Source organism: Comamonas brasiliensis, assembly GCF_018292285.1.
Lineage (GTDB): Bacteria > Pseudomonadota > Gammaproteobacteria > Burkholderiales > Burkholderiaceae_C > Comamonas > Comamonas brasiliensis.
On sequence record NZ_JAANES010000003.1, the window covers coordinates 120,540 to 176,862 of the forward strand.

The 56,323-nt window shown below is 60.2% G+C and carries 54 protein-coding genes and 1 tRNA gene (2 of these 55 only partly in view); 25 read left to right on the top strand and 30 right to left on the bottom strand.

Features of this window, described 5'->3' with window-relative positions:
- The 4 genes from DJFAAGMI_RS13195 to DJFAAGMI_RS13210 all read left to right on the top strand — a co-directional run.
- Positions 1-686 carry the 3' portion of a Bug family tripartite tricarboxylate transporter substrate binding protein gene (locus tag DJFAAGMI_RS13195; protein WP_249334297.1) on the top strand. Its footprint begins 307 nt before the window's first position, so the window shows 686 of its 993 coding nt (coding positions 308-993); the start codon falls outside the window, past its left edge; the stop codon is at positions 684-686.
- Positions 687-864: 178 nt separating this feature from the next.
- A complete protein-coding gene (locus DJFAAGMI_RS13200) occupies positions 865-1,317 on the top strand; it encodes a cupin domain-containing protein (RefSeq protein WP_211457501.1) in 453 nt (150 codons plus the stop codon).
- Positions 1,318-1,754: 437 nt separating this feature from the next.
- Entirely contained in the window at positions 1,755-2,918 is a 1,164-nt protein-coding gene (locus tag DJFAAGMI_RS13205; RefSeq protein ID WP_211457502.1) for a GGDEF domain-containing protein, read from the top strand.
- A 128-nt stretch (positions 2,919-3,046) separates the two neighbouring features.
- Positions 3,047-3,412, top strand: a complete 366-nt coding sequence (locus DJFAAGMI_RS13210) for a YfeK family protein (RefSeq protein ID WP_211457503.1) — start codon at positions 3,047-3,049, stop codon at positions 3,410-3,412.
- Positions 3,413-3,428: 16 nt separating this feature from the next.
- Here the strand turns inward: DJFAAGMI_RS13210 and DJFAAGMI_RS13215 are convergent, their stop codons facing one another.
- Positions 3,429-4,304, bottom strand: a complete 876-nt coding sequence (locus DJFAAGMI_RS13215; RefSeq protein WP_019043766.1) for a methylglyoxal synthase — start codon at positions 4,302-4,304, stop codon at positions 3,429-3,431.
- A gap of 183 nt (positions 4,305-4,487) precedes the next feature.
- Between DJFAAGMI_RS13215 and DJFAAGMI_RS13220 the strand changes: the two genes are divergently transcribed.
- The 9 genes from DJFAAGMI_RS13220 to DJFAAGMI_RS13260 all read left to right on the top strand — a co-directional run bounded on the left by DJFAAGMI_RS13220 (position 4,488) and on the right by DJFAAGMI_RS13260 (position 15,452).
- Positions 4,488-5,351, top strand: a complete 864-nt coding sequence (locus tag DJFAAGMI_RS13220) for an alpha/beta hydrolase (RefSeq protein WP_211457504.1) — start codon at positions 4,488-4,490, stop codon at positions 5,349-5,351.
- A gap of 158 nt (positions 5,352-5,509) precedes the next feature.
- Entirely contained in the window at positions 5,510-6,694 is a 1,185-nt protein-coding gene (locus DJFAAGMI_RS13225; protein WP_211457505.1) for a multidrug effflux MFS transporter, read from the top strand.
- A 116-nt stretch (positions 6,695-6,810) separates the two neighbouring features.
- On the top strand, positions 6,811-7,809 hold the full coding sequence (locus tag DJFAAGMI_RS13230; RefSeq protein WP_211457506.1) for a tripartite tricarboxylate transporter substrate-binding protein: 999 nt from the start codon (positions 6,811-6,813) through the stop codon (positions 7,807-7,809).
- A 16-nt stretch (positions 7,810-7,825) separates the two neighbouring features.
- On the top strand, positions 7,826-9,148 hold the full coding sequence (locus DJFAAGMI_RS13235; RefSeq protein ID WP_211457507.1) for a sulfatase family protein: 1,323 nt from the start codon (positions 7,826-7,828) through the stop codon (positions 9,146-9,148).
- 126 nt (positions 9,149-9,274) lie between these two features.
- On the top strand, positions 9,275-10,282 hold the full coding sequence (gene miaA / locus DJFAAGMI_RS13240) for a tRNA (adenosine(37)-N6)-dimethylallyltransferase MiaA (RefSeq protein WP_211457508.1): 1,008 nt from the start codon (positions 9,275-9,277) through the stop codon (positions 10,280-10,282).
- A gap of 38 nt (positions 10,283-10,320) precedes the next feature.
- Positions 10,321-11,055 carry an ABC transporter ATP-binding protein gene (locus DJFAAGMI_RS13245; RefSeq protein WP_211457509.1) on the top strand — a complete coding sequence of 245 codons (735 nt, stop codon included), beginning with the start codon at positions 10,321-10,323 and terminating at the stop codon, positions 11,053-11,055.
- Positions 11,052-13,688 (top strand): FtsX-like permease family protein, encoded by a 2,637-nt coding sequence (locus DJFAAGMI_RS13250; protein ID WP_211457510.1) that lies wholly within the window; start codon positions 11,052-11,054, stop codon positions 13,686-13,688. Before DJFAAGMI_RS13245 ends, DJFAAGMI_RS13250 begins: the two co-directional genes overlap by 4 nt.
- Positions 13,689-13,775: 87 nt before the next feature.
- Positions 13,776-14,216 (top strand): VOC family protein, encoded by a 441-nt coding sequence (locus tag DJFAAGMI_RS13255; RefSeq protein ID WP_211457511.1) that lies wholly within the window; start codon positions 13,776-13,778, stop codon positions 14,214-14,216.
- Between the two features lie 63 nt (positions 14,217-14,279).
- Positions 14,280-15,452, top strand: coding sequence for a lipocalin-like domain-containing protein (locus DJFAAGMI_RS13260; RefSeq protein ID WP_211457512.1), 1,173 nt, complete (start codon positions 14,280-14,282; stop codon positions 15,450-15,452).
- Here the strand turns inward: DJFAAGMI_RS13260 and DJFAAGMI_RS13265 are convergent.
- From DJFAAGMI_RS13265 to DJFAAGMI_RS13295, 7 genes are all read right to left on the bottom strand, one after another.
- Positions 15,441-16,121: a TetR family transcriptional regulator gene (locus DJFAAGMI_RS13265; RefSeq protein WP_211457513.1), complete on the bottom strand. Its 681-nt coding sequence runs from the start codon at positions 16,119-16,121 to the stop codon at positions 15,441-15,443. The genes DJFAAGMI_RS13260 and DJFAAGMI_RS13265 overlap by 12 nt on opposite strands.
- Positions 16,122-16,300: 179 nt before the next feature.
- The gene (locus tag DJFAAGMI_RS13270; protein WP_211457514.1) at positions 16,301-18,745 is read right to left on the bottom strand and encodes a membrane-bound PQQ-dependent dehydrogenase, glucose/quinate/shikimate family; all 2,445 of its coding nucleotides are present in this window, start codon (positions 18,743-18,745) and stop codon (positions 16,301-16,303) included.
- A 222-nt stretch (positions 18,746-18,967) separates the two neighbouring features.
- Complete coding sequence (locus DJFAAGMI_RS13275) at positions 18,968-19,960, bottom strand: branched-chain amino acid ABC transporter permease (RefSeq protein ID WP_211457515.1); 993 nt, start codon at positions 19,958-19,960, stop codon at positions 18,968-18,970.
- A gap of 12 nt (positions 19,961-19,972) precedes the next feature.
- Positions 19,973-20,857 carry a branched-chain amino acid ABC transporter permease gene (locus tag DJFAAGMI_RS13280; protein ID WP_003057801.1) on the bottom strand — a complete coding sequence of 295 codons (885 nt, stop codon included), beginning with the start codon at positions 20,855-20,857 and terminating at the stop codon, positions 19,973-19,975.
- A 48-nt stretch (positions 20,858-20,905) separates the two neighbouring features.
- Positions 20,906-22,102, bottom strand: coding sequence for an ABC transporter substrate-binding protein (locus tag DJFAAGMI_RS13285; RefSeq protein ID WP_211457516.1), 1,197 nt, complete (start codon positions 22,100-22,102; stop codon positions 20,906-20,908).
- A 55-nt stretch (positions 22,103-22,157) separates the two neighbouring features.
- A complete protein-coding gene (locus DJFAAGMI_RS13290; RefSeq protein WP_211457517.1) occupies positions 22,158-22,877 on the bottom strand; it encodes an ABC transporter ATP-binding protein in 720 nt (239 codons plus the stop codon).
- 116 nt (positions 22,878-22,993) lie between these two features.
- Positions 22,994-23,764, bottom strand: a complete 771-nt coding sequence (locus tag DJFAAGMI_RS13295) for an ABC transporter ATP-binding protein (RefSeq protein ID WP_003057809.1) — start codon at positions 23,762-23,764, stop codon at positions 22,994-22,996.
- Positions 23,765-24,482: 718 nt separating this feature from the next.
- On the opposite strand from DJFAAGMI_RS13295, the gene DJFAAGMI_RS13300 reads away from it, so the two are divergent.
- From DJFAAGMI_RS13300 to DJFAAGMI_RS13310, 3 genes are read left to right on the top strand one after another with little or no spacing between them, the layout of a single operon-like run.
- A complete protein-coding gene (locus tag DJFAAGMI_RS13300; protein ID WP_050872264.1) occupies positions 24,483-24,872 on the top strand; it encodes a COG4315 family predicted lipoprotein in 390 nt (129 codons plus the stop codon).
- On the top strand, positions 24,873-25,400 hold the full coding sequence (locus DJFAAGMI_RS13305) for an RNA polymerase sigma factor (protein WP_211457518.1): 528 nt from the start codon (positions 24,873-24,875) through the stop codon (positions 25,398-25,400).
- 11 nt (positions 25,401-25,411) lie between these two features.
- On the top strand, positions 25,412-26,200 hold the full coding sequence (locus DJFAAGMI_RS13310; RefSeq protein WP_211457519.1) for an anti-sigma factor family protein: 789 nt from the start codon (positions 25,412-25,414) through the stop codon (positions 26,198-26,200).
- Positions 26,201-26,233: 33 nt separating this feature from the next.
- Here DJFAAGMI_RS13310 and DJFAAGMI_RS13315 read toward each other — a convergent pair whose 3' ends face one another.
- From DJFAAGMI_RS13315 to rpsO, 22 genes are all read right to left on the bottom strand, one after another.
- On the bottom strand, positions 26,234-26,746 hold the full coding sequence (locus tag DJFAAGMI_RS13315) for a DUF1178 family protein (protein ID WP_211457520.1): 513 nt from the start codon (positions 26,744-26,746) through the stop codon (positions 26,234-26,236).
- A gap of 8 nt (positions 26,747-26,754) precedes the next feature.
- On the bottom strand, positions 26,755-27,060 hold the full coding sequence (locus tag DJFAAGMI_RS13320; RefSeq protein ID WP_003057814.1) for a DUF2818 family protein: 306 nt from the start codon (positions 27,058-27,060) through the stop codon (positions 26,755-26,757).
- 56 nt (positions 27,061-27,116) lie between these two features.
- Entirely contained in the window at positions 27,117-28,610 is a 1,494-nt protein-coding gene (gene nuoN, locus DJFAAGMI_RS13325) for an NADH-quinone oxidoreductase subunit NuoN (RefSeq protein WP_003057815.1), read from the bottom strand.
- Between the two features lie 24 nt (positions 28,611-28,634).
- Entirely contained in the window at positions 28,635-30,110 is a 1,476-nt protein-coding gene (locus tag DJFAAGMI_RS13330) for an NADH-quinone oxidoreductase subunit M (protein WP_019043772.1), read from the bottom strand.
- 16 nt (positions 30,111-30,126) lie between these two features.
- The gene (gene nuoL / locus DJFAAGMI_RS13335) at positions 30,127-32,163 is read right to left on the bottom strand and encodes an NADH-quinone oxidoreductase subunit L (RefSeq protein ID WP_211457521.1); all 2,037 of its coding nucleotides are present in this window, start codon (positions 32,161-32,163) and stop codon (positions 30,127-30,129) included.
- 30 nt (positions 32,164-32,193) lie between these two features.
- Positions 32,194-32,502, bottom strand: coding sequence for an NADH-quinone oxidoreductase subunit NuoK (gene nuoK, locus DJFAAGMI_RS13340; protein ID WP_003057821.1), 309 nt, complete (start codon positions 32,500-32,502; stop codon positions 32,194-32,196).
- Positions 32,499-33,179: an NADH-quinone oxidoreductase subunit J gene (locus DJFAAGMI_RS13345; protein ID WP_003057823.1), complete on the bottom strand. Its 681-nt coding sequence runs from the start codon at positions 33,177-33,179 to the stop codon at positions 32,499-32,501. Before DJFAAGMI_RS13345 ends, nuoK begins: the two co-directional genes overlap by 4 nt.
- Before the next feature lie 34 nt (positions 33,180-33,213).
- The gene (gene nuoI / locus DJFAAGMI_RS13350) at positions 33,214-33,723 is read right to left on the bottom strand and encodes an NADH-quinone oxidoreductase subunit NuoI (protein ID WP_003057824.1); all 510 of its coding nucleotides are present in this window, start codon (positions 33,721-33,723) and stop codon (positions 33,214-33,216) included.
- Positions 33,724-33,734: 11 nt separating this feature from the next.
- Complete coding sequence (gene nuoH, locus DJFAAGMI_RS13355; RefSeq protein WP_043006302.1) at positions 33,735-34,811, bottom strand: NADH-quinone oxidoreductase subunit NuoH; 1,077 nt, start codon at positions 34,809-34,811, stop codon at positions 33,735-33,737.
- Positions 34,808-36,925 (bottom strand): NADH-quinone oxidoreductase subunit NuoG, encoded by a 2,118-nt coding sequence (nuoG, locus tag DJFAAGMI_RS13360; protein ID WP_211457522.1) that lies wholly within the window; start codon positions 36,923-36,925, stop codon positions 34,808-34,810. The genes nuoH and nuoG overlap by 4 nt, the downstream gene beginning before the upstream one ends.
- Positions 36,926-36,948: 23 nt before the next feature.
- Positions 36,949-38,313, bottom strand: coding sequence for an NADH-quinone oxidoreductase subunit NuoF (nuoF, locus tag DJFAAGMI_RS13365; RefSeq protein ID WP_003057828.1), 1,365 nt, complete (start codon positions 38,311-38,313; stop codon positions 36,949-36,951).
- A complete protein-coding gene (nuoE, locus tag DJFAAGMI_RS13370; protein WP_003057829.1) occupies positions 38,310-38,801 on the bottom strand; it encodes an NADH-quinone oxidoreductase subunit NuoE in 492 nt (163 codons plus the stop codon). The genes nuoF and nuoE overlap by 4 nt, the downstream gene beginning before the upstream one ends.
- Positions 38,798-40,051, bottom strand: a complete 1,254-nt coding sequence (locus DJFAAGMI_RS13375) for an NADH-quinone oxidoreductase subunit D (protein WP_003076498.1) — start codon at positions 40,049-40,051, stop codon at positions 38,798-38,800. The genes nuoE and DJFAAGMI_RS13375 overlap by 4 nt, the downstream gene beginning before the upstream one ends.
- A gap of 29 nt (positions 40,052-40,080) precedes the next feature.
- Positions 40,081-40,692, bottom strand: a complete 612-nt coding sequence (locus DJFAAGMI_RS13380; protein WP_003057831.1) for an NADH-quinone oxidoreductase subunit C — start codon at positions 40,690-40,692, stop codon at positions 40,081-40,083.
- A 9-nt stretch (positions 40,693-40,701) separates the two neighbouring features.
- On the bottom strand, positions 40,702-41,181 hold the full coding sequence (locus DJFAAGMI_RS13385) for a NuoB/complex I 20 kDa subunit family protein (protein ID WP_003057832.1): 480 nt from the start codon (positions 41,179-41,181) through the stop codon (positions 40,702-40,704).
- Positions 41,182-41,203: 22 nt separating this feature from the next.
- Positions 41,204-41,563 (bottom strand): NADH-quinone oxidoreductase subunit A, encoded by a 360-nt coding sequence (locus tag DJFAAGMI_RS13390; protein ID WP_003057834.1) that lies wholly within the window; start codon positions 41,561-41,563, stop codon positions 41,204-41,206.
- Between the two features lie 74 nt (positions 41,564-41,637).
- Positions 41,638-41,722, bottom strand: a tRNA-Leu gene (locus tag DJFAAGMI_RS13395).
- A 119-nt stretch (positions 41,723-41,841) separates the two neighbouring features.
- The gene (secG, locus tag DJFAAGMI_RS13400) at positions 41,842-42,225 is read right to left on the bottom strand and encodes a preprotein translocase subunit SecG (RefSeq protein WP_003076502.1); all 384 of its coding nucleotides are present in this window, start codon (positions 42,223-42,225) and stop codon (positions 41,842-41,844) included.
- 57 nt (positions 42,226-42,282) lie between these two features.
- Entirely contained in the window at positions 42,283-43,029 is a 747-nt protein-coding gene (gene tpiA / locus DJFAAGMI_RS13405) for a triose-phosphate isomerase (protein WP_211457523.1), read from the bottom strand.
- Positions 43,026-44,033 (bottom strand): NAD(P)H-quinone oxidoreductase, encoded by a 1,008-nt coding sequence (locus tag DJFAAGMI_RS13410; protein ID WP_249334302.1) that lies wholly within the window; start codon positions 44,031-44,033, stop codon positions 43,026-43,028. The genes tpiA and DJFAAGMI_RS13410 overlap by 4 nt, the downstream gene beginning before the upstream one ends.
- 131 nt (positions 44,034-44,164) lie before the next feature.
- Complete coding sequence (gene pnp / locus DJFAAGMI_RS13415) at positions 44,165-46,408, bottom strand: polyribonucleotide nucleotidyltransferase (protein WP_211457524.1); 2,244 nt, start codon at positions 46,406-46,408, stop codon at positions 44,165-44,167.
- A 205-nt stretch (positions 46,409-46,613) separates the two neighbouring features.
- Entirely contained in the window at positions 46,614-46,880 is a 267-nt protein-coding gene (gene rpsO / locus DJFAAGMI_RS13420; protein WP_003057844.1) for a 30S ribosomal protein S15, read from the bottom strand.
- A 235-nt stretch (positions 46,881-47,115) separates the two neighbouring features.
- Here rpsO and DJFAAGMI_RS25255 point away from each other — a divergent pair, with 235 nt between their 5' ends.
- The 9 genes from DJFAAGMI_RS25255 to DJFAAGMI_RS13460 form a co-directional block, all read left to right on the top strand.
- Complete coding sequence (locus DJFAAGMI_RS25255) at positions 47,116-47,400, top strand: hypothetical protein (RefSeq protein WP_419095613.1); 285 nt, start codon at positions 47,116-47,118, stop codon at positions 47,398-47,400.
- 145 nt (positions 47,401-47,545) lie between these two features.
- Positions 47,546-48,040, top strand: a complete 495-nt coding sequence (locus DJFAAGMI_RS13425; protein ID WP_249334304.1) for a GspH/FimT family pseudopilin — start codon at positions 47,546-47,548, stop codon at positions 48,038-48,040.
- Complete coding sequence (pilV, locus tag DJFAAGMI_RS13430) at positions 48,031-48,639, top strand: type IV pilus modification protein PilV (RefSeq protein ID WP_211457526.1); 609 nt, start codon at positions 48,031-48,033, stop codon at positions 48,637-48,639. Before DJFAAGMI_RS13425 ends, pilV begins: the two co-directional genes overlap by 10 nt.
- Before the next feature lie 14 nt (positions 48,640-48,653).
- Positions 48,654-49,508: a PilW family protein gene (locus DJFAAGMI_RS13435; RefSeq protein WP_211457527.1), complete on the top strand. Its 855-nt coding sequence runs from the start codon at positions 48,654-48,656 to the stop codon at positions 49,506-49,508.
- 2 nt (positions 49,509-49,510) lie between these two features.
- The gene (locus DJFAAGMI_RS13440) at positions 49,511-50,254 is read left to right on the top strand and encodes a pilus assembly PilX family protein (protein WP_211457528.1); all 744 of its coding nucleotides are present in this window, start codon (positions 49,511-49,513) and stop codon (positions 50,252-50,254) included.
- A 1-nt stretch (position 50,255) separates the two neighbouring features.
- Positions 50,256-53,642 carry a pilus assembly protein gene (locus DJFAAGMI_RS13445; protein ID WP_249334388.1) on the top strand — a complete coding sequence of 1,129 codons (3,387 nt, stop codon included), beginning with the start codon at positions 50,256-50,258 and terminating at the stop codon, positions 53,640-53,642.
- Positions 53,643-53,655: 13 nt separating this feature from the next.
- Positions 53,656-54,099 (top strand): type IV pilin protein, encoded by a 444-nt coding sequence (locus DJFAAGMI_RS13450; protein ID WP_249334305.1) that lies wholly within the window; start codon positions 53,656-53,658, stop codon positions 54,097-54,099.
- Positions 54,100-54,129: 30 nt separating this feature from the next.
- Complete coding sequence (gene ribD / locus DJFAAGMI_RS13455; protein WP_211457530.1) at positions 54,130-55,239, top strand: bifunctional diaminohydroxyphosphoribosylaminopyrimidine deaminase/5-amino-6-(5-phosphoribosylamino)uracil reductase RibD; 1,110 nt, start codon at positions 54,130-54,132, stop codon at positions 55,237-55,239.
- Between the two features lie 52 nt (positions 55,240-55,291).
- A protein-coding gene (locus tag DJFAAGMI_RS13460) for a phospholipase D-like domain-containing protein (protein WP_211457531.1) crosses the window boundary here: on the top strand, positions 55,292-56,323 show its 5' portion. 672 nt of this gene lie beyond the right edge of the window; only the first 1,032 of its 1,704 coding nucleotides appear in the window; its start codon is at positions 55,292-55,294; the stop codon falls past the right edge of the window.

Here is a 56,323-nt window from a genome sequence, read left to right on the forward strand (position 1 = left end):
TGGCGGGCACCAAATTTGTGAATGCGGCGCAAAAGTACGATCCGGCAACGGACCTGACTCCGGTGAGTCTGACCGCCATGGCCCCCAACCTCTGGGTGGCCGGAGCGCATGTCCCCGTCAAGACCGTGGATGACTTCGTCAAGCTGGCCAAGGCCCATCCCGGCAAATACAGCTACGGCAGCCCCGGCATTGGCTCGACACCGCATTTCTCGGGAGAGCTGATCAAGAAGACTGCGGGCGTTTACCTGGTTCACATCCCCTACAAGGGCTCTCCTGCCATGACCAGCGATCTGGGCGGCGGGAATCTGGACTTCGCCATCCTCTCGCCCACCGCTGCGGCCCCACTGGCGCAGTCCGGAAAGATCAGGATTCTGGGCGCCACCACGGCCACCCGCATCGCCACGCTCAAGGAGATTCCGGCGCTGGCAGAACATCCCGCGCTCAAGGGCTATGCCCTGAGCGGCTGGTTCGCCCTGGCCGCCCCCAAGGGTCTGCCTCCGGAAGTTCTGACCAAGCTGCAAAAAGCGATACAGACAGGTCTTGCCGACCCGGCCATCCGCCAGAAGCTGGAAGCTGCGGGAACCCCGCCCGCCAAGGGCAATGAAAGCCTTGCCCAGGTGATGCGCACAGACATGGACAAATACGCCGAGCTGGTGAAGTTCGCAAGGATCAGCGCAGACAACTAAAGCGGCGGCCTGCGACGCCAGGCGCCTTCCCGTCCGGATGCTTTTGTGCAATGGCACCCGGGCTGGCTTTCGGCAGCCCTTCGACTAGGGCTGCCCCCATGGCATGGCCGCACTCCTTCCCGGTACAAGTGACAGGTTTCACCACCTGTCTCCGTCAAAAACCTTGGAGGGTAATTTCATGTCCTTGATTCGCCGCGCCAGCTTTTCCAGCCTGCTTTGCAGCAGCGCCTTCATGCTGTTCAGCCAAAGCGCCCTGGCCCAGGCGGGCATGCCCCAGCCGAGTGCGGCCCAGCCAGGTGCGGCCCAAACCGGAGGCCTGTCCCGGACCATGGTCGGCAAGGCCGATGTGTCAGTACCGGGCCGCGAAGCCGTGGTCGCCAAGGTGGAGGTTGCCCCCGGCTCGCGCGCGGGCCGCCATACCCACCCCGGCGACGAGATCAGCTATATCAGCGAGGGCGAGGTCGATCTGCTGATCGACGGCCAGCCGCCGCGCACGCTCAAGGCCGGCGAGAGCTTTGTCGTGCCGGCTGGCGTGATCCATGACGCACACAATGCCAGCAATGGCACGGTCAAGCTGATTGGTGTGTATGTGGTGGAGAAGGGCAAGCCGCTGGCCACACCGGCCCCCTGAGCGCCAAACGACGGTGCCCGGCGGCGGAATGGCGCAGCACTTCCGGCCTCCGGCATGGCTGAGGCATTGACGGCATGAGCGGGGTCAGACCTGCATGATTGGACTGCCTCCGCCGAAGCGGTCGCAGGCGCGGTGAATATGCTGCCGCCATGGCGAGCTCAGGCGGCAGGGCCTGATGCGGCTGCTCGGCGAGAAAGGCCTGCCGATAGCCGCAGCTGCCCGTCAGACAGCCCGCCTCGATCCGATATACCCTTCCGGCCCGGCCCACAGTGGATGCCAGAAAATCCGCATCCTGCGACAATTCGCCGCGCATGCGGCGCCGCTCTATTGCAGTGCCACGGCCCCGACCATCGCCGAGCAGCGGATCCGCTGCCGTGCATTGCTCCTGGCCAGTCGGCTCTCACACGGAGCCGCCTGCGTCGATACATTCATCGTCCATGGCTCTCGACCCCTTCACCCTGCTCGTCCTCACCTCGGCCATGGCTGCCGCCTCGGCGTTGTACCTGGCCGCCGAATGGAGCAGCGTACGCGAACGTTCGCTGCTGCTCTGGGGCGCAGGGTTTGCCATCATCGCCGTGGGCTGTGTGCTGGCACTGCTGCGCTCCCGTGGCTATGTGCTGTTCGGCATCTGGTTTCCCAACGGCATGCTGATCACCGCCCACTGGCTGTTCCTGGCAGGCGTCGCCCGATTCACACGCGTCCGGCTGCCGCGCGCCTGGTGGCTGCTGGCCGTCGTCTGGCTGGCGATGCTGTTTCTGCCCGAGGGACCCTGGTGGTCCAGGGCGATGCTGGGCATCCAGTCGCTGCTCATTGCCATCATCACCTTGCGCGCCGGCCTGCTGCTGCGCCCGCAGGGCGGCGCGCTGAGCGTGGGGGCGGCGCAGCTGCGCTTCGTGCTGCTGGCACACGGACTGTTCTACCTCGCCAAGGCCGCCTCGCCCGTGGTGCTGGACACTTTTGTCAACCTGGCCGGTTTCCGCGGCACGGTCATTCTGGTGTCACTGGTGGAAGGCGCGATGGCGATCATGCTGCTCGCAATGTCCATGATCGGCACCGAGCGCCATCGCCGCGAGGAACGCATCGCACAGATCGCCGCCCGCGACCCGCTGACCGCTCTGGACAACCGTCGCGCTCTCTATCTGCGCGCACCTCAGCTGCTGAAGCAGGCCTCACTGGCCAGTCCTGGCGCCCTGCTGCTGATAGACATAGACCACTTCAAGCAGGTCAACGACCTGCACGGGCACGACGCCGGCGACCGGCTGCTGGTGACCCTCGCCGACCTCATCCGTGGCGCGCTGCCCCACGGCTCGCTGGCCGCTAGGCTGGGCGGGGACGAGTTCGTGATTCTGCTGCGCGGCATCTCGGGTGCCGCCGCGCAGGCACTGGGCCAGGACTTGCGCGAGGCGTTCGCGCAGCAGGCGCGCACGATGTTCGCGACACCGGAGCCGGTATCCCTGAGCATAGGCGCGTCCTTGTTCGATCAGCCCGACATGGAGTTGTCGCACTGGCTCAAGCGAGCCGATGACGCGCTCTACGCATCGAAACGAAAGGGACGGGACCGGATGGAGCTCACCCCTTTCTCAGCCGGACTAAGGCACTGATGCCTCCTGAGCCCGGCGGCCAGAAAAGCGAAAGTCCGGCGATGCACCAACGAAAGTGAAGTGACGCCAAAAGCTGCCGCCCGCTATTGCAAGCCTGGTGCCTTCCGGACTTTTGTACGATCTGCTCCATGAAGCACACCATTACCGCCTTGCTGCTGTCTGCAGCCAGCGCCTTGAGCCTCGCCGCATCGCCTGCACCTGGGGCAACTCAGGAGATCGAGCACCTGATCGGCCATCTCAAAAACTCGGGCTGCGAGTTCCAGCGCAATGGCAGCTGGCATGACAGCAACAAGGCCGCCGAGCATCTGCGCAGCAAATACGACTATCTGCTCAAAAAGGGCTGGGTGGAAACGGCCGAGGACTTCATTGCCCGCGCAGGCACGCAAAGCAGCATCAGCCACAAGCCCTATCTGGTGCGCTGCAGCGGCAAGGAAGCTGAATCCAGCGCCAGCTGGCTGCAGGCCGAGCTCAAGCGCTACCGCAGCCGCCAGTAGCGCTCAGCGGCTCGCCTCAGCCCGCACGCTTTACGGCCGCATCGCACCAGCGCTGCGCCACCTGGGGCGAGGTGCTGCAGACGGCATCGTGCGTGACCGTTGTCACGGCGCGCTCCAGCAGCTGGATATCGGCTTCGTGCTGGCGTGCCACATGCGGGTCTTCGAAGAAGATGGCGCGGTGGCAACGCTTTTCCAGCACCAGATCGGCAATCTGCGCATCGCCGCCCAGCGGGCCGCTGTTGTAACGATCCACCCAGGGCTTGTCGGCAGGCCAGCCCTTGCTCCATGCCATCTCGTTGAGCTTCTGACCCGTGGTGCCCGTGCCCACGCGGCGGCGGTAGCGGCTGAGCAGCTCGAAATTGCGCGCGGCAAAGTCCAGCATCGTGGGCTTCATGGCATCGTGGGCGATCAGCGCCAGCGTCTGGTTCTCATAGTCGTGAAAGCGGTCGGCATTGCGGTCACGCGCCAGACCGGCGTGAATGCGCTCCATCTCGATCCAGTCGCGCGTGGAGGCGACCGTGGAAAGAAAAGGCTTGCCGTGAATCACGCACTGGCGCTTCAAGGCCAGGGCTTCGGGGAAGATGGACGACGGGTCCACCGGGTCCATCAGGTAGATGGCGCCATCGAGAGTGCGCTCGTCACCCTCCATGCCGACCACTTCGGCCACCAGCCTCATGAGACCGCCCTCGCGGCCATAGGGGTAGCGCACCAGGCCTCTGTAGCCCTGGAGCATGCTGGCCGCCGTGATGGCGTCATAGGTGCGGCCCACGGTATGGAAGCCCAGCTTGAGCTCGCGAATTCCGGCCTCGCAGGCGCGCAGCAGGGCAAACAGCGCGGCGTCCTCGGTTTGGTGGTGGAGTTTGTTGGCGGCAAGACCCAGGCAGATCGACATAGTGAACTAATCCTTCAGACAGGCTTCAAACGCTCGCAAACTCTGCGCAACCAGCTATGCATTTGCGGTTTGAAACACCCGCAAGAATATCGCCAATTCATGCACTCCAGATGACTGAGGCCAGGTCAGACAGCCATACTTGCACAGCACTTGACAGCCGCCCTCTTCCGTCGCACTCCTTCCATGTCCAAGACCCCACGCTTCTGCAGCCCCCGCCGCCTCGCGGCAGCACTCGGTCTGGCCTTGCTGCTGGCGCTCGCGATCTGGGGCATGCGCGAGATCGATGCCCGGCAGCGGGTCTGGATTTTTCAGCCCAGCGACCGCAGCTGGCCCGGAGCCAACACGGCCGGCATGCAGGAGCAATGGATAGACTTTCGCAGCCGCGACGGCAGCACCGCCAGGCTGCACGCCCTCTGGATGCCATCCAGCGATGCACGTGCCCCGCTGCTGCTGTTTCTGCATGGAGCGCGCTGGAATGTGACGGGCTCCTCGCCCCGCATACGGCGCCTGCAGGCCATGGGCTTTTCGGTGCTGGCCGTGGACTACCGCGGCTTTGGCAAGAGCAGCGCGGCCCTGCCCTCGCAGGCCTCGGCCGCCGAGGACGCGCGCGCTGCCTGGGACTGGCTGGGCCGCAAGGCCGCAGGCAGGCCGCGCTATATCTTTGGCCACTCGCTGGGCGGCGCCGTCGCTATCGATCTGGCCAGCTCCGTCAAGGACGAAAGCGGGGTGCTGGTCGAGTCCACCTTCACCAGCATTCCCGATGTCTTCGACTCCATGCGCTGGGGCTGGCTGCCCGTGAACTGGTTGATCACGCAGCGCTTTAACTCCGTCGACAGGGTGGCAGACATCGGCTCGCCGCTGCTGGTCGTGCACGGCACGGCAGACCCGCTGATTCCGGCCCGGCTGGGCCAGCAGCTGTTCGATGCAGCGCGCGAGCCCAAGCGCCTGATCCTGGTCGAGGGCGCCAGCCATCACAACACCCAGTCCAGGGCACTGGTGCAATATCGCCAGGCACTGCATGAGCTGTTCGGCCTGAATCCGCGCTGAGCGACATCGCCACATACTGTCTCGTCAGCATACGGATCAATCGACAGGCTCTGATAGTCTGTCTGGCTATGTCTGCTCCGCCTGCCCTTAATTCAAAGCCAAATCCCGCTCAATCTCTTGATGAGCAAGCGAAGAGTGCTCCTGAATCTGCAGTTTTCGTGATTCTCACACTGGGGCTGCTGCTAGGCCTTCAGCCACTGGCAACCGATCTCTATCTGCCCGCCCTGCCTCAGCTGCAGCAAGGCTTTGGCGCCCATGTCTCCCAGGCCCAGCTGACACTGACCGGCTTTTTGCTGGCCTTTGGCTGCTCGCAGATTCTCTGGGGCCCGCTGTCTGACCGGCTGGGCCGCCGCCCCGTCCTGCTGCTGGGCATCAGCGGCTATGTGATCGCCGCTCTGGGCTGCGCCAGCGCCCAGAGCATGGAAGCCTTGATTGCCTGGCGCAGCCTGCAAGGCGCAGCCCTGGGCGCCGGTGTGATGTGCGCGCGTGCCGTGGTCCGCGATCTCTATGCCCCGCATATGGGCGCTCAAGTCATGTCCAAGGCGCTGACGGGCCTGGGCGTGCTGGCCTTTCTGGCGCCCATCAGCGGCAGCTTGCTCGTGGGCTGGCTGGGCTGGCTGGGCTGGCGCTCCACCATGCTGGCCCAGGCCTTCATGGGCTGCCTGGCCTGGCTGCTGGTGGTACTGCGCTTCAGGGAATCGATTCCCCAGCGCAACCCGCAGGCGCTGCAAGCGGGCAATCTGCTGCGCACCTGGTCGCGCATTGTGCGCAACCCCATGTTCCAGGCCTACAACCTGCTGACCTGCTTCAGCTATGCGGGCCTGTTCACCAATCTGGCGGCCTCTTCGTTCACCTACATCAACGTGCTGCATATGGAGCGTACGCAATACGGGCTGATGCTGGGCGGCAACGCGCTGTGCTATATCGCCGGCACCTTTGCCTGCCGCCGTCTGCTGCGCAGCATGAGCGTGCGGCGCGCCGTGGCCGTAGCGGGGGTGCTGTCGCTGACGGCCGGCTCCATCATGGGCCTGGCGGCCCTGACTGATCTGCGCAGCATCTGGGCCTATGCCCTGCCCTTCTGCCTCTACCAGATCGCCCACGGCATTCACATGCCCTGCGGACAAAGCAATGCCATCGCGCCTTTCCCCCAGGCAGCGGGTACGGCCTCGGCGATCAACGGCCTGGTGATGATGCTCATGGCGTTTGCCATGGGACATTGGCTGGGACTGAATCTGGATGCGGATTCCACCATGCCGCTGGCCTTTGGCATCTGGTTCTGGTCAGCCTGCACGGCGATCACGGCATGGACGCTGGTACAGCGTTTTGGCATCAGCAAATCATGATTTGAAATAAGATGTTTAGGTTATTTAAAAACCAATTTTTATTATTTTTCTTTTTATAGAGATTTTTTGAGAATGCCTGGACTGGCCAAAGCGCCGCACTTCCGTGATCTCCAGCCATGCATTCCCGCCGCTCTTTTCTGCAGCAATCGCTGCTCGCCGCCAGCTCTGCTGGTTTTTCCCTGAACTCTCTGGCCAAGGCCGCCGAGAGCTCCGCCGTTCCTCAGGCCAGCCGCATTCTGGTGGGCTTTGGCGCAGGCGGTGGCATCGATCTGCTGGCACGTGTGCTGGCCGAAAGCATCGCCGCACAGCTGGGCAAGAGCCACTATGTGGTGGTGGACAACAAGCCCGGCGCCAACGGCCAGATTGCCGCACAGACCCTGCTCAACGCCCCCAGCGACGGCAGCACCTATCTGATCGCCCCGCTGATCACCCCGGTGCTCTCGCAGATCGTCTACAAAAAGCCCGGCTACGATCCTGCTCGCGACTTCTCTCCGGTGGGTCTGCTCGCGCATTTCCAGTTCGGGCTGGCCGTCCCCGCCAGGCATCCGGCGCGCAATATTCAGGAATATGTGGCCTGGCTCAAGGCCAACCCCGAAAAAGCCAACTTTGGCAGCCCTGCCGTGGGCAGCCTGCCGCATTTCTTCGGTCTGCTGCTGGGCGAAGCGGCCGGCGTCAACATCGTGCATGTGCCCTACAAGGGTGGCCCGGCCATGATGACCGATCTGATCAGCGGCCAGCTGGCCTCCGCCATCCAGACCACCAGCGAGCTGGCGCCGCTGCACAAGGAAGGCAAGGTCCGCATTCTGGGCACTTTCGGCAGCCAGCGCGGCCGCGAACTGCCCGATGTGCCGACCTTTGCCGAAGCCGGCTACCCCAAGGCCACAGGCAGCGGCTGGTACAGCCTGTGGGCACGCAAAGGCACTTCGCCCGAAGCCATTGCCACCGTCAACCGCGCCGTCAACCACGCGTTGCTGGACCCCAAGCTGCAGCCCAAATGGGCCGAGCTGTCCCTGCAGCCCGATCCGCGCACGCCGCAGGCGCTGGAACAGCTGCGCGTGGCCGAAGTCGCCAAGTGGCGTCCCGTGATCACCAACTCCGGCTTTGCCATCGAATAAGCACAACGACCGACTCATGACTGCACCGAATATCGTTTTCATCCTGGCCGACGATCTGGGCTGGGCCGACCTGGGCGTCTATGGCGCCACCGATTTCAAGACCCCGCACCTGGACCGCCTCGCCGCTCAGGGCGTGCGCTTCAATCAGGCCTATGCCAACTCGGCCGTCTGCTCGGCCACACGCATTGCGCTGATCACCGGGCGCTATCAGTACCGGCTTCAGGCCGGGCTCGAAGAGCCGCTGGCCCGCCATGGTGCGCAACTCGGCCTGCCGGCCGATCACCCCACGCTGCCATCGCTGCTCAAGCAAGCGGGCTACGACACGGCACTGATAGGCAAATGGCACCTGGGCAAGCCGCCCGCCTATGGCCCGCAGCGCAGCGGCTACGACTATTTCTTCGGCAACCACAGCGGCGCCATCGACTACTTCACGCACAAGCCCGGTGTGGGCGAGCAGTTCAGCCCCGACCTCTGGCAAGGCAACGAGCCCGTGGAGCGCACGGGCTACTACACCTACATCCTGGGGGATGAAGCCACGCGCTATGTGCAGGAGCGCAAGGGCCAGGACAAGCCATTTTTCCTGTCGCTGCACTTCACGGCACCGCACTGGCCCTGGGAAGGGCCCGACGACGAGCATGTCGCGCACAGCATCAAGGACCTGTTCCACTACGACGGCGGCAGCCTGAAGAAATATGGCGAGATCGTCGAGGCCCTGGACAAGGCCGTGGGCCAGGTGCTGCAGGCGCTTGATGACACCGGTCAGGCCGACAACACCATCGTCATCTTCACCAGCGACAACGGCGGCGAACGCTTTTCCAAGACCTGGCCCTTCACGGGCCAGAAGACCGAGCTGCTGGAAGGCGGCATCCGCGTACCTACGCTGCTGCGCTGGAGCGCCCGCATCCAGCCCCAGGTTCAGGAACAGGTCACCGCCAGCTTTGACTGGCTGCCCACGCTGCTGGCCGCGGCAGGTGCCAGGCCGCATCCCGACTTCCCAAGCGATGGCCAGAACATCCTGCCCATACTGGAAGGCCATGCGGCTCACACCGAGCGCAGCCTGTTCTGGCGCTACAAATCACAGGCCCAGCGTGCCGTGCGCCAGGGGCCCTGGAAATACCTCAAGATCAACGACAACGAGTTCTTGTTCAATGTGGAGGAGGACACCCGCGAGCGCGCCAATCTCAAGGAGCATCAGCCAGAAATCTTTGCCAATCTGCGCAGGCAATGGGAGGAGTGGAACGAGCAATTGCTGCCCATCACGGCCGAAAGCTACAGCCACGGCCTCTCGCCCGATATTCAGGCCGACCGCTATGTGCCGGCACGGCTGAGCCAGGGCTAGGCTGGGCAGGTCACTAAGTCCCGCCGCAGCCGCAAGGCGGTAGGCTGCGTTATCCTTCACCACCAGCAAGAACCAATGACCGACGGTCATTGGTTCTTGTGCTTTGACCTGTACGGATTTCGCCCCATGACTGCTGCCCACGCCCTGCCCTGTATCGCCATTGCCGGCCCCACTGCCTCGGGCAAGACTGCGGCAGCGCTGGCATTGGCCGAGCGGCTGGCGCAACGCGGTCAGAAGGCCGAGATCATCAGCGTGGATTCGGCCCTGGTCTACAAAGGCATGGACATCGGCACGGCCAAGCCCACGGCGGCAGAGCTGGCCGCCGTCCCGCATCACCTCATCGACATCATTGATCCGCTGCAGGCCTACAGTGCGGCCGAGTTCGTGCGGGACACGCAGGCGCTGGTGGACGCCATCCGTGCCCGCCAGGCCATACCTCTGCTGGTGGGAGGCACCATGCTGTACTTCAAGGCGCTGATGGACGGGCTGGACGATATGCCCGCAGCGAACCCCGAAGTGCGCGCCATGCTGGACGCGCAGGCCGCCGAGCTGGGCTGGCCCGCCATGCATGTCAGACTGGCCGAGGTGGACCCCGTCACGGCAGCACGCCTGGCACCCGGCGACAGCCAGCGCATCCAGCGCGCACTCGAGGTCTGGCATGTCTCGGGCAAACCGCTTTCAAGCTTTCACACGACCAGGAAAAAGACGGGCCCTGCCGAACAGATGGGACTTGCAACGCTTTTCTCTCTGGAGCCTGCAGAGCGAGCCTGGCTGCACCAGCGCATTGCGCTGCGCTTTGATCTGATGCTGGAGCAAGGCTTCCTCGACGAAGTGCGCGGCCTGCGCGCGCGCGGCGACCTGCATCTGGACCTGCCCTCGATGCGCTGCGTGGGCTATCGCCAGGCCTGGGAAGTGCTGGACGCTCTGGAGGCCGATCCCGGCAAACCCCTGGACATGACGGGCCTGCGCGAGCGCGGCATCGCCTCCACACGCCAGCTGGCCAAGCGCCAGATCACCTGGTTGCGCTCCATGCCCCAGCGCCATGCCATTGCCTGCGATGCGCCCAGCGCCCAGCAGCAATTGCTGGATGCTGCCATGGCAGCCATTGACGCAGCACAGCAGGCCGCAGGCTAAGGACCTTCCGCAGCAGCGTCCATCGTTAAGATCGCTGCATGACTGCCACCGACTCACCCCACGCCCATCCGCTGCTGCAGGTCAGCGACCTTGCCAAACGCTATGGCGAGGCAGAGGCCCAGACCACAGTCTTCGCGCAGGTGAGCTGCGAGATCGCCGCCGGCGAATTTGTCGCCATCGTCGGCAACTCCGGCGTGGGCAAGTCCACCTTTCTCAACTGTCTGGCCGGGCTGGACAGCTGGCAGCAAGGCCGGGTTCTGCACAGCGGCACGGATCTGTCCACGCTCGATGAAGCCCGGCGCGCCATCTGGCGGCGCGCGCATCTGGGCTTTGTGTTCCAGGCCTTTCATGTCCTGCCCCATCTCGATGTGGCGCAGAACATTGCCCTGCCGCTGATGCTGCTGGGACGCATGGATGACCAGGGTCAGCAGCGCGTGCAGCAGGTACTGCAAGCCGTGGGACTCGCAGGTCTGGGCCAGCGCCTGCCCCAGCAGCTCAGCGGCGGCCAGCTGCAGCGCGTAGCCATAGCACGTGCCCTGGTGCATTCACCGCCTCTGCTGCTGGCCGATGAGCCCACGGGCAATCTGGATCCGTCTACTGCTCAGCAGATCATGGATTTGCTGCTGCAGCAAACCCGCGAAAACGGCACGGCGCTGGTGCTGGTCACCCATTCCGCAGAAGCGGCCAGGCGCGCCGACCGCGTGCTGCGGCTGACGGCCGACGGAATGCAGGCCGAGCTCTCGACATCGCAGCAAAGTGCGCTAAGCCTGTGACTTCACGCGCCCCGCTTCTATCGCTGCTGACCAGCTTCTCCTGGCAGGAGTTGCGCCAGCACCCCTGGCGTACGGCCACGGCGCTGATTGCCATTATGCTGGGCGTGGCGCTGGGCTTTGCCGTCCATGTGATCAACCAGTCGGCACTGGACGAATTCTCCAGGGCGGTGCGCAGCGTCAACGGCCAGCCTGATCTGCAGCTGCACGCCATGCAGGGCGGCCTGCCGCTGGCGCTCTACCCCCAGGTGGCGCAGACCCCGGGCGTCGCCAGCGCCGTGCCCTGGGTCGAAACCACGGTGCTGCTGCCCGGCAGCAGCGCAGACCCGCAGACGCGCGGCACGCAAGGGGCAGCGCAGGGCGTGAGCTTGCGCGTGCTCGGCAGCGATGCCCTCAAGTTAACCCCTGTCGCCCCGGCACTGATGCCGCGTTTGTTTGAGGGCGGCGACCGTCTTGATCTGTTTGCTCCCGACGCCGTGTTTCTCAATGCCGCCGCCTTGCAGGCCCTGCGACTGAGTCCTGAGCAGGCCGTCAACGCTCCCATGCAATGGCTGCTCAACGGCCAGGCCCAGCAGTTGCGCATTGCGGGCACGGTCGCCGCCAGCGGCGCACCAGTCGCAGTCATGGACATTGCCGCACTACAGCAGAAGCTCGGCCTGTTTGACCGCATCGACCGGCTGGACCTATTGCTGACCGACAGCGCCAGCCGCAGCCAGGTAAGCGTCGCCCTGCACGCATTGGCGGCCTGGCAAGACCAGATACTGATCCAGCAGCCCAGCGACGATCAGCAGCGCGTGCGCGAGATGTCGCGCGCCTACCGCGTCAACCTCACGGTGCTGGCGCTGGTGGCCTTGTTCACGGGAGCGTTTCTGGTGTTCTCGGTACTGGCACTCAGCGTGGCTCAGCGCGCGCCGCAGTTTGCGCTGCTGGCCGTGCTGGGTGCCACGCCGCGCCAGCGCATGGCACTGGTGCTGCTGGAAGCGCTGGCGCTGGGAACTCTGGGCAGCCTGGCCGGTATTGCGCTGGGTACGGCACTGGCATGGCTGGCGCTGCAGGTGCTGGGCGGCGATCTGGGCGGCGGATTCTTTGCCGGCGTGCAGCCCGCCCTGCACTGGAGTCCTGCGGCAGCGCTGATCTTCGGCCTGCTGGGCCTTGCCGCCACGCTGGCCGGCGCCTGGTGGCCTGCACGCGCCGCCATGGACCTGCCACCCGCGGCCACGCTCAAGGGGCTGGGCAGCACGCACGAGAGCGCTCCGCGCCTGTGGCCCGCTGTCACACTGCTCGCAGCCAGCCTGGCGCTGGCCTTTATGCCGCCGGTCGCAGGTGTCCCGCTGGCCGCCTATGTGGCCGTGGGCCTGCTGTTGCTGGGCGGCATGTCAGCCCTGCCCTGGTTGCTGGGTGCGGTGCTGGCACTGGTACCCAATGCCTTTTCACGCCAGCCGCTGGCCATGCTGGCACTGGAGCGAGCGCGGCGCATGCGCCACGCCACCACCGTGGCCGTAGGCGGCGTGGTGGCCAGCCTGAGCCTGGCCGTAGCCCTGACGGTGATGGTCACCAGCTTTCGCGGCAGCATGATGGAGTGGCTGGATGCCGTGTTGCCCGCTCCCCTGTATGTACGCGCGGCAGGCGGCTCCAGCCGTGTCGATGCTGCCCTGCTGCCGGCCGATGCGGCGCAGCGCCTGGAGCTGCTGCCCGGCATAGCGCGTGCCCAGGCCATGCGCAGCAGCCAGCTGGTACTGAGCCCCGAGCGCCCGGCCATCAGCCTGCTGATTCGCCCGCTGCGAGGCGAGCAGGCCATGCAGCTGCCCTGGGTCGAGGGCCCCATCCAGGAAACGCGCCCGGGCATTGCCGTGCACATCAGCGAAGCCGTGGCCCAGCTCTATGGCCTGAAGCCCGGCGACACCTGGCCGCTGCTTTCCAAGGCTTTCAGCCATCAAACCCTTGACCAGCAATCGCCAGCAGCTTCCTTTTACATAGCATCCGTGTGGCGCGACTATGTGCGTCAGTTCGGTGCCGTCGCCCTGGACTGGCAGGACTATCTGGCGCTCGTGGGCAAAGCAGGCAATGCGGCGCAGATAAGCGAGATTGCCATCTGGCCGGAGACCCCGGGTCCCAATCTGCAAGCGGCGATAGAGCAGGCCCTCAGCACGCCGGGACAGCCGCCCCCAGCGCTGGAATTTGTCAGCAGCCAGGCGCTGCGCGAGCGCTCCTTGCGCATTTTTGATCGAAGCTTTGCCGTCACCTACTGGCTGCAGGCCGTGGCCATAGGCATAGGCCTGTTCGGCATTGCGGCCAGCTTCAGCGCCCAGGTACTGGCCAGACGCAAGGAATTCGGGCTGCTGGCCCATCTGGGCCTGACACGGCGCAATGTGCTGAGCGTGGTTGCCGCCGAGGGTCTGGCCTGGACCCTGCTGGGCACCATCGCCGGCACGCTGCTGGGCCTGGGCGTGGCGGTGATCCTGGTGCATGTGGTCAATCCGCAGAGCTTTCACTGGACCATGGAGCTTCGCCTGCCTATGCTGCGCCTGCTGGCAATGGGCGCTGCCGTGGTGCTGGCCGGCGTCGTCACCGCGTGGCTGGCCGGACGCCGAGCCGCCAGTGCCGATGCCGTGCTGGCCGTCAAGGAGGACTGGTAGCTATACCTGCACCCCTGTCACCGTTTTTCACACGATTGCGCCATGGCGCAGCGCACAATCAAACCTTAACCGCTGCGAGGAGTTCGTATGCAGATTCAGCCCTATCTCTTTTTCGATGGCCGCTGCGAAGAGGCCCTGGATTTCTACCAGGCCGCTCTGGGGGCAGAGATCACCATGCTGATGCGCTACAAGGATGCTCCGCCGCAACCCGAGTCATCGAGCCAGCAAGGCTGTGGCCCGGGACAGATGGATCCCGAAAAAATCATGCACGCCAATATCCAGATTGGCGAGACGCAGATCATGGCATCCGACGGCATGAACGGCGGCAAGCCGGACTTCAAAGGTTTTTCACTGTCCATCACCGCGCCCAGCGAGAATGAGGCCGATCGTATCTTTGCTGCCATCGGCGAGGGCGGCCAAGTACAGATGGCGCTGGACACCACGTTTTTTGCACGCCGTTTTGGCATGGTGACCGACCGCTTCGGGGTCTGCTGGATGGTGATCGTTCCCCTGGTCGATATCGGCTGAGGCCGCGCAAAGCAGGATCTTCGGGTCATGGCTTTGCGCTGATCGGCTGGGCGACAATCGGTCATGCCTTACCAGCCCGCGACCTCCCAGCTCCCGCAACCGTCGTCTCATGCCCTTTCACGCAGGCAGTCCCTGCAGACGCTGGCTGCAGCCGGTCTGGGGTGGGCGGGCCTGAGCCTGCCTCTGCCAGCCTCGGCTTTGCCGCTCAAGACCCTGCAGTTTCCGCGCGACTTCGGCAGCCACCCCGAGCTGCAGACCGAATGGTGGTACATCACCGGCCGGCTGCAGGCTGGCGGCAGGCCCTGGGGCTTTCAGCTGACCTTCTTTCGCTCGCGCATCGAAGCCGCGCAAGGCCTGCAATCGACACTCGCGGCCAAGCAGCTGATCTTTGCCCATGCGGCCTTGTGCGATGTCGAGGGCCGCAAGCTGCTGCACGACCAGCGCATGGCGCGCGCGGGCCTGGGTCTGGCCGGAGCCAGCGAGAGCGATACCGATGTGCATATCAACGACTGGTATCTCCAGCGTCGCTCCGTGCAAGGCCAAAGCGCCGTGCAGGCCAGCCGTTACCAGGCTTTGCTGACAACCAAGGACTTCACGCTGGATCTTGAATTTGACAGCACGCAGCCATTGCTGCTGCAGGGGAGCAACGGTCTGTCACGCAAAGGTCCACGAGAGGAACAGGCCAGCTATTACTACAGCCAGCCTCAGCTCAAGGTCGGCGGCTCCATCACCGTGGCCGGCCAGTCGCTGCCTGTGCAAGCCAGCGCACACAACCGCGCCTGGCTCGACCATGAATGCAGCGCTGCCATCATGGACCCGGAAGCCCAAGGCTGGGACTGGATAGGCATGAATCTCGATGACGGCAGCGCCCTCACTGCCTTTCATCTGCGCCGACGCAATGGATCGGCACTCTGGGCAGGCGGCTCATTTCGCGCACCGAACCAGAGCGCGCAAATCTTTGGCGCCGATCAGGTGCGGTTCGAGCCGCTGCGCCACTGGAGCAGCCCGCACAGCAAGGCCAGCTATCCCGTGGCCTGGAGCGTGCAGACACCGGCGGGCCGTTTCGAAGTTCAGGCACTGGTGGACGACCAGGAACTGGACAGCCGCGCCAGCACCGGCGCCATTTACTGGGAGGGCCTGTGCGAGCTGCGGCGCATAGGCACCGATGGCACAAGCCGTCGCGTGGGCCAGGGCTACCTGGAGATGACAGGCTATGCGAACGCGCTACGGCTTTAGAACCTGGGACTTGCACACCAGAGCACCGAGCTGATCGAGCAGCAGCTGCAGATGGCGCTCGCGCAAGTTCTCCCCCAGCAGATCGACCTGCAGCAGGCTCTGCCAGGTCGCGGCATGATCCACGCGGAAGCCGGACAGGGCCGAAATCAGATAGTGGACATCGACAGCGGTCGGCTGCTCCCTGAACAGGCCCTGCGCCACGCCGCGCTGCAGGATGCGCTCGATAGGCTCCAGCGCCGCCTTGCGCAACAGCTCGGTCTTGGAGATCTGACCCAGCATCTCTCCGCTCTGGAAATTCTCGTGCAGCACCAGACGCGTGAACTCCCGGTTCTGCTCGTGATACTCGAAACTCTTGCGCGCCAGCGCATGCAGCGCCTGCAAGGGCTCCAGCGCATCGAGATTGAGCAGCTCCTCGGACTCGCGGATATCCGAATAGCTCTGCTCTATGACCGCGAGATACACATCCTTCTTGTTGCCGAAGTAGTAATACAGCATGCGCTTGGCGCAGCCCGCCCTGGCGGCAATGCGCTCCAGCCGCGCCCCGTCATAGCCGTAGTTGGCAAACTCGGTCTTGCCCGCATCCAACAGGGCCTGGCGCATATCGGCCGAGGCCTCGTCTGCCGAAGGCTGCTGGCTCAGTGAATTTTCAGGACCTTGCTGCTCGCTCACGACCACATCTCCATTGACTCAAGCGCGCCAGCGTACATGAAAAAAGGGCCCCCACACTTCCCACTGCGTATGGCCGCTACCCCTCGGGGAGAAGGCGCTTTTCATCTTGGGGCTGCACGGCGATGAAAAAAGCCATGGCTCTGACGAGCCATGGCTTTTCGGTTCAGTGCCTGCGTCGCTTATTTGCCGCTGTCGGGCAATGCGTAGGCAATCACATAGTCACCGCGGTCGGGCGACTGGCGGGCACCGCCGGCCGAGATCACCACGTACTGCTTGCCGGTTCTGGGCGACTTGTAGGTCATGGGGCCGCCCTGGCTGCCCACAGGCAGACGGCTCTTCCAGATTTCCCGGCCAGTGGCGCTATCCCAGGCGCGCAGATAGTAATCCTGCGTGCCAGCAAAGAACACCAGGCCGCCTTGCGTCGCCAGCGTACCGCCCAGCGTGGGCAAGCCCACCGGCATGGGCATGCGCATCTTGATGCCCATGGGACCCTGATCCTGCACCGTACCCACAGGCACCTGCCAGACCACTTGCTGGGTCTTCATGTCGATGGCGGTCAGCGTGCCGAACGGGGGTTTCTGGCAAGGGATACCCAGCGGCGACATGAAGCGGTCCTTGATCACCGCATAGGGAGTGCCGCCCAGCGGCACCTGGCCCATGCCGGTGTTGGGCGCCTCGCCGCCGTCGGACAGCTTGTCCTTTTTCTGCTGCGGCATCATCTGCACCCACAGGCCCAGACGCATGTCGTTCACAAAGATCAGGTTGTTGCCGGGGTCCGCAGACAGACCACCCCAGTTCATGCCTCCCAGCGAGCCCGGAAAGCTCAACGACACATCGGTGCCTGGCGCGGTGAACAGGCCTTCATAGCGCATGGACCTGAACTTGATGCGGCAGATCAGCTGATCCACCGGCGTCGCGCCCCACATATCGGCTTCGGTCAGGGTCTTGGTACCGATCTGCGGCATGCCCACGGAAAGAGGCTGGGTCGGAGCATATTTTTCGCCTGGAATATGACCGGGCTTGACGGCAATGTCTTCCACCTTGGTCAGCGGCTTGCCACTGTGGCGGTCCAGTACGAAGATCTGACCGGCCTTGGTGCCGACCACCAGCGCGGGAGTGCTTGTGCCGTCCTGCCGGGGTAAATCGATCAGCGTTGGCGCCATGGGAATGTCGAAGTCCCACAGATCGTTGTGCACGGTCTGGTACACCCATTTTTCCTTGCCCGTGGCGGCATCCAGCGCAAGGATGGAGGCACCGTACTTCAGGTCCACCGCAGAGCGCGTGGCGCCATACAGATCCACCGAGGGCGAACCCATGGGCAGGTAGACGGTGTTGGAGCCGGGGTCGTAGGTCGTGCCTGCCCAGACATTGGCCGAGGAGCGGGTGTAGGTCTGGCCAGGCTTGAGCACTTCATTGGGCGTGGCCGATCCGGAATCGAATGCCCAACGCTGCGCACCGCTCACCACATCGAAGCCGCGGATCACGCCACCAGGCATGTCCACCTGCACGTTGTCGGCCACGCGACCGCCGACCACCACCGTGGTGCCGGCCACCGTGGGGGCCGATGTCAGGGTGTAGAACGCGGGATTGGAAACAGTGCCGACGCCCTGCTTGAGGTCAACCACGCCGTGATCGCCGAACTCGTCGCAGAGCTCGCCATTGTCTGCATTGATAGCAAACAGGCGCGCGTCGATGGTGTTCATGAGAATGCGGCGCTTACAGGCTGCGCCGGCAGGCAGACTCACTGCCTGCACTGGCGTCGATCCCGGCACGCTGGGCTGGGCCAGTGCTGCATCCGCATCGAAGTAGGCCAGGCCGCGGCAACGCTCCCACACACCGCCCACATGGGAGTTGGTGTCATGGCGCCACAGCTGCTTGCCGGTGTCGGCGTCGAGTGCAATCACATTGTTGCTGGGCGTGCAGACAAACACCTTGTCGCCCACCTGCAGCGGCGTGGTCTGGTCTTCGGCGCCAGCACCCGTGGATTGGGGAACATCGCCGGTGTGGAAAGTCCAGGCCACCTGCAACCGGTTCACGTTGTCCGCGTTGATCTGATCCAGCGCGGCAAAGCGGTCATTGTTGCTGCTGTTGCCGTAATGGCTCCAGTCCTTTTGCTCACTGGCTGCATCCACGGGCTTGCGGGTCACGGCAGACTGGGTCTGCACCTCGGGGTGGATCTGGAACATGGACACAAAGGCCGCCATGCCAGCCAGAAGCAGGACCGCTGCGCCAGCAAACGGCGCCTTGCTGGTCGGGGCATTGATCGGCCCGCCAGCCTTGCGCAGCAAAGGCATGCTGGCCAGCACCGCCACTGCGGCAAAGGTCAAGGCCAGCAGCCGCGAAATCAGGCTCCAGTAATCGAGGCCGACTTCAGCCAGCGCCCACAGTACGGTGGCGGCAAAAGTGGCCAGATAGAACCATGCACCGCTCGCTCGGCGGCGAATCAGTTGCAGGCCGGACAGCAGCAGTCCCAGGCCAGCGAGCAGGAAGTACCAGCTGCCGCCCAGGCTGATGAGCTTGCCACCGCCTATCAAGAAGAACAGGCCGGCAAGCGCCAGCGCCGCCCCCAATACCCAGAGCCAGATGCGCGCAGCCAAGGGCTGCGCCTGCTCCTGATGTGTCATATCGAACCTCGAACTGTATGAGCCCGCGTGCGCACCGACATCCGGTCGCAGCTAGGCATTTTCTTGAATGAGAAAAAAAGTCCATTGTTGTGAGAAATAAAGTCCATCGCTTGCAAACGTGTACCAACAATTTCAGGAATTTCTGAAATTTCTATTTCCACGCGGTAATCCGGGCAACAAAAAAGGCCGCAGATGCGGCCTTTGGAGAGAGGACGAAACGCCTTATTTGCGACGCTGCAGCCAGGCGATCAGCTCGCCCATGATGCCCTTGCGGAACAGCAGCACACACAGCACAAAGATCAGGCCGGTGACGATGGTGACCGATTCGCCCAGCGTGCCAAACCATTCCACTCCCGTGATGTGCGCAAGAAAGGTACCGAACTCGCCGATCTTGTTTTCCAGCGCCACGACGACGGCCGAACCCAGCAGCGGGCCCGACAGCGTGCCCAGGCCACCCATCAGCGTCATCAGAATCACATGCCCGGAGGTGGTCCAGTGCACATCGGACAGGGTGGCAAAGCCCAGCACCAGGGTCTTGAGGGAACCGGCCAGACCCGTCAGGGCCGCAGAGATGACAAAGGCCAGCAGCTTGAAGCGGTTGACGTCATAGCCCAGCGAAATGGCGCGCGGTTCGTTCTCCTTGATGGCCTTGAGCACCTGCCCGAACGGCGAATGGATGGTGCGCACGATGAGCAGAAAGGCAGCCACCACGATGACCAGCGCCACGTAGTACATGACCATATCGCTGCTCAGGTCGATCACGCCGAACAGCTTGCCGCGCGGCACGCCCTGCAAACCGTCTTCGCCGCCCGTGAACTTGGCCTGCAGTGCGACAAAGAACAGCATCTGGGCCAGCGCCAGCGTGATCATGGAGAAATAAATGCCCTGGCGACGAATGGCCAGCCAGCCAAAGATCAGACCCAGCAGACCGCCGACCAAGGTGCCCAGCAGCATGCCGACTTCGGGCGTGAAGCCCCAGGCCTTGATGCTGTAGCCCGCCACATAGGCGGCGCCGCCCAGAAAAGCCGCATGGCCGAAGGACAGCAGCCCCGTATAGCCCAGCAGCAGATTGAAGGCCGAAGCAAACAGTGCAAAGCACATCAGCTTCATGACGAAAACGGGATAGGCACCGAGGAAGGGCGCGACGATCAGGCCCAGCAGCAGCAGGCCGTAGCCCACGGGGGCAATGCGTTGAACAAGCGTCTTGGATTTCATGTCGTGCCCCTCTTATTTTTCTTTACCGAACAAGCCAGCGGGGCGAATCAGCAAAACAATCACCATGATGAAAAACACGACGGTAGACGATGCTTCGGGCCAGAAAACCTTGGTCAGTCCCTCGATGACGCCCAGCGCCAGACCGGTGAGGATGGAGCCCATGATGGAGCCCATGCCGCCGATCACCACCACGGCAAACACCACGATGATGAGGTTCTGCCCCATCAGTGGCGTGACCTGGTAGACGGGAGCGGCCAGCACGCCGGCAAAAGCCGCCAGCGCGGCACCGAAGGCATAGGTCAGCGTGATCATCACGGGCACGTTGACACCGAACGCCTCGACCAGACGCGGGTTTTCGGTGCCGGCACGCAGATAGGCGCCGATGCGCGTCTTCTCGATCACAAACCAGGTTGCCACACACACCACGATGGAAGCCACGACCACCCAGGCACGGTAATTGGGCAGGATCATGAAGCCCAGATTGGTTGCGCCTTCGAGCAGCTCGGGCGTGTCATAGCCCAGGCCCGAGACGCCATACACGGATCGGAACACCCCCTCGATCAGCAGCGACAGCCCCAGCGTCAGCAGCAGGCCGTAGAGATGATCGAGCTTGTAGATCCAGCGCAGCAAAAAGCGCTCGATCAACACCCCCAGAATCCCCACCAGCACCGGCGACAGGATCAGCATCACCCAGTAGTTGATGCCGAAATAGCTCATGGCCATCCAGGTGCACATGGCCCCCAGCATGAACAGGGCGCCATGCGCAAAGTTGATGACATTGAGCAGGCCGAAGATCACGGCCAGGCCCAGACTCAGAATTGCGTAGAACGAACCGTTGACCAGCCCCAGAAGGAGCTGGCTCATCAGGCCGGGCAATGAAACGCCGAAGATTTCCATGAGAGATACGCTGGTGAGGGTGAGGTCTGCATCAAACCGGTAGTGCCATTACTTCCAGAGCGCGCACTTGGTTTCGGCCTTGGTCGTCCAGACCGTCTCGGCAGGCAGCTTGGTCAGTACCTTGAGGTAGTCCCAGGGCTTGGTGGATTCGCTGGGCTTCTTGGCTTCGACCAGATACATATCGTGGGCAAACGTACCGTCGGGACGGATCACGCCCTTGCCGTAAAAGTCGTTGATGGGCGTGCTCTTGAGGTGGGCCATCACCTTGTCGGCATTGGTGGTCTTCACCGCTTCGACAGCCTTCAGATAGTTCATCACGGCCGAGTAGTCGGCGGCCTGCACATCGGTAGGCATGCGCTTGGTCTTGGCAAAGAACTTGTTGGCGAACTTGCGCGATTCGTCGTTCATGTCCCAGTACCAGCTGGTGGTGTGCAGCAGGCCTTCTGTGTTCTTCAGACCCAGGCTGTGGATGTCGGTCAGGAAGACCAGCAGACCGGCGGTCTTCATGGTCTTGTTGATGCCGAACTCCTTGGCAGCCTTGATGGCATTGATGGTGTCGCCGCCCGCATTGGCCAGACCCAGGATATGGGCCTTGGAGCTTTGCGCCTGCAGCAGGAAGGACGAGAAGTCCGAAGCATTGAGCGGATGCTTGACCGAGCCCAGCACCTTGCCGCCCTTGGCGTTGATGACCTTGGTGGTGTCGGCCTCCAGCGCCTGACCGAAGGCGTAGTCGGCCGTCAGGAAGAACCAGTCCTTGCCGCCGCGATCCACCACGGCACCGCCCGTGCCCTTGGCCAGGGCCACGGTGTCGTAGGCGTAGTGCACGGTATAGGGATTGCACTGCTCGTTGGTCAGCGCGGAAGAGCCCGCGCCGCTGTTGAAGTGAACGCGCTTTTTCTCGTTGGCGATCTGGGAAACCGCCAGTGCCGTGCCGGAGTTGGTGCCGCTGAAGACCATGGAGATGCCCTGCGTATCAATCCATTCGCGCACCTTGGAGGCAGCGATGTCGGCCTTGTTCTGGTGGTCTGCGCTGACCAGCTCGATGGGCTGGCCCAGGACCTTGCCGCCGAAGTCGTCGATCGCCATCTGCATGGCGACCGCACCGTTCTTGCCCTCCACGTCGGCGTACAGGCTGGACATATCGGTGACGAAACCGATCTTCACCTTTTCCTGGGCCTGGGCCAGGGGGCTGGACAGACCGGCCACGGCCAGCATGCACGAGAGAACGCTCAGTTTTGCTTTCATCTTTATCTCCACGGGTTGGGTCTTTGTTGTGAACGAATGGAAAGTGCTTGAAGGCTCAGACGCCCAGCAGCTCGTTGAGCACGGACATCTTCTCGTCCAGTTCGCTGGCTCCGAAGCGCAGGGCTACATGGCCGTGCTCGACCACATAGAAGCGGTCGGCCAGCGGGGCGGCAAAGCGGAAGTTCTGCTCCACCATCACCACGGTGTAGCCTTTCTCGCGCAGCGTGGTGATCATCCGAGCCAGGGTCTGGACGATGACGGGGGCCAGGCCTTCGGAAATCTCGTCGAGCAGCAGCAGGCGCGCACCCGTGCGCAGAATCCGCGCCACGGCCAGCATCTGCTGTTCGCCGCCCGACAGGCGCGTGCCCTGGCTGTTCCTGCGCTCATAGAGGTTGGGGAACATCTGATAGATCTCGTCGATGCTCATACCCGGTTCGCCGGTCTTGAGCGGCGGCGGCAACATCAGGTTCTCTTCGCAGGACAGGCTGGAGAAAATGCCGCGCTCCTCGGGGCAATAGCCCACGCCCAGGTGCGCGATCTTGTGCGTGGGCATGTGAATGGTTTCCACGCCGTTGATCCTGATCGAGCCCTTGCGCGAGCCGGTCAGCCCCATGATGGCGCGCAACGTGGAAGTGCGTCCCGCGCCATTGCGGCCCAGCAGGGTCACCACCTCGCCGGGGTTGACCACCAGATCCATGCCATGCAGCACATGGGATTCGCCATACCAGGCATTGAGTCCCGAAATTTCCAGCGCCGGAGTACTTGTCTTTTTCATTCGTATCACTCAAATCACGCACGAAACCATCAAAGAGGCAGCGAGGAAGAGCCGCCCCGCACCGAGGCTGCCGTCCCCCTCAGGGGGAAGCCGCGTGAGCGGCACAGGGGGAGCATTCAATGCGCCCCCTGGAGCTGCCCGTCCGTGGTCCCCATATAGGCCTCCATCACCTGCGGATTGCGGGAAACCTCTTCATAGCGACCTTCGGCCAGAACCGCGCCACGCTGCAGCACGGTGATGCGATCGGCGATGGTGGCGATCACCTTCATGTTGTGCTCCACCATCAGGATGGTGCGACCGGCCGAGACCTTCTTGATGAGCTGGGTCACGCGGTCCACGTCTTCATGGCCCATGCCCTGCGTGGGCTCGTCCAGCAGCATCAGCTCGGGCTCCATGGCCAGCGTGGTGGCAATTTCCAGGGCGCGCTTGCGTCCATAGGGCAGGTTCACGGTCACTTCGTCGGCCAGGTCCTGCAGACCGACTTCGGTCAGCAACTCCATGGCGCGGTCGTTGAGCTGATTGAGCGTCTTTTCGCTGGTCCAGAACTGGTAGGCCGTGCCCAGCTTGCGCTGCAGGCCGATGCGCACGTTCTCCAGCAAGGTGCAATGCGGAAAGACGGCGGAAATCTGAAACGAACGAATCACGCCGCGTCGCGCAATCTGTGCCGGCGCCTCGCGGGTAATGTCTGCCCCGTTGAACTGAATGCTCCCGGAAGTGGGCTCCAGAAACTTGGTCAGCAGATTGAAGCAAGTGGTCTTGCCCGCGCCATTGGGCCCGATCAGCGCGTGAATGGAGCCACGCTGCACGGCCAGATCCACCTTGCTGACCGCGGTAAAGCCTTTGAACTCTTTGGTGAGTTGCCTGGTTTCGAGAATAAGGTCGCTCATGCGCTGGCCGTCAGTCCTGAATGCTGCAAAACAAAGAGGGCAGCACCTTGCCGTGCTTCCTCTGCCTGAGCGGCATCTTGGTCTTTCATGCTGCAGTGCCGCAGCGGGAAACTCCTAGGAGTGGTGCCCGGCGATACTTATGCTTTCCCTAATCCCTTGTAAAACAAGTATCCAAAACAGGAGTAATTACAAACTTCAGAATACCGGCAGCAAACCGGTCGCACTGGAGGCAGCGGCAATCCAAAGGATGTCAGCATCCACTTCGGAAGCTGCAAAAAGCTTATCCCTTATATGTATTGCGCTATCAATATTAATGAGACGAAATGGAATATGCACCCGCAGCACAGCACTCCCCTGATTGCCCCTGATGCCGTAAACCCTGAGTTTCTCAATGCCCACTGGAGTAACTAGGTTACTAGCCCAATGCGCGCAAATATGCTTGCTATTTGTCGCCCTCAAAAACCCAGGGCGACAAAGATCAGCCATTCCGCTATTGATTCAGAAGCTGCTTTCGCTTTATTTATATGAGTTTCACATGGTTTTATTTTTGAAATACATAGCTAACGTGCGATAGAAGCTATCAAAATATTTTTTCATCGATGCGAAAGCGCATGTCTGAAAAACCGGCTGCGCTGCTCTTGAGTTCCTGCCTGAAAACGCATGGAATAAAACCCCGTGCAGAACTGTTTACTGCTGGTCAACCACAAGGAGAGACCTCATGTTTCGCATCGCTTCGCTGACGCTCGCTTCTGCCGCCCTGCTGGCGGCCTGCTCGACCGGCCCGGCCGCCCCGGCCAAGTCCCCTGCCACCACCCTCAATGGCGTGCTGGTAGGACCGACCCAGATGACGCTCTACGTCTTTGACAAGGATGCCGCAGGCTCCGGCAAAAGCGTCTGCAACGGCGGCTGCGCCACCAACTGGCCGCCTCTGATGGCTCCGGCGAATGCGGCGCCGATCGGCGACTGGACCGTGGTGATGCGCGACGACGGCAGCAAGCAATGGGCCTACAAGGGCCGCCCCCTCTATCACTGGGTCAAGGATGCCAAGCCCGGCGACATGACGGGTGACGGCTTCCTCAACAATAGCTGGCATGTCGCCAAGCCTTGAGTGAAGGTCGACGCCGCTCTGGTCCATATTCCCCGCCTGCGTCGCTATGCGCGCGCGCTGGCGGGCGATGCTGCGCTGGCAGACGATCTGGTCCAGGACACCCTGGAGCGCGCCTGCCAGAAGTGGGCCCTGTGGCAGCCGCCGGCCGCCGCTACGGCCGAGCAGGTGCAAAAGGCCTTGCTCAGCTGGCTGCTGACCTTGATGCACAACCTCTACGCCAATCAGTGGCAGCAGTCCTCGCGGCATCGTATGGTGGCGCTTGACGAGGCCCAGGACACGCCCCACGACCCCATGCCCAGACTGGCACTGCAGCTGGATCTGGAGCGGGCCCTGGCCCATCTCACGCCGCAGGCCCGCGAGGTATTGCTGCTGATCGGCATGGAGCAGTTCAGCTATGGCGAAGCCGCACAGATGCTGGGTGTTCCCGTGGGAACGGTGATGTCGCGCCTCTCGCGCGCCCGCGAGCAGCTCAGACGCCTCATGGAAGGAGAAAGACCCGCGACGACCGTGTTGAGGGCTGTCAAATGAAGGAAAGTGCAATGACAACCCAGCGCCCCGATGAAGCCACGCTGCATGCCTGGGTGGATGGAGAGTTGCAGCCCGATGCCGCTGCGGCCGTGGCGCAATGGCTGGCCGAACACCCCGAAGAAGCAGCGCGCATGGCCGCCATTCAGGCCCAGAATGCCGGCCTTCAGGCTCTGCATGCGCAATTGCTCGAAGAGCCGGTACCGCCCCGGCTCATCCGATCCCTGCAAAAACCGGCCCTGCAGTGGCACTGGCCGCATGCGCTGGCCGCAGGCATCATGCTCAGCGTGGGCCTGGGACTGGGCTATGGTGCAGGTCGGCAGACATCGGTTTCGCAGCCCGCTGCGACGCTTGCGCAGCTGCCGGGCTTTGTGCGCGAGGCGGCCGCTGCCCATGCCGTCTATGTGCCCGAGCAGCGCCACCCCGTCGAGGTAGCGGCGCAGCAGCAGGCGCATCTGGTGCAGTGGCTGTCCAAGCGGCTGGGCGTTGCGCTCAAGCCCCCGGTGCTGGAAGCCCAGGGCTTTCATCTCATGGGCGGGCGGCTGCTGCCCGGAGAGACCGGCCAGGCCCGCGCCCAGTTCATGTACGAGGATCAGGCAGGCCAGCGCGTCACCCTGTATGTCTCGGTGCTCAATCCCGAGACGGCCGCCGCTTCCGCCCCAGCCTCCTTTCAGTGGAGCAGCGACGGCGCAAGCCATGGCTTTTACTGGATAGAGGGCCGGCAAGGCTATGCCTTGAGTGCTTCCCTGCCGCGCGAGCGCCTGCAGGCTCTGGCCAACGCGGTCTATCAGCAGCGGAACTGAAACCGCAGGCCTCCGACCGGAGGCCCGGTTGTCCTATTGCAGGCTGCCGCTGCCGCCTTCACCGCTGGCCGACTCGGGCAAGGCCAGAGGCAGGACACCAATGCCCTCTTCGATCAGCTCCATGGCCTCCCGGGCACTGGTCTGACCGCGAATGGCGCGCTCCTCGGTTTCCCCGTAGTGAATGCGGCGCGCTTCTTCGGCAAATTTTTTGCCGACATCCTCGCTGCTTTGCGCGACCTTGCGCGACCACTGCATCCATGCAGCCTGCATGGACTGAAGATGTGCGCGCGCCTCGGCGCTGATTTCGGGACTGGCCGCGGGAACTGCCGGCGCTGCGGCAGGGGCCGGTTGCGAAGCCTGAGCAGCTTTGGGCGGCTGTGCGCCCAGATTGAGACGGGGAGCACTCAAGCGCTTGGTCACATCGCTGTCGCCGCAAACAGGGCATTGCACCAGCTTGCGCTGCAGCTGATTCTGAAAATCATCTTCCGAAGCAAACCAGCCTTCGAAGACATGGCCTGCAGGGCAGTGAAGATCAAGCACTTTCATGGCGCCACTCAACCCTTGCGGTGAACCAGATAGCGATAAACAAAGCCGGGAAATGCCAGCGTCAGAAACAGCGTAGCAGTGATGGCATAGAACTCCCAGCCTTGGGGAGATATCTGGCCGGCGCGGCGCTCCAGCAGCAAGCCCAGGCCGCCCACCAGCAGATACAGGGCAATCATTTCCAGCAGGCGCACCCACAGCGGTTTGCGACCGGCCATGACGGGGCCGACAATGCCCAGACGCTGGTTGATAAAAGGCAAATTGGCTGCCACAAGGGCAGCCAAGATGATGAGCCAGATAGAGGCGGTTATAGACACAAAGCCATTCCTAGAAAAAGTGATGAGGGCATCAAGCCCTCATCACGTTCGTCTTATCAGGAAGCCAGGGCACGCACAACGGCGTCAGCGCACAAGGCCATCAGCCCGCCAGGCAGGATACCCAGCAGCAGAACCAGCGCACCGTTGATCGTCAGCACAACGCGCACATCCAGAGGAGCAGACACGCTGGTAGCAGTGATTGGAGCATCAAAGTACATGACCTTGACCACGCGCAGGTAATAGAAGGCACCGATCAGCGACATGATCACGGCAAACACGGCCAGACCGATGTACAGGCTGCTGCCCGAAGCGACCAGGGCCTGCAGCACGGACAGCTTGGCGTAGAAGCCGACCAGCGGAGGAATACCGGCCATGGAGAACAGGCAGATGGCCATCACGCCGGCGTACAGCGGGCTGCGCTGGTTCAGGCCGGCCAGATCGGCGATCTCTTCGCTTTCAAAGCCTTCACGGGCCAGCAGCAGGATCACGCCGAAGGAAGCCAGAGCGGTCAGCACATAGGTCACGATGTAGAACATCGCCGAGCTGTAGGCGTTTTCGACGGTGGCAGGATCGACCTTGCCATCCACCACACCCGACATCAGGCCCAGCAGCACAAAGCCCATCTGGGAAATCGTCGAGTAAGCCAGCATGCGCTTGAGGCTGGTCTGCTGCAGACCGGCCAGATTGCCGATGAGCAGCGAGCAGACGGCCAGAACCATCAGCATCTGTTGCCAGTCGATGGCCAGGGGCAGCAGGCCGTCCACCAGCAGGCGGATGGTCATGGCAAAGGCAGCCAGCTTGGGCGCGCCGCCGATCAGGGCGGTGATGGCCGTAGGTGCACCCTGGTAGACGTCGGGCACCCACATGTGGAAGGGAACCACGCCCAGCTTGAAGGCCAGACCGGCAACCACGAAGACCAGACCGAAGACCAGCACCTGGTGCTTGATTTCACCGGAATTGATGGCCTTGAAGACTTGGCCGATATCCAGCGAACCGGTAGCGCCATAGAGCATGGACATGCCGTAGAGCAGGAAACCGGAAGCCATGGCACCCAGCACGAAGTACTTCATGGCGGCTTCGACGGCCACGGTGTGGTCGCGGCGCAGAGCAACCAGCGCATAGCTCGACAGGGTCAGCAGCTCTAGGCCCAGGTACAGAACCAGGAAGTTGTTGCCGCTGATCATGATGAACATGCCCAGCAAGGCCAGCATGGACAGCGTGAAGAACTCACCGCCACGCAGCATGTCGCGCTCGGCCGCATAAGGGCGACCGTAGACCATGGTGATCATCATGGCGATAGTGGCAAAGCACTTGAGCCAGTTACCCATGGCGTCCGAGACAACCATGTTGCCCCAGCCGTAGAAGGTATTGCCGCTTGCGGCATACATGCCCTGCATCACCGCCACGACAAGCAGGGTGAGCATGGTCAGAACATAGGTGCCGGTGCGACGGGCGCTATTGATGCCCAGGTCCACCAAGGCAATGACGCAGGCCATGACCAGGAGAGTGATCTCCGGGTAGATCGCCAGCCAGCTGATGTTGTCAATCATCTCGTGTCTCTCGTTTCAGTCTGGTCAGTTGAGCTTGCTCACAGCCACATGCTTGATGAGCTCTGCCACAGACACATCCATCACATCGGTGAAGGGCTTGGGATACAGACCCATGACCAGCACAGCCGCAGCCAGCACACCCAGCACCAGGAATTCGCGGCAGTTGATGTCCTTGAGTTCAGCCACATGGTCGTTGGCCACGTCACCCAGGTACACGCGCTTGTACATCCACAGGGTGTAGGCGGCGCCGAAGATCAGGGCGGTTGCCGCACCCAGACCAATCCAGAAGTTGTATTGCACGGCGCCCAGGATCACCATCCACTCGCCGACGAAACCGGCAGTGGCAGGCAGACCGCAGTTGGCCATGGCGAACAGCAGGGCAAAGGCAGCGAACTTGGGCATGGTGTTGACCACGCCGCCGTAAGCGGCGATCTCACGCGAGTGAACGCGGTCGTACAGCACGCCGATGCACAGGAACATCGCGCCGGACACGAAGCCGTGGGCGATCATCTGCACCAGGCCGCCGGCAATGCCCAGGCTGTTGAACATGAAGAAACCCAGGGTCACGAAACCCATGTGCGCCACGGACGAATAAGCCACCAGCTTCTTCATGTCCTTTTGCACCAGAGCCACCACACCCACATAGATCACGGCAATCAGCGACAGCGTGATCATCAGGCCCGACCACTCATGCGCCGCATCGGGAGCGATGGGCAGCGAGAAGCGCAGGAAGCCATAGGCACCGAGCTTCAGCATGATGGCGGCCAGCACGGCGGAACCACCGGTAGGCGCTTCGACGTGAACGTCGGGCAGCCAGGTGTGAACCGGGAACATGGGCACCTTCACGGCAAAAGCGGCGAAGAAGGCGAAGAAGATCAGCGTCTGTGCGGTGCCGGACAGGGGCAGCTTGTGCCAGTCCAGGATCTCGAAGCTGCCGCCCGACTGGGTGTACAGATAGATCAGTGCGACCAGCGTGAGCAGCGAGCCCATCAAGGTGTACAGGAAGAACTTGAAAGCCGCGTAGATACGGTTCGGGCCGCCCCAGATACCGATGATCAGATACATCGGGATCAGGGTTGCTTCGAAGAACACGTAGAACAGCATGCCGTCCATGGCGGCGAACACACCGATCATCAGACCCGACAGGATCAGGAACGCGCCCATGTACTGGTTCACGCGCTCGGTGATGTTGGCCCAGGAGGCGATCACCACGATGACGGTGATGAAGGCTGTCAGCGGCACAAACCACATGGAGATGCCATCCACGCCCAGATGGTAGTGGATGTTGAAGCGCTCAATCCAGAGTGCATTTTCCACAAACTGCATATTGGCAGTCGTGGTGTCGAAGCCGGTGATCAGAGGAATGGTCACCGCAAAGCCGATCAGCGCGCCGATCAGGGCCAGCCAGCGCACCGCGTTGGCCTGCCCTTCTTTGCTGAAGGCCAGCAGGAGGGCGCCGAAAGCGATCGGCACCCAGATAGAAAGACTCAACAAACCCATTTTTGTTTTTCCCCTACTACTTGTTGAGCCACACGAAGTACGTCATGAGGGCAACGATACCCAGCAGCATGACCAACGCGTAGTGATAGAGATAGCCTGTTTGCAGGCCACGCACCCACTGACCGAATTTGGCCATGAGCTTCCAGGAGCCATTGACGATGGCGCCATCGATGATGGCCTGATCGCCGGCCTTCCAGAAGAAGGTACCGAAGGCACGGGCGCCGCGGGCGAAGATGTTCTCGTACACCCAGTCCACGCCGTACTTGCCTTCCAGAACCTGGTACAGACCAATCTTCTTGGAGAAAGCCATGATGGCGGCAGGAATCTCGGGCTTGACCATGTAGAACACATAGGACACCACCACACCGGCCAGAGCCAGCCAGAACGGCGCGGCCGTGAAGCCGTGCAGTGCCATCGGCACCCAGCCGTGAATCTGCTCGGCCAGTTCGGCCATGGCGCCGTGCTTGGAGCCATCGACGTGGATCACGCCCTTGAAGAAGTCGCCAAACAGCATCGGCATCAGCGCAATCGCACCGATCACCACCGAAGGAATGGCCAGCAGCATCAGGGGACCTGTCACCACCAGAGGCGACTCATGGGGCTTGGCGTCATGGCCGTGCCCGTGGTCGTCATGACCATGGTGGTCATCATGGTGCGCATCGGGGTTCTGGTCGTAGCGCTCCTTGCCGTGGAAGACGATGAAGTACAGGCGGAAGGAGTAGAAAGCCGTGATGAACACACCGGCCAGCACGGCAAAGTTGGCAAAGCCGGCTGCGGGCAGGTTGGAAGCGTGAACCGCCTCGATGATGGCGTCCTTGGAGTAGAAGCCCGAGAAGAAAGGCGTGCCGATCAGCGCGAGGTTACCCAGCAGGAAGGTGATCCAGGTGATGGGCATGTACTTGCGCACGCCGCCCATCCAGCGGATGTCCTGATTGTGGTGCATGCCCATGATGACGGAGCCGGCACCGAGGAACAGCAGAGCCTTGAAGAAGGCGTGGGTCATCAGGTGGAACACGGACACCGAGTAGGCCGAAACGCCCAGAGCGATGGTCATGTAGCCCAGCTGGGACAGCGTGGAGTACGCGATCACGCGCTTGATGTCGTTCTGGATGATGCCCAGGATACCCATGAACAGCGCCGTGATGGAGCCGATCACCAGGATGAAGTTCAGCGCAGCGTCCGACAGCTCGTACAGGGGAGACATGCGCGACACCATGAAGATGCCGGCCGTCACCATGGTCGCCGCGTGAATCAGCGCGGAGATAGGCGTGGGGCCTTCCATGGAGTCCGGCAGCCATGCGTGCAGCGGGAACTGGGCCGACTTGCCCATCGCGCCGATGAACAGGCAGATGGCAGTCACGGTCACCAGCAGCCAGCCCGTGCCGGGCAGCTGGGTATTCTGGATCTCGGGCAGCTTGGCGAAGATTTCAGAATAGTTCAGCGTGCCGGTGTAGGCAGCGATCAGACCAATGCCCAGAATGAAGCCGAAGTCACCCACGCGGTTGACCAGGAAGGCCTTCATGTTGGCGAAAATGGCCGTGGGCTTCTTGTAGTAGAAGCCGATCAGCAGGTAGGACACCAGGCCCACGGCTTCCCAGCCGAAGAACAGCTGCAGCAGGTTGTTGCTCATGACAAGCATCAACATGGAGAAGGTGAACAGCGAGATATAGGAAAAGAAACGGTTGTAGCCGTCGTCTTCCTCCATGTAGCCCATGGTGTAGATGTGCACCATCAGCGACACAAAGGTCACCACGCACATCATCATCACCGTGATGGAGTCGATCAGGAAACCGACTTCCATCTTCAGACCGCCGACGACCATCCAGGTGTAGATGGTCTCGTTGAACGTTGCGCCGTCGAACACGACAGCCTGGAACGTGAGGGCCGACAGAACGAAGGCCACGAGCACGCCCAGAATCGTCAGGGAGCTGCTGCCGGTGCGACCAATCTTGTTGCCGCCAAAGGCCGTGCCCCAGATACCCGCGAGTGCGGAGCCGACCAGCGGTGCCAACGGCACCGCAAGCAGCATGGATGCAGAAAGGGTTTGACTCATTTCTTGAGAACCTTGCAAGTTACGGCGGACTCAACCCTTGAGGGCGTTGAGATCTTCCGCATCGATGCTTGTCTTGTTACGGAACAGCAGCACCAAGATCGCCAGACCGATGGCCGATTCAGCAGCAGCCACTGTCAGGATGAAAAACACGAACACCTGGCCGTGCATGTCGCCCAGATAGCTGGAAAACGCGACAAAGTTCATGTTCACGGCCAGCAGCATCAGCTCGATGGCCATGAGCAAGACGATCAGGTTCTTGCGGTTCAGAAAGATGCCAACCACGGAGAGTGCAAACAGCATGGCACCCAGCGTCAGGAAGTGGCCCAAAGTCAGCGTCATGCTTTTGTCTCCACAGCAGGCGCTGCAGCCGCAGCTTCAGCGTCAGGTTTTTGTGCAGGCTTGGTGCTGTCGACCTTGACCAGCTTGATGCGGTCGGAGGCGCGCACACGGATTTGATCTGCAGGGTTCATGGCCTTGCTGTCCTTGCGCTTGCGCAGCGTCAGGGCAATTGCGGCAATCATGGCCACCAGCAGGATCACGGCTGCAATTTCCACGGGATACAGGTATTCCGTGTACAGCAGCTTGCCCAGAGCCTGTGTGTTCGAGTAGGGAACGGTCTGACCGGCGGCATTGACCATGGTCGTGCCAACGGCCTTGGCGTCTTCGACGTCGCCGAAGCCACCCATCAGCACCATGCCCATTTCAAAGGCGATCAGCACACCGATCAGGGCGGCGAACGGGAAATGCTTCCAGAAGCCACGGCGCATGGCGTCGATACGGATATCGAGCATCATCACCACGAACAGGAACAGCACCATCACAGCGCCCAGATAGACCAGCACCAGAGCGATGCCGAGGAATTCAGCCTTGAGCAGCAGCCAGATGGCAGCCGCTTGCGAGAAGGCCAGAATCAGATTGAGCACGGCATGCACAGGGTTGCGGGCCGTGACAACCCGGAAGGCTGCAAACAGCAGCACGACCGAGAACAGATAGAAAAAACCAGTTTTGGCGTCCATGGATCGAATCTTTTCAAGTGATCAAGGAGCCGCTTCAGCGGTACTTGGCATCTGCCGCCTTGTTGGCAGCGATCTCGGCTTCATAACGGTCACCCACTGCCAAGAGCATGTCCTTGGTGAAGTAGAGATCACCGCGCTTTTCGCCGTGGTATTCGAAGATGTGCGTCTCCACGATGGAGTCCACCGGGCAGCTTTCTTCACAGAAGCCACAGAAGATGCACTTGGTCAGATCGATGTCGTAGCGCGTGGTACGGCGTGAGCCGTCGTCACGCACATCGGACTCGATGGTGATGGCCATGGCAGGGCACACGGCCTCGCAAAGCTTGCAGGCAATGCAGCGCTCTTCGCCGTTTTCATAACGGCGCAGGGCGTGCAGACCACGGAAGCGTGGCGACTGAGGTGTTTTTTCCTCAGGGAACTGCACCGTGATCTTGCGACGGAAGGTGTAGCGGCCAGTCAGGGCCATGCCCTTGGCCAGTTCCCAGAGCATGAAGCTCTTGAGGAAATCCTTGAAGGAGAAAGGTGTTGCAGCTACTGCAGACATACGTACTCCGCTTATTTCCAGATGTTCCAGGGCGAGTACAGCCAAGCACCCACAACCACCAGCCACACCAGGGTGACGGGAATGAAGATCTTCCAACCCAGACGCATGATCTGGTCATAACGGAAGCGCGGGAAGGTAGCGCGAATCCAGATGAAGCACGACACCACCAGGAAGGTCTTGATCGCCAGCCAGATCCAACCGGGGATGAAGCCCAGGAAGTCGAACGGAGGCAGCCAGCCGCCCAGGAACATGATCACAGCCAGGATGGAGACCAGCCACATGCTCGCGTATTCGGCCAGGAAGAAGACCGCAAAGCCCATGCCCGAGTACTCGACCATGTGACCGGCCACGATTTCGGCTTCGCCTTCGACCACGTCAAACGGGTGACGATTGGTTTCGGCAACGACCGAGATCAGGTAGACGATGAAGATGGGCAGCAGAGGCAGCCAGTTCCAGGACAGGATGCTCATGCCCATGGATGCGAACTGACCTTGACCCTGGCTCATCACGATGGCCGACAGATTCATGCTGCCCGTGACCATGATGACCACCAGGAAACAGAAGCCCAGCGCGATTTCGTAGCTCACCATCTGAGCCGAGGCACGCAGTGCGCCCAGGAAGGCGTACTTGGAGTTGGAAGCCCAGCCCGCAATGATCACGCCATAGACTTCGATGGAAGTGATCGCCATCAGCAGCAGCAGACCTGCGTTCACGTTGGCCAGGGCCACATCGGGAGCGAAAGGAATCACCACCCAGGCCGCCAGGGCCGGCATGATGGCCATGACCGGACCCACATAGAACAGGCCCTTGGCAGCTGCCGTGGGCTGAATCAGTTCCTTGGTCAGCAGCTTCAGGCCGTCAGCCAGAGGCTGCAGCAGACCCGAAGGACCCACGCGGTTGGGGCCCAGACGGATTTGCATGAAACCCAGCAGCTTGCGCTCCCACAGTGTGAGGTAGGCCACGGCACCCATCAGGGGAGCCACGATGGCCACGATGCCGAGCAGAATCCAGATGAGGGGCCAGGCCACATCGGTCCAGAAAGGAGCAGCGGACAGGCCCGCGCCCCAGGCTTTCAATGCGTCGATCATGCGGCGCCTCCCTCACGAACCTGACGAGCGTCAGCCGTCAATTGCAGCGACGTAGCGCGGCGCACGATGCTGTCGAGCTGGTAAATGCTGGCGACTGCAGGCGCAGTCACAGAGCCTGCAGGCACTGCGCTCACGGCCTGGGCCGCATTGCTCAGCACATTGGCGGGCACTTGGGCAGCGCCGCCAGTGGCCTCAGCCAGCACGTCTTGCGACGTTTCATAGTCCACGCCCTGAACACCCATCAGGTTGGCCAGCACGCGCAGCACCTTCCATGCGGGACGTGTGTCGGCCAGTGGCTTGACCACGGCATGGAAGCTCTGCAGACGGCCTTCGGCGTTGACGAAGCTGCCCGAGGTTTCCGTGAACGGAGCAATGGGCAACAGCACATCGCTGAATTCCAGGTTGGCCTTGAAGGGGCTCAGTGTCACCACCATCTCGGCCTTGTTCAGACCTGCGATGGCGGCCTTGCCGGCAGCACTGTCGAACTCGGGCTCGTTGTTCAGCAAGATGGCAGCCTTCAGGCCACCATCAATCATCTGAGCCGCATTCAGACCGTTGCCAGCAGGCATGGCCTTGACCCATTGCGCGCCCACGGTGTTGGCGGCTTCGGTCAGATAGCCCACGGCGGCGCCGGTCTGCTCGGCAACCCAGTTAGCCAGAGCCAGCAGTGCGGAAGCCTGAGCATGGTGCGCTGCAGCATTGCCCAGCAGCACGGCCTTCTGCTCGCCGGCCAGCAGGGCGGCGGCAATCGCCTTGGCTTCGTCATGAACCTGACCTGCCACGGGAGCCGAGACACCCTTGGCTTCGGCCACGGCAGCGGCCACATCGGCCAGGGCCTGAGCCCAGTCGCCGGCTGCGACCACCGATGCGTTGACGGGCAAGGCCCAGTCATAGACACGATCGTTGATGGCGAAGACCTTGCAGCCCTTCTTGGCAGCCTGGCGGATGCGCTGTGCGAACAGCGGATGGTCCTTGCGCAGGTTGGAGCCCACGATCAGAGCCGACTGCAGAGTGCTCAGTGCTGCGATGGGCAGACCCAGCCACTGCACGCCTTGCGTGGCAGCAAACTCGGCATTGCGCAGACGGTAGTCGATGTTGTCGCTGCCGATACCGCGCACCAGCTTGCCAGCCAGGAACAGCTCTTCCACCGTGCTGTGCGGGCTGACCAGAGCGCCGATGGCGCTGGCGCCATGGTTGTTCTTGATCTGCTGCAGGCCGTTGGCCACATATTCCAGAGCAGTCTGCCAGTCGACTTCCTTCCACTCGCCGCCCTGCTTGAGCATGGGCTTGGTGAGGCGTTCGTCGCTGTTCAGCGCTTCGTAGGAGAAGCGGTCACGGTCGGCAATCCAGCATTCGTTGACTTCTTCGTTCTCGAAGGGCACAACGCGCATGACCTTGTGGTTCTTGACCTGAACGATCAGGTTGGAACCCGTGGAGTCGTGCGGAGCTACCGACTTGCGGCGCGACAGTTCCCAGGTACGGGCGCTGTAGCGGAAGGGCTTGCTGGTCAACGCGCCCACGGGGCAGATGTCGATCATATTGCCCGACAGCTCGGAGTCCACGCTATCGCCCACCACCGTGGTGATTTCGGAGTGCTCGCCGCGGTGAATCATGCCCAGTTCCATGACGCCGGCCACTTCCTGGCCAAAGCGCACGCAACGTGTGCAGTGAATGCAGCGGCTCATTTCCTCCATGGAAATCAGCGGCCCCACGTTCTTGTGGAAGACCACACGCTTTTCTTCTTCGTAGCGCGAAGAGCTGCTGCCATAACCCACTGCCAGATCCTGGAGCTGGCATTCGCCGCCCTGGTCGCAGATGGGGCAGTCCAGCGGGTGATTGATGAGCAGGAACTCCATCACCGACTGTTGTGCCTTGATGGCCTTCTCGCTCTTGGTGCGCACGATCATGCCCTGCGTCACTGGCGTGGCGCAGGCGGGCATGGGCTTGGGAGCCTTTTCCACATCCACAAGGCACATGCGGCAGTTGGCCGCAATGGATAGCTTCTTGTGGTAGCAGAAGTGAGGAATGTAGGTGCCGGCCTTTTCGGCTGCATGCATGACCATGCTGCCTTCCGTCACCTCGACCTTTTTTCCGTCCAGTTCAATTTCAACCATATGCTTGTCTCGCGATCAGGCGCTCATGCAGCCTGTTTGGAAGCGTTCTGGATCTTCGCTTCGAACTCGTGGCGGAAGTGCTTGATCATGGCGCGAACCGGCATGGCTGCCGCGTCGCCGAGCGCACAGATGGTGCGGCCCATGATGTTCACGGATACCGAGTCCAACAGCTCGATATCTTCCGGACGGCCTTCGCCGTGCTGAATACGGTTCACCACACGCCACAGCCAGCCCGTGCCTTCACGGCAGGGCGTGCACTGGCCGCAGGACTCGTGCGAATAGAAGTACGACAGACGCAGCAGGCACTCGACCATGTCGCGCGAATCATCCATCACGATCACGGCGCCCGAACCCAGCATGGAACCCGCCTTGGAGATGGAGTCATAGTCCATCGTGCAGTCCATGATGATGTCGGCAGGCAGCACGGGCGACGAAGAGCCGCCGGGGATCACTGCCTTGAGCTTGCGACCGGTGCGCACGCCGCCCGCCAGCTCCAGCAACTTGCTGAAAGGCGTGCCCATGGGAACTTCGTAGTTGCCGGGCAGGTTCACGTCGCCGCTGACCGAGAAGATCTTGGTGCCGCCGTTGTTGGGCTTGCCGCATTCCAGATAGGCCTGGCCACCATTGCGGATGATCCAGGGAACGGCCGCGAAAGTCTCGGTGTTGTTGATGGTCGTGGGCTTGCCGTACAGACCGAAGCTGGCAGGGAACGGCGGCTTGAAGCGGGGCTGGCCCTTCTTGCCTTCCAGCGATTCCAGCAGCGCGGTTTCCTCGCCGCAGATGTAGGCGCCAAAGCCATGGTGGGCATGCAGCTGGAAGCTGAAGCTGCTGCCAAGGATGTTGTCACCCAGGTAGCCGGCAGCGCGGGCTTCTTCCAGGGCTGCCTCGAAGCGATCATAGACTTCGAAGATTTCACCGTGGATGTAGTTGTAGCCGATGCTGATACCCATCGCGAAAGCGGCAATGATCATGCCTTCGATCACGATGTGCGGGTTGAACATCAGGATGTCGCGGTCCTTGCAGGTACCGGGTTCGCCCTCATCCGAGTTGCAGACCAGATGCTTCTGACCGGGGAACTGGCGGGGCATGAAGCTCCACTTCAGACCCGTGGGGAAGCCCGCACCGCCACGGCCGCGCAGACCGGATTCCTTGAGCGTCGCGATGACCTGATCCTGTGTCAGGCCCTCGCCGCCATCCTTGCCCAGCAGCTTGCGCAGTGCTTGATAGCCGCCGCGTGCTTCGTAGTCCTTGATGGACCAGTTGCTGCCGTTCAGATCCGCATAGATCTGGGGGTTGATGTGACGGTCGTGGAAGCAGGTTTCGTTGCCGGTCGATGCGAACTTGGCCAGCACGGCATTGGCGGCAGGATTGTTCAGAATCGTGCTCATGCCTTGCCCTCCGCTGCGCGCAGACCGTCGACCAGCTCGTCGAGCTTTTCGTTGCTCATGAAGCTGCACATGCAACGGTCGTTGACCAGCATCACGGGCGAATCGGCGCAGGCGCCCAGGCACTCGGACTGCTGCAGCGTGAACAGGCCATCCTTGGTGGTCTCGCCCATCTTGATGCCCAGCTTGTGCTCCAGGTGGTGCAAGGCCTTGTAGCCGTCGCGCAGCTGGCATGGCAGATTGGTGCAGACATTCAGCTTGTACTTGCCAACGGGTTGCTGGTTGTACATGTTGTAGAAAGTGGTGACTTCGTGCACCGCAATCTCGGCCATGCCCAGGACTTCGGCAATCACTGCCTCGCTTTCCTGGCTGACCCAGCCCTGCTCCTGCTGCACGATAGACAGGCAAGCCATGACGGCAGACTGTTTCTGGTCAGCCGGATACTTTGCCACCTCACGCGCAAAGCGTTCTCTGGTCGCTTCGGTAATCATCGGTCAACGTCTCCAAACACGATGTCCAGGGTACTGAGCACCATCACGGCGTCAGCCAGCATATGGCCACGGCTCAGTTCATCGAGAGCAGCCATGTGCGCAAATCCTGGTGGACGAATCTTCAGTCGATAGGGCTTGTTGGCGCCATCGCTGATCAAATAAATGCCGAACTCACCCTTGGGATGCTCGACGGAGGCATAAGCCTCGCCTTCGGGAACCTTGAAGCCTTCGGTAAAGAGCTTGAAGTGGTGAATCAGCTCTTCCATGTTGGACTTCATGGCTTCACGGCTTGCGGGCGCAACCTTGTGATTGTCCGTGATCACCGGGCCGGGATTGACACGCAGCCAGTCCACGCATTGCTTGATGATCTTGTTGGACTCGCGCATCTCGGCCATGCGAACCAGATAGCGGTCGTAGCAATCGCCCGTGGCACCCACCGGAATATCGAAATCCAGCTTGTCGTAGACCTCGTAGGGCTGGGTCTTGCGCATGTCCCAGGGCAGGCCCGAAGCGCGCAGCATGGGACCGGTCAGGCCCAGATTGATGGCACGCTCTGCAGACACCACACCGATGCCGACATTACGCTGCTTCCAGATACGGTTGTCGGTGAGCAGGGTTTCGTACTCGTCCGCGCACTTGGGGAAGCGCTGCGTGAAAGCATCGATGAAGTCCAGCAGCGAGCCCTTGCGGTCTTCGTTCATGGCCTCCATGGAGCGCACATTGCGCACCTTGCTGGCCTTGTACTGGGGCATGCTGTCCGGCAGATCGCGGTACACGCCACCGGGACGGAAGTAGGCCGCGTGCATGCGCGCACCCGACACCGCTTCGTACATGTCCATCAGCGCTTCACGCTCGCGGAAGCTGTAGATCAGGATGGTCGAGCTGCCAGCATCGTTACCCGAGGAACCCAGCCACATCAGGTGATTCATGATGCGGGTGATTTCCGAGAACATCACGCGGATGTACTGGGCGCGAATAGGCACTTCGATGCCCATCAGCTTTTCGATGGCCAGGCAGTAAGCATGCTCGTTGCTCATCATCGAGCAGTAGTCCAGGCGGTCCATATAGGGCAGCGACTGGATGTAGGTCTTGCTTTCGGCCAGTTTTTCGGTCGCGCGGTGCAGCAGACCGATGTGCGGGTCGGCGCGCTGCACCACTTCGCCATCGAGCTCCAACACCAGACGCAGCACACCGTGCGCTGCAGGGTGCTGCGGACCAAAGTTCAGGGAATAGTTCTTGATTTCAGCCATGGTCTTCCGTCAAAAGGCAACGTGCGCCTTTAGTGCAGGCCTCCGCCGTAGTTTTCTTCACGAATGATGCGCGGCGTGATTTCGCGCGGCTCGATCGTGACGGGCTGGTACACCACACGTTGCTGTTCGGCGTCGTAGCGCATTTCCACGTGGCCGGACAGGGGGAAATCCTTGCGGAACGGATGGCCGATGAAGCCATAGTCGGTCAGGATGCGGCGCAGGTCCTCGTGACCTTCGAACACGATGCCGAACAGATCGAAGGCTTCGCGCTCGAACCAGTTGGCCGAGTTCCAGATGGGGTTGATCGAGGCCACCACGGGGAAATCGTCATCCGCGCAGTACACACGCACACGCAGACGCTGGTTCAGCGTCAGGGACATCAGGTGAGACACCACGGCAAAACGCGGACCGTCCTTGCCGACTTCCGCATAAGTGGAGTAGTCCACGCCGCACAGATCCAGCAGCATCTCGAACTGGCAGTCCGGCGCATTGCGCAGGATCTGCATCACGTCCAGATACTGGCCAGCAGACACTTCCACCGTCACTTCGCCGTAGGCCAGAGTGACAGAGCGCACCTTGTCACCCAAGGCAGCCGTAACCACATCCCGAAGCTTTTCGGGGTGAATAGCAATTGCAGTCATCTCAGCCCTTTAAACGCGAGCGATGGTGTGGGTACGACGAATCTTCTGCTGCAGCTGGATGATGCCGTAGATCAGCGCTTCCGCTGTCGGAGGGCAACCAGGCACATAGACGTCGACGGGAACAATGCGATCGCAACCGCGCACCACCGAGTAGCTGTAGTGATAGTAACCACCACCATTGGCACAGGAGCCCATGGAGATGACCCAGCGCGGCTCGGACATCTGGTCATAGACCTTGCGCATCGCGGGAGCCATCTTGTTGCACAGCGTGCCGGCAACAATCATCAGGTCAGAGTGGCGGGGGCTGGCACGGAACACTTCGGAGCCGAAGCGACCGATGTCATAGCGGGCAGCAGCTGCGTGCATCATCTCCACCGCACAGCAGGCCAGGCCAAACGTCATGGGCCAGATCGACCCTGTCTTGGCCCAGTTCACCACCGTGTCATAACTGGTGGTGACGAAGCCTTCCTTCATCACGCCTTCGATCATCGTGTTTCCTCAGAAAAGCTGCTTATTCCCAATCCAGGGCGCCTTTTTTCCACTCGTAGGCAAAGCCCACGACCAGAATGGCCAGGAAAATCAGGACAGCAACAAAACCCACGCCGCCAACATCTTTGAGTGCGACAGCCCAGGGCAGCAGAAATGCGATTTCCAAGTCAAACAGAATGAACAGGATGGCGACCAGGTAATAGCGCACATCGAATTTCATTCGAGCGTCGTCAAACGCCTCGAAACCGCATTCGTAGGGAGAGTTCTTGGCGGCATCAGGGCGGTTGGGACCCAGCACGTAGCCGAGAGCCAGGGGTACTACACCCACAGCCATGCCGATAAGAATGAACAGAAGAACGGGAAGGTACTGATCGATGTTCATCGAGTGGGCCTTGTTATGAAAACATGCCTCACCGATCACTGCCTGATCAGCAGGGCAGGTTTTTAGTTATGTGTTGGTGCCGTCGGCGAGACTCGAACTCGCACAGCTTTCGCCACTACCCCCTCAAGATAGCGTGTCTACCAATTCCACCACGACGGCTTCGTCTCAAAGTCCGGCAATCTCTGGAACCTTCGTTGCAAAGATTCTGATCCCCAGACAATCCCTAGATTCTAGCCTGAAAAACCCCACTCTTCGGGGTTCTTCAGGATTTTCTTAATTTATTTTGTTGGGATCTGGGCTGCACCCTCTGCAGGAGCAGCCGGAGGCACGGCGGCATCACCGGTGGTTGCAGGCGGCACAGCTGCAGCAGGCGCAGGAGCCGACACAGGAGCGCCCTCAAGCACGCTGCCCGAGCTCACCGGACGGGCATTGCCCAGATAAGCCAGTGCCAATGTCGCCACAAAGAACACCGTGGCCAGAGCCGCCGTGGAACGCGACAGGAAGTTGGCACTGCCCGAGGCGCCAAACAGGCTGCCCGACGAGCCGCTGCCAAAGGAAGCACCCATATCGGCACCCTTGCCGTGCTGCATGAGGATGAGGCCGATCATGCCCAGAGCGGCCAGCATCTGGACCGCGAGAATGACGCTGGAAAAGACGTTCATATCAAAACCTAAAAGTCTGAATCATTGCGCACCGCACCGGAGTGCGGTGCAGACGAATTATTGCGCTGCCGCAATAATGGTGAGGAAATCCGGAGCCTTGAGAGCCGCGCCACCGATCAGGCCACCGTCAATATCCGCCTGAGCCAGCAGCTGCGCCGCATTGCCTGCATTCATGCTGCCGCCGTAAAGCACAGGCACGCGAGCGGCCTTGTCGCTGGCTGCAGCCAGTTGCGCACGCAGCACGGCATGCACCTGCTGAGCCTGCTCGGGCGAGGCGGTCTTGCCGGTACCTATGGCCCAGACAGGCTCGTAGGCCACGACCAGCTCGCTCACGCAGTGGCCAACCTGATGAATCACGGCTGCCAGCTGACGCTTGACCACGGCTTCGGTCTGACCGGCTTCACGCTCCGCCAGGGTCTCGCCCACGCAGACGATGGGCGTGATGCCCTTGGCCAAGGCAGCTTGAGCCTTGGCGGCAACCACTGCATCAGTCTCGCCATGATACTGACGACGCTCGGAGTGACCGACCAGCGCATAGCGCACACCGAACTCCTTGAGCATGGTGGCCGAAACCTCGCCCGTGAATGCACCCTGCTCGTGCTGGGACACATCCTGCGCGCCCACGCCGATGGAAGTACCCGCTAGTTCCGCCTGGACCTGGGCCAGATAGGGAGCAGGAGCAGCCACGGCCACACCCGCCTTGTTGTCAGCAGGCAAGCCCTGCTTGATGGCCTGCAGCAAAGCGGCATTGGCAGCCAGGCTGCCGTTCATCTTCCAGTTGCCAACAATGAGTTTTTGCTTCATGTTTCCCAAGTCAAAACGATTTTTCCGGTGTGCTGGCTGGATTCCATCAGCGCATGAGCCTGCGCCGCATCAGCAGCATCGAATTCACGATAAATGGCTGGACGCACCTTGCCGGACTCCAGCAGGGGCCAGACATTGCGCTTGAGCGCCTCGGCGATCGCCGCCTTGAAGGCCACGGAGCGCGGGCGCAGCGTGGAGCCGGTCACGGTCAGTCGCTTGCGCAGCACCAGGCCGGCATCGAACTCGGCCTTGACACCGCCCTGCACCGCAATGATGACCAGGCGGCCATCAGGAGCGAGGCACTGGACTTCGCGCGCCACATAGCTGCCGGCGACCATGTCGAGGATGACGTTGACGCCTTCGCCCGACGTGATGCGCAGCACCTCTGCCGCAAAATCCTGCGTCTTGTAGTTGATGGCGTGATCGGCACCGAGCTTGAGGCAGTCATCGCACTTGGCATCGCTGCCCGCCGTGACAATGACCGTCGCACCCCAGGCCTTGGCCAGCTGAATCGCCGTCACGCCAATGCCGCTGCTGCCGCCCTGCACCAGCAAGGTTTCGCCGGGCTGCAGAGCCCCCCGGTCGAACACATTGCTCCAGACCGTGAAAAAAGTCTCGGGCAAGGCCGCCGCCTGCACGTCGCTGAAGCCCGCCGGCACCGGCAGGCACTGGTCCACGGGCGCTGCGCAGAAACTCGCATAGCCGCCACCAGCCACCAGCGCGCAGACGCGGTCGCCGAGCTTGAAGCCCGCCTTGGCCATGGCCGCCTCGTCGCCCGCCACGATCACACCCGCCACCTCCAGCCCCGGAAGATCGGAGGCGCCGGGAGGTGGTGCGTAATGACCTTTGCGCTGCAACACATCGGGGCGATTGATGCCGCTCGCGGCAACGCGAATCAGCACCTCCCCCTCAGCCGCTACCGGCATGGGACGTACACCCATGCGCAGCACGTCTGGCGCACCATAGCCGGTGATTTCCACCGCTCGCATTGTGTTGGCTTCCATAGTCAGGCTTTGCTTTATCAAAGAAATCAGGCTCAAACGCTTATGCAGAAAGCGCTGACAGCTACAAAATCAGGATCAGCCAGCAAACGACAAAACAGGAGACCACCTCACGACGGCCTCCTGCTCAGCCATTACTGCTGCTGCTGTTGCTGCTCGTCAGCGGCTGCGCGGTTCTCGCGCGGCTCGCGGTTTTCGCGGGGTTCGCGATTCTGACGAGGAGCACGTTCGCGGTACTCGCGATCGCCACGGGGTTCACGCGGCTCGCGCTCGGGCATGCCGGCGGGACGCTCGGTCAGCGCCTTCATGGACAGCTTGACGCGACCCTTGTCGTCGGTTTCCAGAACCTTGACCTTGACCACCTGACCTTCCTGCAGGTAGTCAGTGACCTTTTCCACGCGCTCGTGAGCGATCTGGCTGATATGCAGCAGACCGTCCTTGCCGGGCAGCAGATTGACCAGGGCACCGAATTCCAGGATCTTGACGATGGGGCCTTCGTAGATCTTGCCGATCTCGACTTCGGCCGTGATCTGCTCGATGCGCAGCTTGGCAGCTTCAGCCTTGGCGCCGTCGGTGGCGGCAATGGTGATGGTGCCGTCTTCCTCGATGTTGATCTGGGTGCCGGTCTCTTCGGTCAGCGCACGGATGGTGGCGCCGCCCTTGCCGATCACGTCACGGATCTTCTCGGGGTTGATCTTCATGGTGTAGAGCTTGGGCGCGAAGCTGGAGACTTCGGTCTTGGCTTCGCCCATGGCTTCCTGCATCTTGCCCAGGATGTGCATGCGCGCTTCCTTGGCCTGAGCCAGGGCAACCTGCATGATTTCCTTGGTAATGCCCTGGATCTTGATGTCCATCTGCAGGGCGGTGATGCCGTTGGTGGTACCGGCCACCTTGAAGTCCATGTCACCCAGGTGATCTTCGTCACCCAGGATGTCGGTCAGCACGGCGAACTTGTTGTCTTCCTTGATCAGACCCATGGCGATACCGGCCACATGCGCCTTCATGGGCACGCCGGCGTCCATCATGGACAGGCAGCCGCCGCAGACCGAAGCCATGGACGAGGAGCCGTTGGACTCGGTGATTTCCGACACCACGCGGATGGTGTAGGGGAATTCTTCCTTGGTCGGCAGGCAAGCGGCCAGAGCGCGCTTGGCCAGACGGCCGTGGCCGATTTCACGGCGCTTGGTCGAGCCCATGCGGCCCACTTCGCCGGTGGCAAAGGGAGGCATGTTGTAGTGGAACAGGAAGCGGTCTTCGAACTCGCCAGCCAGTGCGTCGATCTTCTGAGCGTCGCGCTCGGTACCCAGCGTAGAGATCACCAGGGCCTGGGTTTCACCACGCGTGAACAGCGCGGAACCGTGAGTACGGGGCAGCACGGAGTTACGGATCTCGATGGGGCGCACGGTACGGGTGTCGCGGCCGTCGATACGGGGCTCGCCCGCCAGGATCTGCGAACGCACGATGCCGGCTTCGATGTCGAACAGCATGCCTTCAACCTTGACGCCGTCGAACGCCACGCCTTGCTCGGTCAAGGCGGCCTTGACGTCGGCGTAGGCAGTGCGGCAAGCCAGGGTACGCACCTGCTTGTTACGCTCCTGGTAAGCGGCGCGCAGCTTGGCTTCGCCCAGCTCGACCACCTTGGCGATCAGCGCTTCGTCCTTGGCCGGAGCAGTCCAGTCCCATGCGGGCTTGCCGCCTTCGCGCACCAGGTCATGGATGGCGTCGATGGCGATCTTGCCTTGCTCGTGGCCGAACACCACGGCGCCCAGCATCACTTCTTCAGGCAGCTGCAGAGCTTCGGACTCCACCATCAGCACGGCGGATTCGGTGCCGGCAACGACCAGATCCATCTGCGAATCCTTGCGCTGGGTCTGACCGGGGTTCAGCACGTATTCGCCGTTGATGTAACCCACGCGGGCTGCACCAATAGGACCGTTGAAAGGCAGGCCCGACACTGCCAGGGCAGCGGAGACAGCAATCATGGCAGCGATGTCGGCGTCGACTTCGGGATTCAACGAGATGGTGTGGATGACCACATGCACGTCGTTGTAGAAGCCTTCGGGGAACAGGGGACGGATGGGACGGTCGATCAGACGCGAGGTCAGCGTCTCCAGCTCGGAAGGCTTGGCTTCGCGCTTGAAGAAGCTGCCGGGGATCTTGCCGGCGGCATAAGTCTTCTCGATGTAGTCAACGGTCAGGGGAAAGAAGTCCTGGCCGGCCTTGGCGATCTTGGAACCCACGACAGTGGCCAGCACCACGGTGTCGTCGATGTTGACCAGCACGGCGCCGGAGGCCTGACGGGCGATTTCGCCGGTTTCCATGGTGACCGTATGCTGGCCCCACTGGAAGGTCTTGGTAACTTTGTTGAACATGGTCATATTGACTCCTTTATGAATAGCTGGATGCGCTTATCCAGTCTTGATTTGGAGTGCAAACAGAACACGATGCCATTCCAGTGCTGCGCTATGCGCTACAAATAATGCAGCATTGGAATGACACAGCTTCGCTCTGTTTTGCGAACTCCGAAGTAAAAAACGCCTGAGCTAGGCAATCTAACTCAGGCGTTTCGATCTTTCACCGTGCTTACTTGCGCAGGCCCAGCTTGGCGATCAGTGCTGTGTAGCGGTCAGCGTCCTTGGACTTCAGGTAGTCCAGCAGCTTGCGGCGACGGCTCACCATGCGCAGCAGACCGCGACGACCGTGGTGGTCCTTGGCGTTAGCCTTGAAGTGGGGAGTCAGTTCGTTGATGCGAGCTGTCAGCAGAGCCACTTGCACTTCGGGGCTACCAGTGTCGTTTTCGGAACGGGCATTGGCCTTGACAACTTCAGCCTTCTTATCGGCAGCGATCATTTTGTTTTCCTTAGGATTTGGCACTCGACGAGGAGCACCTTGGTTACTTGCGCCAAGACTGGAAAGGCCTCAGCGTGCGTCTTGCACCATGCAAAACCTGGTGATTATATCAAGAGGCGATTTATTCCCGATGCAACCGCAGGGCAAGCCTTTGGACCAAGGCAGGCAAACCCGCTTGTCCATGCATGAGGCTGACCCGGACAATGCGCCCATCCACTCCAGACAAGGACGCGCCATGGCCAGATTTCTGAGACGCCGTTCGCTTGCCCAGCTCTGCACCGCAGCCCTGGCAGCCGTCGCATTCGCCAACCTGCCAGCGCTCGCCGCCAATGCATCCGGTGAGCGCAGCCACAAGGCAGCCAAGAAGCAAAGCGGCAAGGTCAAGATTCAGAACATCCGCAGCAGCTCGGAGGAGACCACCGCCGAACGCGACAGGCGGCTGTACCGGGAATGCCAGGGAAGGCCTAACTCCGGGGCATGCGCGGGATTTACACAGAGACCACCACCCGGAAGGCGCTGATAGGCACCGCAGGTCTAGCAAAATCAACCGTCAGTCCCGCCCATGGTTACAAAGTGCTGCATCTATCTACCATGCAAGCATGCACCTTTCTTCGTATTTTTCAGGTCAGCCCCCCCGCCTACGAAGGCAAGCCCATGGCTTTACCTTGATCGAGCTGTTGACCGTGATTGCCGTGCTGGCCGTGCTTACCGCAGTTGTCGCACCCAGTTTTACACCCATGATTCAGCGATGGAATGTCAAATCGACTACTGAAAGCATGGTGAGCACATTGTATTTGGCCCGCACAGAAGCCATAAAACGCGGCGGGGGGGTCACCATAAAGAAAACCCCAAATAATACCGATGGCTGTACGGTCGCCAGCACCAACGAAGACTGGGGATGCGGCTGGAGCATTTTTTATGCTGACTCGGCAGGAAACTCAATTAGCATAAAAAATATACCCCCGCCAAAGGGGATAGAAGTAACAGTAAAAAGCAGTAGTGGAACTATCTCTTTAGATCGCTGGGGAAAGATGAGCGGAATTAACGCAAAAGGCATATACATACTTCCTGCAGGAGGAAACTTAAATCCACCCGCTCAAGGCATATGCACAAGTTCCGGGGGAAGAATTCAAGTAATCGGGGACCCTCCATGCGCTTGAATAAACAAAATGGCTTCACCTTACTTGAGTCATTAATAGCAATCCTATTAACGGCACTTGGAATATTAGGCATATTGGGTGTTCAGATGCGCACGCTTTCCAATACGCAAGATACCATGCGAAGAACTCAAAGCATTCGCTTGGTCAATGATTTAAGTGAAAGAATAAAGAATCAAACCAGCGGCATCGCCAATTCCAGCCAATACACCATCACCTGGACAGACCTTACTCAATCAATTACAGCGCCATCGGTGGACTGCTCCTCGAGTGGAGCCTCTTGTACAGCTACACAGCTCGCCGCTTACGACAAATACATTTGGCTAAATTCAGCAAAGAATGCGCTCCCACTGGGGAAAGCAAGGATTTTCGCCACCGCCGATGGGAAGTCTCTAGGAGTGATGCTTGCCTGGCGCTCCAATGAAGATGCTGCAGGGGTTTCTTCATCAACCAGCGCCACGGACTCGACCGGCACAGCCGTTCAATGCCCAAAGATCGATGCCAATAACTCGCAGAGCCCTTATATGAGTTGCCATCTGCAATATATCAGCCTTGATGAACGCTGCCAAACCGTTGCCTCTACAGCCTACTGCTCACAATAGTTACCAATATTGATATGCAGAAAGATCCTCATTCCTTTAGGACCTCCAATCGCCTGCAACAGCAAGGCGTGACTCTTATTGAGTTGATGGTAGGTATTGCAATTGGACTTCTAACTGTCGCAGTTGCAATTGGCGCATTGCTGGCTTCAAAAAATGCAAGCATATCCACCAGCGACAGCACAACAATGCAGCAGCAAGCGGCTTATGCATTTCGTGTGATTGGACAACAGATTCGACAAGCAGGCAGTCTCTCTTTGGAGCCATCCACCAGCTATCTGGAGTCAGCATACTTTCGGAATAACCTAGCTATAGCAAGCTATCCGCCTATCTCAGGAAAGGACAGCCCCGGAAGCAATGAATACAAATTAACTGTCACTTATCAAAATGCTCCGATTGATAAAATTTATCCACTTGCAGCAGACGGAACTGCAAGCACAGGCTCCTTGCTAAGAAACTGCCTGGGAGAAAATCCGTCAAGCTCTCCACCAGAGGCTCTTCAAAGTGCATTCAAGCTGGACAGCAATATTCTGTATTGTGCCGGCACAAGCTCCAAACAACCTATTATTGGAGGCTCCCAGACAAGCGACATCAAGGTCAAGGATTTCGTTGTTCGCTATGTAAGTCAGCAAGGCTATACCAATCCGACTTTCGCTTACTCTAATGCATCTGCATTCACTGACAATACGGCTTGGTCAAAAGTTCAGTCAGTAGAGGTGTGTATTGAACTGGAAGGATCCGACAGCATTGACACTGTGGGCAGCAACTATATCAACTGCAGCAATGAAACGGTATCCCGTGGAAATCGCTTACGCATGGTATTCAGAAACACTTTCCGTTCTCGCAGCCATGCCTGGCCAACAAGCAGCTAAATATGAAGACACCAAACAAAAATCTGCAACAGGGAGCCGCTCTCTATATTGTTGTAATTTTTATTCTACTTTCCATGCTCGTTGCTCTATGGGCTTCTCGTTCAGCAATTTTCAATGAATTGGTAGCTGGCAATGATGCCGATTACCAAAGAGCCATGGAATCCGCACAAGCCATGGTTCAGGATGCTCAGGATGATATATACCGACATCTTTACGACAGCACAAAAACTTCACTAAGAACGGGTAGTACACAGCAGTTCCCTGGAAGCCAGGATGTTTTTTTTGGACCGTGGAGTGACAGCCTCGCAGCTCAAACCAATCAATGCAAGAATGCCATCTGCCTGAGGCGAACCATCGCAGAGGATTTCTGGAATGACCCCAGTACCTTGCAAGCCATGCTTAGCCTAGGAGCGAGATATGGCCAATTTTCAGGCGCCAACCAAAGTGGCTCGGAAACAATTACACCGCCCAATCCAATTTTGGCATTGACCGATGCCAATAAGGGAGCGTGGTACTGGATAGAGCCAATGCCATACGGGACACTTGGATTAAATCCCGGCGGAAATATCGGAAAAATAGTGCAAGGCACAGCAACGCCGGCGACAAACGCAGAAATGATTTTCAGAATTACAGCCCTGGCCTTTGGCATCAAGGGATCGAGCAGCAGCACTGATTTTAGCGACCATTCCCCTACCATGGCCGTAATCCAGACAGTCATCTCCATGCCTGTGATTAAAGGTGAATAATATGAAAAGAAAAATAATTATCAAGAACCTCGCCTATTCTTTGGCAGCCGCAGGTCTTGCCACGCATATTTACACAAATGCAGCGCCACTTAATTTTGCGACATACCCTGCAGGCAGTGCAAGCATAGAACCGGCACCCAATGTCATCATTTCGGTTGACGACTCTGGAAGTATGGGCGATTCTGGCATTAGTGCACTCAAAACTGCACTAAAGGATACATTTGCAGCAAGCAATATTCCCGACAAAAGACTCCGTATTGCATGGCAATCCATGAATCGATGCAATGGCATCCCTAGCAACAGCACATCTTGTGGCAGCAGGAATTCCATGAAAGTTCTGGAGGGCACACATCGCACCAATTTCTTGACTTGGGTGGATACGCTTACTGCAAAGGATGGAACTCCATCTCATCAGATGGTAAGAAATGCCGGAGATTATTTAAAAAATACACCGTTGAATAGTGATTCCCCGTGGGCAGAAGTGCCCGGAACCCGGTTGGGCAATGTACTCTCTTGCCGGAAATCCTTCCATATTTTCATGACGGATGGTGGCTGGAACAGCTCCACCAGCAACACAAATACAAATATTGATGGAGACAGAAACCTTACGGGCTACAAGACAATATCCCCGGGTAATATTGACGGAACAAATGCAACATTTGCAGATCAAAAATCGTACGTAGCAAGCTCCACTCAAACAAAAATATACTCAGACTTGTGGGGGTCAACCAGTCAAACCTGCTCCAACAGAACCAGTTGCTCGACAGATGGCATAAATACCTTAGCCGATCTTTCATTTTATTATTGGGCAACCGACCTGAGAGACGATATCCCAAATCAAGTCAAACCAATCATAAAAAAAAGTGGCTCAGAAATATTCAAGAACTCCAGAAATCAGAATATTGAAATTGAAGAATACTGGAATCCAAAGAATAATCCAGCAACATGGCAAAGCTTAACGACATATACCATTGGATTTAATAGCGCAGCGACCTGGACAGGCACCCCGACCTGGGGAGGAGACACCTTCTCAGGCGATTACAGCAAATTGATTACAGGAGATTTATCTTGGCCAAGCCCGCTCTGCAAATCCGATAACACACCTTCCGACACCGGGACATTTTCTTGCGATGGTGTTTACAACAGAACCTCCGGGTACAACGCAAACGAAAATAATAGAAAAAAAGAGTTATGGCATATGGCCATCAATGGGCGCGGAAAGTTCATTCCTGCCTCGACCAGTGACGATCTAAAAAATGCGTTCAAGGACATTGTTAGCAATATTATTGAAGACACGTCCCAACCCCTAACGGGCTATGCAAGCTCATCGAGCTCCATCAGCACGCAGGATGCCAAGCTCTATACAGCAACCTACGACGCAAGTGGATGGAAAGGAGCTATTTATTCCCAGATTGCGGCAACGGATACGGGAGTCCTTTCCGCAAACTCAGCTTGGGGAAACAATATAAACAACCGCCTACCTACCACGGCAGACAAGCTTGATGCCCGTACAGGTCAGATAGCAAGTAGATTGGTATTGACAACCAATGGCAGCAGCGGTATCAGCTTTAACTACGCAAACCTATCGGATGCACAGAAATCCAGCTTGACCACGTCTCTGGGAGCCAATGCGACAACCGCAAACAAAACAAGCCTTGGAACAGCCATAGCGGATTTCATACGTGGAGATATCACCAACAATGGCGGGACTGTTCAGAATTTCAATTTCAGGACACGTAACTCCATTCAAGGCGACATCGTCAACTCGGCTATATGGTATACGGGTTCTCCAAGTCAAGGCTACAATCAATCAGGATACTCCGCATTTGCAGCGCGCTATAAAACACGGATACCCATGCTTTATGTCGGCGGAAATGACGGAATGCTGCATGGATTTTCCGCAATAGATGGCCAAGAGAAGATTTCCTATATCCCAGAAGGAATAATAGCCAGACTTCCGCAGCTCGCCAACAGCTCTTATACACACCAATATTATGTAGATGGCTCCGCATTCACCGGTGACATTGTCGTCAATTCCACGAGTTCGGATTTGGCCGATCGATGGCGCACCATGCTTGTTGGAAGCCTTGGCGCAGGCGGAAAAGGCTATTTTGTTCTCGATGTAACCCAGCCCGGCTCCACCGTCAACAATGGATATGCCAGTAACTTCTCAACGGCAAATGCGGGAAGTATCGTTGTCCTGGATAAAACTGCGACAACGGATGCAGATATTGGATATATTTTCAGCACTCCAGTCGTGAGTGAGTACAGCCCTCAGATTTCGACGCAAATTGTCAAAATGAACAATGACCGATGGGCTGTTGTCATGGGCAATGGCATTAATAGCGCCAATGAACGCCCTGTTCTACTGGTCCAGTATCTTGACGGGCAAAAGGAACTGGTAAAAATCACCGCTGCATCATCAGGAGCCAATGCCAGCAGCAATGGTCTCTCCGCTCCTCGTCTGGTTGATTTGAATGGCGACGGTACGCCTGACATCATTTATGCAGGAGATCTTAGAGGAAATCTGTGGAAATTTGATCTTTCTAGTTCAAATCCGCAAAACTGGGGGATTGCATTTTCAGGCCAGCCACTTTTTACAGCAAGCTATACAGCCAATAACGCGACCACCTTGCAGCCCATCACTACAGCACCACTGGTTAGAGTCAGCGAAAGCACGGCAGGACTCATGGTCGCCTTTGGCACTGGAATAAATGTGACCGAAGGTGATAGAACAGACGCATCTGTCCAAAGCTTCTATTCTGTAATTGACAATACACGGTATAAGCTATGCGCGGCCGATCAAACATCATGCACGGCCGGAAAGGTAATTATCGATACCAATGCAGCAACCCCGACTGTAGTAGCAAAGTCAAATCTGGTTGCACGAACATTCTCAAACACCGCAACAGCAGGCACCGGAAATAGCCAAGGTCAAAATTTCTGGGGTATGGGAACTCAATCCGAACTCAATTATCTCAACAGCAAGGGTTGGTATTTTAATTTCCCGGAAACTGGTGAGCGAGTTCTTAGGAATCCAAAATTTTATTCGGCAGCAAGCAACATCATAGATATTCTTTCAGATGTACCAGCCTCCGGCGGAAATGTAGAAGGGGAAACATGCGAGCCAACCTCCACTCCAGCCAAAGCATGGCGCAGCCTTTTAGGTATCGAATTCGGGCTTAAGCCAACTCAGCAACTTCTGGATACCAATGGAGATGGTCTTTATAATAGCGCCGATGGTGGAACGAATAGAACCTCATCCTCTTCGCGCGAAATATCTTTAGGCACTCGGGCGGGAAAGATTAACATTGGCACTCAGCAAACCTCTAATACAGGAAAGCTTAGCAACCCAGTAACCTCCCTTAACTGGCGACAGCTTCAGTAAGGAATTACTCTCAATGAACTACATAAAAAAACAAAATGGTTTCACCCTCATCGAATTGATGATTACGGTTGCCGTCATAGGGATTCTGGCTGCAATTGCTTACCCGAGTTATGGCGAATACACGCGACGAGGATTTAGAAACGAGGCCAAAGCAGGCTTGCAGCAAGCGGCCTTATGGATGGAGCGTGCGGCAACCGCCAACGGCATCTACCCAATCACCAGTGACAGCACGCAGAAGACAGCCATGGACAAGATGCTGGCCCAGTACAGCACCAGCAGGTATACCTTTAGCTTTGCGAGCTCCAGCACATCGGCCTATGTCATTCAAGCAGCCCCCCAAGGAGGACAAGCCGTTGACAAATGCAAGACTCTTACCTTGAATCAATCAGGCGTTACCGGTGCCAACAGCAAAGTACAGGGAGACACAGGCTACAACACCGACTGCTGGGGCAAGTAAGCCCGACGCCTCTGCATTACCATCCTGGGCATGACACCCTCTGCCCATTTCATGAACAAGGCGCTTGAGCAGGCTGCTCAGGCGCTTTTTCTTTCCTCACCCAATCCGCGCGTCGGCTGCGTGATCGTCGATGCCTCGGACCGCATCATCGGCCAGGGCTTTACCCAGCAGGCCGGCGGCCCGCACGCCGAGGTGATGGCATTGCGTGATGCGGCTTCCAAAGGAAACGATGTGCGCGGCGCCACGGCCTATGTGACGCTGGAGCCCTGCTCGCACCATGGCCGCACCGGCCCCTGCTGCGACGCATTGATCGCAGCCGGCATCGGCAAGGTGGTGGGTGCGCTGACGGACCCCAATCCGCAGGTGGCCGGCCAGGGTTTCGAGCGGCTGCGCGCTGCAGGTGTTGAAGTGGAGATCGGCCCCGACGGAGCCGAATCACGTGAGCTCAATATCGGCTTTTTCAGCCGCATGATTCGCGGCACGCCCTGGGTGCGCATGAAGGCAGCCAGCTCGCTGGATGGCGTCACGGCCTTGCACAATGGCCAAAGCCAGTGGATCACCTCGGCGGCCGCCCGGGCCGACGGACATGCCTGGCGTGCCCGTGCCTGCACGATTCTGACCGGTATAGGCACGGTGCTCGAAGACAATCCGCGCCTAAATGTGCGGGATGTAGACACGCCGCGGCAGCCACGCATTGCCGTGGTGGACAGCAAGCTGGACATCCCGCTGGATGCTCATGTTTTGAAAGCACCTAACGGTTGCCTTATATACACCTGCAGCACAAATCAATCCAAGATCGAGCAATTGCAGGCGCTAGGCGCTACGGTTATTGATATGCCGAACGCAGCGGGCAAGGTGGATCTGGCGGCCATGCTGCGGGATCTGGCCCAGCGCGGCACGAATGAGCTGCATGTGGAAGCGGGCTTCAAACTCAACGGCTCCCTGATTCGCGAAGGCCTGGTCGATGAGCTTCTCTTCTATCAAGCCCCCAAACTACTGGGCACGGGAGCCATGGGTATTGCCAACTTCGGCCCGCTCGACAGCCTGGACCAGGGCCTGCCACTGGTGTTCCATGATGTCGCCCGCCTGGGACCAGACCTGCGCATTGTTGCCAGAGTCCAGGGACGAGAGCAGTTCTAGCGCAGTCTGTGTCCGACATGTGAACTCGGTCATCATGGGTTACAAAGCAGCAATGACGGCTTCTATCTCCACATCGTCACGACTGCAACCATCAGGGCCGCAAACGCATCTGGCGCTGCTTGCCGGCGCTATTGCAGCGATGTTGCTCACGGGTTGCGCGGCGTCGCTACCCAAGGATGTGGAGCGCCCCGTCAGCACGGCACTGAGCCAGCCTCAGAACACCGAGTTGGGCGTGTTCGTCTCTCAGGCTCGCCCGACCAAGGCAAAGCCAGATGCCTCGGCGTTTGCCTTGATCTCCGGCCCCAAGCATGCGCTCAGCAGCCGCATGGCGCTGGTGGAAAACGCACAGAAGACGCTGGATCTGCAGTACTACGCCATCCATGCAGACCAAAGCACCGGGCGACTGCTACGCGCCGTAGTCCAGGCTGCCAGGCGCGGTGTGCGTGTACGCGTGCTGCTGGACGACTTCCACAGCACCGGGCCGGATGCGCAGGTCATGCGCCTGGCTTTTGTGCCCAATGTGGAGATGCGCATGTTCAATCCGCTGGCCGGCTCGCGCGCCTCCACCATCGGCCGGGCCTGGACGCTGCTGACCGACTTTCAGCGTGCGCAGCAGCGCATGCACAACAAGCTGTTCGTGGCCGACAACACCCTGGCCGTGATTGGCGGACGCAATCTGGGCGACGCCTACTTCGACGCCTCCAATGTGGGCAATTTTGTCGATCTCGATGTCCTGGCCGCCGGCCCCGTCGTCAAAGACCTGTCGCTCAGTTTTGACCGCTACTGGAACAATGTGCGCGCCTACCCCGTGCAGTCGCTGATCAGCGAGCCGGACCTGCTCAAACTCAAGACACAGTTCGACCAGGAAGACGCCAGCAGCAAGACCGAACCAGCCCAGGGCGCCAACGCCCCCGAAGACAGCTCCCTGAATCTGAGCCAGGTCCCGTGGATCTGGGCCCAGGCCATGGTGCTGGCAGATAGCCCCACCAAGATCCCCGTCGAAGGCGCGGAACGCTCTGCCGCCAGCGAGCCCGTCGGGGCAGCCTTGCTCAAGACCGACGAAGCCTCCAGTCCGCCCCCCTCA

Excerpts from the sequence above, each read along its gene's own strand:
- DJFAAGMI_RS13200 (WP_211457501.1), top strand. The coding sequence starts at position 865 with ATGTCCTTGATTCGCCGCGCCAGCTTTTCCAGCCTGCTTTGCAGCAGC.
- DJFAAGMI_RS13205 (WP_211457502.1), top strand. The coding sequence starts at position 1,755 with ATGGCTCTCGACCCCTTCACCCTGCTCGTCCTCACCTCGGCCATGGCT.
- DJFAAGMI_RS13210 (WP_211457503.1), top strand. The coding sequence starts at position 3,047 with ATGAAGCACACCATTACCGCCTTGCTGCTGTCTGCAGCCAGCGCCTTG.
- DJFAAGMI_RS13215 (WP_019043766.1), bottom strand. The coding sequence starts at position 4,304 with ATGTCGATCTGCCTGGGTCTTGCCGCCAACAAACTCCACCACCAAACC.
- DJFAAGMI_RS13220 (WP_211457504.1), top strand. The coding sequence starts at position 4,488 with ATGTCCAAGACCCCACGCTTCTGCAGCCCCCGCCGCCTCGCGGCAGCA.
- DJFAAGMI_RS13230 (WP_211457506.1), top strand. The coding sequence starts at position 6,811 with ATGCATTCCCGCCGCTCTTTTCTGCAGCAATCGCTGCTCGCCGCCAGC.
- DJFAAGMI_RS13235 (WP_211457507.1), top strand. The coding sequence starts at position 7,826 with ATGACTGCACCGAATATCGTTTTCATCCTGGCCGACGATCTGGGCTGG.
- miaA (WP_211457508.1), top strand. The coding sequence starts at position 9,275 with ATGACTGCTGCCCACGCCCTGCCCTGTATCGCCATTGCCGGCCCCACT.
- DJFAAGMI_RS13245 (WP_211457509.1), top strand. The coding sequence starts at position 10,321 with ATGACTGCCACCGACTCACCCCACGCCCATCCGCTGCTGCAGGTCAGC.
- DJFAAGMI_RS13255 (WP_211457511.1), top strand. The coding sequence starts at position 13,776 with ATGCAGATTCAGCCCTATCTCTTTTTCGATGGCCGCTGCGAAGAGGCC.
- DJFAAGMI_RS13260 (WP_211457512.1), top strand. The coding sequence starts at position 14,280 with ATGCCTTACCAGCCCGCGACCTCCCAGCTCCCGCAACCGTCGTCTCAT.
- DJFAAGMI_RS13270 (WP_211457514.1), bottom strand. The coding sequence starts at position 18,745 with ATGACACATCAGGAGCAGGCGCAGCCCTTGGCTGCGCGCATCTGGCTC.
- DJFAAGMI_RS13275 (WP_211457515.1), bottom strand. The coding sequence starts at position 19,960 with ATGAAATCCAAGACGCTTGTTCAACGCATTGCCCCCGTGGGCTACGGC.
- DJFAAGMI_RS13280 (WP_003057801.1), bottom strand. The coding sequence starts at position 20,857 with ATGGAAATCTTCGGCGTTTCATTGCCCGGCCTGATGAGCCAGCTCCTT.
- DJFAAGMI_RS13285 (WP_211457516.1), bottom strand. The coding sequence starts at position 22,102 with ATGAAAGCAAAACTGAGCGTTCTCTCGTGCATGCTGGCCGTGGCCGGT.
- DJFAAGMI_RS13290 (WP_211457517.1), bottom strand. The coding sequence starts at position 22,877 with ATGAAAAAGACAAGTACTCCGGCGCTGGAAATTTCGGGACTCAATGCC.
- DJFAAGMI_RS13295 (WP_003057809.1), bottom strand. The coding sequence starts at position 23,764 with ATGAGCGACCTTATTCTCGAAACCAGGCAACTCACCAAAGAGTTCAAA.
- DJFAAGMI_RS13300 (WP_050872264.1), top strand. The coding sequence starts at position 24,483 with ATGTTTCGCATCGCTTCGCTGACGCTCGCTTCTGCCGCCCTGCTGGCG.
- DJFAAGMI_RS13310 (WP_211457519.1), top strand. The coding sequence starts at position 25,412 with ATGACAACCCAGCGCCCCGATGAAGCCACGCTGCATGCCTGGGTGGAT.
- DJFAAGMI_RS13315 (WP_211457520.1), bottom strand. The coding sequence starts at position 26,746 with ATGAAAGTGCTTGATCTTCACTGCCCTGCAGGCCATGTCTTCGAAGGC.
- nuoN (WP_003057815.1), bottom strand. The coding sequence starts at position 28,610 with ATGATTGACAACATCAGCTGGCTGGCGATCTACCCGGAGATCACTCTC.
- DJFAAGMI_RS13330 (WP_019043772.1), bottom strand. The coding sequence starts at position 30,110 with ATGGGTTTGTTGAGTCTTTCTATCTGGGTGCCGATCGCTTTCGGCGCC.
- nuoL (WP_211457521.1), bottom strand. The coding sequence starts at position 32,163 with ATGAGTCAAACCCTTTCTGCATCCATGCTGCTTGCGGTGCCGTTGGCA.
- nuoK (WP_003057821.1), bottom strand. The coding sequence starts at position 32,502 with ATGACGCTGACTTTGGGCCACTTCCTGACGCTGGGTGCCATGCTGTTT.
- DJFAAGMI_RS13345 (WP_003057823.1), bottom strand. The coding sequence starts at position 33,179 with ATGGACGCCAAAACTGGTTTTTTCTATCTGTTCTCGGTCGTGCTGCTG.
- nuoI (WP_003057824.1), bottom strand. The coding sequence starts at position 33,723 with ATGTCTGCAGTAGCTGCAACACCTTTCTCCTTCAAGGATTTCCTCAAG.
- nuoH (WP_043006302.1), bottom strand. The coding sequence starts at position 34,811 with ATGATCGACGCATTGAAAGCCTGGGGCGCGGGCCTGTCCGCTGCTCCT.
- nuoG (WP_211457522.1), bottom strand. The coding sequence starts at position 36,925 with ATGGTTGAAATTGAACTGGACGGAAAAAAGGTCGAGGTGACGGAAGGC.
- nuoF (WP_003057828.1), bottom strand. The coding sequence starts at position 38,313 with ATGAGCACGATTCTGAACAATCCTGCCGCCAATGCCGTGCTGGCCAAG.
- nuoE (WP_003057829.1), bottom strand. The coding sequence starts at position 38,801 with ATGATTACCGAAGCGACCAGAGAACGCTTTGCGCGTGAGGTGGCAAAG.
- DJFAAGMI_RS13375 (WP_003076498.1), bottom strand. The coding sequence starts at position 40,051 with ATGGCTGAAATCAAGAACTATTCCCTGAACTTTGGTCCGCAGCACCCT.
- DJFAAGMI_RS13380 (WP_003057831.1), bottom strand. The coding sequence starts at position 40,692 with ATGACTGCAATTGCTATTCACCCCGAAAAGCTTCGGGATGTGGTTACG.
- DJFAAGMI_RS13385 (WP_003057832.1), bottom strand. The coding sequence starts at position 41,181 with ATGATCGAAGGCGTGATGAAGGAAGGCTTCGTCACCACCAGTTATGAC.
- DJFAAGMI_RS13390 (WP_003057834.1), bottom strand. The coding sequence starts at position 41,563 with ATGAACATCGATCAGTACCTTCCCGTTCTTCTGTTCATTCTTATCGGC.
- secG (WP_003076502.1), bottom strand. The coding sequence starts at position 42,225 with ATGAACGTCTTTTCCAGCGTCATTCTCGCGGTCCAGATGCTGGCCGCT.
- tpiA (WP_211457523.1), bottom strand. The coding sequence starts at position 43,029 with ATGAAGCAAAAACTCATTGTTGGCAACTGGAAGATGAACGGCAGCCTG.
- DJFAAGMI_RS13410 (WP_249334302.1), bottom strand. The coding sequence starts at position 44,033 with ATGGAAGCCAACACAATGCGAGCGGTGGAAATCACCGGCTATGGTGCG.
- pnp (WP_211457524.1), bottom strand. The coding sequence starts at position 46,408 with ATGACCATGTTCAACAAAGTTACCAAGACCTTCCAGTGGGGCCAGCAT.
- rpsO (WP_003057844.1), bottom strand. The coding sequence starts at position 46,880 with ATGATCGCTGCCGATAAGAAGGCTGAAGTTGTCAAGGCCAATGCCCGT.
- DJFAAGMI_RS25255 (WP_419095613.1), top strand. The coding sequence starts at position 47,116 with ATGGCCAGATTTCTGAGACGCCGTTCGCTTGCCCAGCTCTGCACCGCA.
- pilV (WP_211457526.1), top strand. The coding sequence starts at position 48,031 with ATGCGCTTGAATAAACAAAATGGCTTCACCTTACTTGAGTCATTAATA.
- DJFAAGMI_RS13435 (WP_211457527.1), top strand. The coding sequence starts at position 48,654 with ATGCAGAAAGATCCTCATTCCTTTAGGACCTCCAATCGCCTGCAACAG.
- DJFAAGMI_RS13440 (WP_211457528.1), top strand. The coding sequence starts at position 49,511 with ATGAAGACACCAAACAAAAATCTGCAACAGGGAGCCGCTCTCTATATT.
- DJFAAGMI_RS13445 (WP_249334388.1), top strand. The coding sequence starts at position 50,256 with ATGAAAAGAAAAATAATTATCAAGAACCTCGCCTATTCTTTGGCAGCC.
- DJFAAGMI_RS13450 (WP_249334305.1), top strand. The coding sequence starts at position 53,656 with ATGAACTACATAAAAAAACAAAATGGTTTCACCCTCATCGAATTGATG.
- ribD (WP_211457530.1), top strand. The coding sequence starts at position 54,130 with ATGACACCCTCTGCCCATTTCATGAACAAGGCGCTTGAGCAGGCTGCT.